Origin of the sequence: Streptomyces thermocarboxydovorans (genome assembly GCF_039524635.1) — a bacterium.
GTDB lineage: Bacteria > Actinomycetota > Actinomycetes > Streptomycetales > Streptomycetaceae > Streptomyces > Streptomyces thermocarboxydovorans.
Window position 1 is genome coordinate 1 of sequence record NZ_BAAAGU010000037.1, and the last position, 56,473, is coordinate 56,473.

Genomic DNA, 56,473 nt, shown 5'->3' on the forward strand with positions numbered 1-56,473 from the left:
CGGACGCTTCCTTCGTACTCACCCTCTCGGGCTTTCCTCCGGGCGCTTCCCTTCGGTGTTTCCGACTCTATCAGATCGTTTTCTCGACCTGACCCCCAGTCAGCGGGGTTCGTCCTCACGGCCGTTGGGCCGCTCCGACGAGTGAGACTTTAGCGGATTCCCGGCTCCCGAGCTAATCGGGGGCCTGCGTCCTTTCGAACGCGGATTCCTCCATTTCGCGAATACGCATGCCGATGACACGACGGCAGACAAACGACTGCTGTCGATCAGTGGTGGTACTCACGGAAGGGCTGTCCGGGGACCGACCGGAGTCGGCGCTCACATCGGACAACCCGGAGAACACTACGGATCACCTGGGGGCGTGTCAACTCGCGTGCTCACCCCACCCGCCGGGCGTACTCTTGTCCCCATGACGACGCGTACGCACTGCCAGTTCTGGTGGGCCGCCTGACGGCGGCCGTCGCTGCGTACGCACTCAACGGTCGCCGCTCCGGCGGCCGTTTTCGTTTCTCCTCCCAGGACTCCGGGGGCGGTCGGCCGGACGGCGGCCTCGATCCGACGAGCAGGAGAGGGAGAGACGAGATGACGCGGGTTTTCAGCGGGATCAAGCCGACCGGGCATCTGACGCTGGGGAACTACCTGGGGGCCATGCGGCGGTGGGCCGAGGTCGACCAGCACCGGGCCGATGCGCTGTTCTGCGTCGTCGACCTCCATGCGCTGACCGTGCACCACGATCCGGCGCGGGTGCGCAGGCTGAGCCGGCAGGCGGCGACGCTGCTGCTGGCGTCGGGGCTGGATCCGGAGCGGTGCACCCTGTTCGTGCAGAGCCATGTCGATGAGCATGCGCGGCTGTCGTATCTGCTGGAGTGCGTGGCGACCGACGGCGAGATGCGGCGGATGATCCAGTACAAGGAGAAGGCCGCGCGGGAGCAGCGGCGGGGCGGGAGCGTGCGGCTGTCGCTGCTGACGTACCCGGTGCTGATGGCGGCCGACATCCTGGCCTACCGGACCGACGAGGTGCCGGTGGGGGACGACCAGACGCAGCATGTCGAGCTGGCGCGGGATCTGGCGGTGCGGTTCAACCACCGGTACGGGCACACCTTCACGGTGCCGCGGGCGACGTCGCCGGCGGTGGCGGCGCGGGTGATGAATCTGCAGGACCCGGCGTCGAAGATGGGCAAGAGCGAGGACGTCGGGCCGGGGATCGTCTATCTGCTGGACGAGCCGGACGTGGTGCGCAGGAAGGTCATGCGGGCGGTGACCGACAGCGGGCGGGAGGTCGTCTACGACCGGGAGTCCCGGCCGGGGGTGGCGAATCTGCTGGAGATCCTGGCCGCGTGCTCGGGTGGGAACCCGGAGGAGCTGGCCGGTGTATACGAGTCGTACGGCGCTTTGAAGAAGGACACCGCGGAGGCTGTGGTCGAGGTGCTGCGGCCGGTGCAGCAGCGGCATCGGGAGCTGTGTGCGGATCCGGGATATGTGGAGGGGGTGCTGCGGGAGGGTGCTCGGCGGGCGCGGGAGATCGCCCGGCCGGTCGTGGACGCCGCCTACCGGGCGATCGGCCTGCTGCCGGCGGGGGCCGGTGAGGGCGCGGTCGAGGAGGCGGTGGCGCTGAACGCGGCCCGGTAGGCGCGGGGGCTGGTGGCGAGGCGCGATGCGAAGTGCTGGCGCATCGTGACCTCGCTGCCGAAGCCGGCGCGGCGGGCGACCTCGGGCATGGGGAGGTCGGTGCGTTCCAGGAGGCGCTGGGCGGCGGCGATGCGCTGGTCGAGGAGCCAGCGCAGGGGGGTGGTGCCGGTTGCGGCGGTGAAGTGGCGGGCGAAGGTGCGCGGTGCCATGCCCGCGTGGCGGGCGAGGTCGGCGACGGTGAGCGGTTCGTGGAGGTGGCGCAGGGCGTATTCGCGTACGGCGGCGAGGGTGTCGGCGTCGCGGTCGGTGCGGGGTGTGGGGTGCTGGATGAACTGGGCCTGGGTGCCGGTGCGGAAGGGGGCGGTGACCATGGAGCGGGCGACGGTGGCGGCGGCTTCGGCTCCGTGGGCGAGGCGGACCAGGTGGAGACAGAGGTCGATGCCGGCGGCGGTGCCGGCCGAGGTCCAGAGGTTGCCGTCCTCGATGAAGAGGGCGTCGGGCTCGACGGTGATCTCCGGGTGGCGGGCCTGGAGCTGCGGGGCGAGGTGCCAGTGGGTGACGGCGCGTCGGCCGTCGAGGAGCCCGGCCCGGGCGAGGACGAAGGCGCCGGCGCAGAGGGCGGCGATCGGGGTGCCGGCCCGGTGGGCGCTGCGGAGGGCGTCGAGGACGGGTTCGGCGACGGGGGTGTCGTGGTCGACCAGTCCCGGGACGACGATCAGGTCGGCCTCCGCGAGCCAGTCGAGGGGGCGGTCGGGGGTGAGGGTGAGTCCGCCCGGCATGGGGATGGGGTCGCCGGGGGTGGTGGCGGTGCGGCGCAGTTCGAACGGCGGGACGCCGGGGAGGGTGCGTTCGCTGCTCCAGAAGGGTGCCGGGGTGCGGCAGATCGTGATCGCCGGCATCCAGACGAACATGTGCAACGAGACGACGGCGCGCATGGGCGGGAACCTCGGCTACGACGTGCTGTTCCCGCTGGACGCCATGCACACCTTCGACCTGACCGGCCCGTTCGGCTGGACACTGACGGCGGACGAGCTGACGCGAGCAACGGCGGTGTCCCTGCACGGGGGACAGTTCGCCCGCGTAGTGACGACGGAGGAGGTGCTGGCCGCGGCGGCGAAGTAGGCCGCGGCCAGGCGGGCTCCCCGGCTCGGCCCCGCGCCTGGGTAGGACTGCGGGGCCGGCGGGCAGTGGCACCCGGTTGGTCAGGCGTTGTTGCCGGTGGCGAGTTCGCGGCTGCGGTCGCGGGCTGCTTCGAGGGCGGCGATCAGGGCGGCGCGGACGCCGTGGTTCTCGAGTTCGCGGATGGCGTTGATGGTGGTGCCCGCGGGGGAGGTGACGTTCTCGCGGAGGGTCACCGGGTGCTGGCCGCTGTCGCGGAGCATGGTGGCGGCGCCGATCGCGGACTGGACGATCAGGTCGTGGGCCTTGTCGCGGGGCAGGCCCAGCAGGATGCCGGCGTCGGTCATGGCCTCGACCAGGTAGAAGAAGTACGCCGGGCCGGAGCCGGAGAGGGCGGTGCAGGCGTCCTGCTGCGACTCGGGGACGCGGAGGGTCTTGCCTACGGCGCCGAAGATCTCCTCGGCGTGGGCGAGGTGTTCGGCGGTGGCGTGGCTGCCGGCGGAGATGACCGACATGGCCTCGTCGACCAGGGCGGGGGTGTTGGTCATGACGCGGACCACGGGGGTGCCCGCCGCGAGCCGCTCCTCGAAGTAGGCGGTCGGGATGCCGGCGGCGCCGCTGATGACCAGGCGGTCGGCGGGGACGTGCGGGGCGAGTTCGTCGAGGAGGGCGCCCATGTCCTGCGGCTTGACCGTGAGGATCAGGGTGTCGGCGGTCTTGGCGGCTTCCTGGTTGGAGACCGGGGTGACGCCGTGGCGGGTGCGGAGCTCCTCGGCCCGCTCCCGGCGGCGGGCGGTGACCAGGAGGTCGGCGGGGGCCCAGCCGGCGCGGATCATTCCGCTGAGCAGGGCTTCGCCGATCTTGCCGGTGCCGAGGACTGCGACTTTCTGGGTCATGGCTGCGGTGCCCTCCGGGGTGTGCGATGTCCGGTTTCATCCTCGCACCCGGACGGTGCGGGGCGGGCCGGTGTCCGGCAGGCGGGACGGTGGGGCGGGCTGTGTCACCGGCCCGCTGGGGCACCGCCGGCTGCGGCACCGGCTCGCGCCCCGCCCGTTACGGGGTCCGGCGGCGCAGGGTGGCCGCTCCCAGGCCGAGGACCAGCAGGGCGCAGCCGGCGACGATCAGCACGTCGCGGACGAAGGTGGCGGTCATGTCGGTGTGCCTGAGCACCTCGTTCATGCCGTCGACGGCGTAGGACATGGGCAGGACGTCCGAGATGCCCTCCAGGACGGGGTGCATGTTGTCGCGCGGGGTGAACAGGCCGCACAGGAGCAGCTGGGGGAAGATCACGGCCGGCATGAACTGGACCGCCTGGAACTCCGAGGCCGCGAAGGCCGAGACGAACAGACCGAGGGCCGTGCCGAGCAGCGCGTCGAGCAGGGCGACGAGGAGCAGCAGCCAGGCGCTGCCGGTGACGTCCAGGTCCAGGAACCACAGGGCGAGGCCGGTGGCGAGGGCGGACTGGACGATCGCGAGGGTGCCGAAGGCGAGGGCGTAGCCGGCGATCACGTCCCCCTTGCCCAGCGGCATGGCCAGCAGGCGTTCGAGGGTGCCCGAGGTGCGTTCGCGCAGGGTGGCGATGGAGGTCACCAGGAACATCGTGATCAGCGGGAAGATGCCGAGCAGGCTGGCGCCGATGCTGTCGAAGGTGCGCGGGCTGCCGTCGAAGACGTAGCGGAGCAGGAAGAGCATCAGGCAGGGCACCAGAAGCATCAGGGCGATGGTGCGCGGGTCGTGGCGGAGCTGGCGCAGCACCCGGCCCGCGGTCGCGGTGGTGCGGGAGAGGTTGAGGGCGCCGATCGGGGCGGCGGGGGCGCTCGCGGTGGTGGGGGTGCTGGTGCTCATGAGGTGGTCTCCTTGGCGCGGCCCGCGGCGGTCGCCGCGTCGACGAGGTGCAGGAAGGCCGCTTCGACGGTGTCGGCTCCGGTGCGGTCGCGGAGGGCGTCGGGTGTGTCGTCGGCGAGGAGCTCGCCGGCGCGCATCAGGAGCAGGCGGTGGCAGCGTTCGGCCTCGTCCATGACGTGCGAGGAGATCAGCAGCGTGGTGCCGCGCTCGGCGGCGATGTCGTGGAAGAGCTGCCAGAGGTCGCGGCGCAGCACGGGGTCGAGGCCGACGGTGGGCTCGTCGAGGACGAGCAGCTCGGGGGTGCCGAGGAGGGCGACGGCGAGGGAGACGCGGCTGCGCTGTCCGCCGGAGAGGTTGCCGGCGAGGGCGTCGGCGTGGCTGGTGAGGTCGACGTCGGCGATGGCGCGGGTGACGCTCTCGCGGCGCAGGCCGGCGGCGGCGCGGCCGGGGTGGAGGATCGCCGCGAAGTAGTCGAGGTTCTGACGGACGGTCAGGTCGTCGTAGACGGACGGGGCCTGGGTGACGTAGCCGATGCGGGCGCGCAGGGAGGGGTGTCCGGCGGGGCGGCCGAGAACGTCCAGGGTGCCGGTGACCTTGGCCTGGGTGCCGACGACGGCGCGCATCAGGGTCGACTTGCCGCAGCCGGAGGGGCCGAGGAGGCCGGTGATCTGGCCGCGCGGGACGGTGAAGCCGAGGTTGCGCAGGACGGTCCGGGAGCCTCGGACGACGGTGAGGTCCTGGGCGCGCACGGCCGGGGGGTCCGGATCCGGGCGGCGGGGCGGCTCGGAAGAGTAATTCATCATGTGATGAATAATCCTCTCGCGGGTGCGGTCCGTCAAGCGGCCCGTGGTCGGTCTTGGCTTCCGGGATTCCGGGATTCCGGGGGTCCCGGGTCACGGTGGCCCGGGGCTCCGGGCACGGGGGGCCGGGGTTCCGGGCACGGGGGCCCGGGGTTCCGGGCACGGGGGGCCCGGGGTTCCGGGATCGGCGGCGGTGCATACGGCACAGGTGCGCGTACGGCACTGGCGCATACGGCACAGGGCGGCGACCTTCCGTCGGCGGCACGGGGGTGCGGTCACCGACGGCAGGTCGCCGCCGTGTGTAAGGGACTGCTGCCCTGTGTGAGGGTCTGCTGCGGTAGGTGGGGTGGTGGAAGGCGCCCCTCAGGCGCGGCGGCGCTTCTTCGGGTTGCCCGAGCGGCGGGAGATGCGCTGGTCGTCCCGAAGAAGCGGAGGGGTTCGGGCCGGGGGCCACCGGTGGTGTCCGGGGTGCCCGCGGCGCGGTCCGGGGTGCCGTTGACTGCGCTCACGCATCGATTATGGCGCCGGCCGGGCCGCGGGCCCCCGCGGGATCAGGAGCAGCGCGAGGTCACATAGCCGTCGCGCCCGGTCTTCACATAGGCGTCCGAGACGTACTCGCCGTTGCCGATGTTGTCCCAGATCTTGCTGGTGCCGTAGGGGCCGGTCACCGTGGTGCCGGGCCGCTGGCAGTGGATCGGGACCTTGGCGCCCACCGGCAGTACGCGCACGATGCGGTAGCTCGTGCCCGGACCGCTGCGGACGTTCAGCCGGACGCCCGGTGCCACCGGGTAGTAGCGGACGGCCGCCGCTGCCGTCGTGGTGACGGCCTCCTCGGTGCGCGGCTCGGCCTCTTCGATGCGGTCGGCAGACATGTCGTTCCTCCCCCGTCGAGCCCCATGACCGCCATGGGATCACGTTCATTCCCCTGGATCACGGGACGAAACACGCGTTCGCATCTCGCATGCGAAGGCTACAACTCCCCACAAGCCCCCTCGGTCTCGTACGTCTCATCGACTAGGCTCCGTGATTCGCGCGCGCGGACGAACAGCACGGGGGTGGTTCCATGGCGCCACAGCGGAACGCCGGAGCGGGCGCGGAAGCGGAACTTCCTGAGTACGCCGGTCACTACCGGCTGGAGTCACGGCTGGGCTCCGGCGGCATGGGCGTGGTGCATCTGGCGCGCAGCACCTCGGGTCTGAAGCTCGCGGTGAAGGTCGTGCATGCGGACCTCGCGCGGGATCCGGAGTTCCGGGGGCGGTTCCGGCAGGAGGTCGCGGCGGCGCGGCGGGTGAGCGGTGCCTTCACCGCACCGGTCGTGGACGCCGACCCGGAGGCCGAACGGCCGTGGATGGCCACGCTGTTCATCCCGGGGCCGACGCTCGCCGAGCAGGTGAAGCAGCACGGGCCGATGCCGGCGTCCCAGCTGCGCCGGCTGATGGCCGGCCTGGCGGAGGCGCTGCGTGACATCCACCGGGTGGGTGTGGTGCACCGGGATCTCAAGCCGAGCAATGTGCTGCTGGCCGAGGACGGGCCGAAGGTCATCGACTTCGGCATCTCCCGGCCCAGCGACAGCGAACTGCGCACCGAGACGGGCAAGTTGATCGGCACTCCCCCGTTCATGGCGCCCGAGCAGTTCCGCAGCCCCCGCGAAGTGGGCCCCGCCGCCGACATCTTCGCCCTGGGTTCCGTCCTGGTGCACGCGGCGACCGGACGGGGGCCGTTCGACTCCGACAGCCCCTACATCGTCGCCTACCAGGTGGTGCACGACGAGCCGGATCTGACGGGGGTGCCGGACGACCTGGCGCCGCTGGTGCTCAGATGCCTGGCCAAAGAGCCCCAGGACCGGCCGGCCCCCGACGAGCTGATGCGTGAACTGCGGTCGGTCGCGGCCTCGTACGACACCCAGACGTTCATTCCGCCGCAGCGGATGGGGACCGCCGCTCCCGTGACGCAGGCCGAGGAGCCCGCGGAGGAGTCTTCCCACGGACCCGCCGAAGGCCCCGCACCCGCCGAGCTCCCCGAGAAGCCCGGCGAGAAGCCCGCCGGGAAGCCTGCCGAACAGCCCGCCGCCCCCGAGGCGGACCGCCGCCCCGTCCGGCGTCCCGGGCGGAAGGTCGCTCTGGGGGCCGGGGCGCTGGCGCTGGCGTTGGCCGGCGGACTCGCCTCACTCCAGCTCTTCGCTGGTGAGAACAAGACCCCCGAGAAGACCGCCTCACGCACCAGCGCGGCGGCCTTCACCCCCTGGGAGGCGTCCCCGACCGGCGAGCAGGGCTTCGCCCAGTGCTCTCACGGGGCGGGACGGCTGCTGTGTACGCATGGGGGGACGGTCGTCGCGCTCGACCCGGACGACGGGGACGTGCTGTGGCGGCGCCCGGTGCGGAACGAACCGAGCGGCCCGCCGGCCCTCTCGGGCGGGCTCGTCCACCCCCTGCTCACCCTGCGCCGGGGCCTGGTGGCGCTGGACCCCGCGTCGGGCGAGCCGAAGTGGCGGCAGGAGGCCGCCGTGCACGACACCGGCGTGCTCGCCGGGGACACGCTGCTGCTCACGGGCGCGGACGGCACGGTCACCGCCCTCGACAGCGCGTCCGGTGACAAGCGGTGGAGCCGTCCGCTGCCGGGGCACACGGCGCCGGTGCTGCTGCACTCGTTCCCCGGGGACCCGCTGGGGTACGCGGTCAACACGTCCCTCGACAGCAGGCACACCCGGGTCACGGCGGTCGATCCGCAGAGCGGCGAAGTGCGCTGGGAGGCGCGGATGACCGGGTTGCTGATGCCGGTCGGGACGGCGGACGGGGCGATGGTGTTCCTCGCCGTCGACACCGTCTACGGGAAGGCACAGGCCGTGGTCCGCTACGAGCCCGGCACCCGCAGGACGCGGCGCGCGGCTCTGCCCGTCCCCTTGGAGCAGCCGCAGGGGATGGTCCGGGGCGGCACCGCCTACCTCTCGGGCGCCGGCGGCAGGATCGTGGCCTTCGACACGGGCGCGCTGCGGCAGCGGTGGAGCCTGGAGACCGGCGCGGTCCGCACCTCCGTGCCGGCCGCCGACGAGCGGTATGTGTACGTCACCGCGCCCGACGGACGGCTGCTCGCCGTGGACGCGAGGGCGGGGCGGCTGGCCGGACAGACCGCGGCGCGACTAGGGAGGCACGGGGACCGGGTGCCCCCGTCGCTGCCGGCGCCGGTGGTCGAGGGCGGGCGGGTGTATGCCGCGGCGCCGGACGGGACCGTGTTCGCCGTGGACGGGCGCGACCCGGCGGGCTGGTAGGCGGTCTCAGCCAGGGCGTCACGGCGGGCCGAGGACCAGGGCGTCACGGCGGGCCGAGGAAACGGGTGAGGGCCGCCGCCGTGAGGTCGTGAGATCACGGGGCGGCCCTCGGCCGTGTGTGTCGTCGTCGTGGCTTCCGGCTGCGGGTCGGCCCGGCTTGGGTCGGCTCGGGTCGGCTCGGGTCAGCCCAGCTTGGAGATGTCCCGGACCGCGCCCTTGTCGGCGCTCGTCGCCATGGCCGCGTAGGCCTTCAGCGCCGCGGACACCTTGCGGTCGCGGTTCTTCGGCGCGTAACGGCCGTTCAGGGCCTGCTCGCGGCGGGCGAGTTCGGTGCTGTCGACGAGGAGCTCGATGGAGCGGTTGGGGATGTCGATGCGGATGCGGTCGCCGTCCTCGACCAGGGCGATGGTGCCGCCGGAGGCCGCCTCCGGGGAGGCGTGGCCGATGGACAGGCCGGAGGTGCCGCCGGAGAAGCGGCCGTCGGTGATCAGGGCGCAGGCTTTGCCCAGGCCGCGGCTCTTCAGGTACGAGGTCGGGTAGAGCATCTCCTGCATGCCGGGGCCGCCCTTGGGGCCCTCGTAGCGGATGACGACGACGTCGCCCTCCTTGACCTGCTTGGTGAGGATCTTCTCGACGGCCTCCTCCTGCGACTCGCAGACCACCGCCGGGCCCTCGAAGGTCCAGATGGACTCGTCGACGCCGGCCGTCTTCACCACGCAGCCGTCGACGGCGAGGTTGCCGCGCAGCACGGCGAGGCCGCCGTCCTTGGAGTAGGCGTGCTCGACCGAGCGGATGCAGCCGCTTTCGGCGTCCTCGTCGAGCGACTCCCAGCGCTCGGACTGGGAGAAGGCCTCGGCGGAGCGGACGCAGCCGGGTGCCGCGTGCCACAGCTCCACGGCCTCCGCCGACGGGGAGCCGCCGCGCACGTCCCAGGTCTTCAGCCAGTCGGCCAGCGACGGGCTGTGGACGGAGTGCACGTCCTCGTTGAGCAGGCCCGCGCGGTGCAGTTCGCCGAGGAGGGCGGGGATGCCGCCGGCGCGATGCACGTCCTCCATGTAGTACGTGCGGTCCTTGGCGACGTTCGGGGCGACCTTGGCCAGGCAGGGCACGCGGCGGGAGAGGGCGTCGATCTCGGTGAGGCCGAAGGGGACCTCCGCCTCCTGGGCGGCGGCCAGCAGGTGCAGGATCGTGTTGGTGGAGCCGCCCATGGCGATGTCCAGGGCCATGGCGTTCTCGAAGGCCTGGAAGGTGGCGATGCTGCGCGGCAGGACCGACTCGTCGTCGTGCTCGTAGTAGCGGCGGGTGAGGTCCATCACCGTGTGGGCCGCGCGGACGTAGAGGTCCTTGCGGGCGGTGTGGGTGGCGAGGACCGAGCCGTTGCCGGGGAGGGACAGGCCCATCGCCTCGGTCAGGCAGTTCATCGAGTTGGCGGTGAACATGCCGGAGCAGGAGCCGCAGGTGGGGCAGGCGTTCTCCTCGATGCGCAGCACGTCCGCGTCGGAGACGTTCTCGTTGGCGGCCTCGACCATGGCGTCGACCAGGTCCAGCGTGCGGACCGTGCCGTCGACCAGGGTGGCGCGGCCGGACTCCATCGGGCCGCCGGAGACGAACACCGTGGGGATGTTCAGGCGCAGGGCCGCGTTGAGCATGCCCGGGGTGATCTTGTCGCAGTTGGAGATGCAGATCAGGGCGTCGGCGCGGTGGGCCTCCACCATGTACTCCACGCTGTCCGCGATCATGTCGCGGGACGGGAGCGAGTACAGCATGCCGCCGTGGCCCATCGCGATGCCGTCGTCCACGGCGATGGTGTTGAACTCGCGGGGGATGCCGCCGGCCTCCTTCACCGCCTCGCTGACGATGCGGCCGACCGGGGCCAGGTGGGTGTGGCCGGGCACGAACTCGGTGAAGCTGTTGGCGACGGCGACGATCGGCTTCCGCCCGATGTCCGCACCGGGTACACCCGAGGCACGCATAAGGGCGCGGGCGCCCGCCATGTTGCGGCCGTGGGTGACTGTGCGGGACCTCAGTTCGGGCATCGTCGCTCGCTCCTTCAGACCTTCTGCGAAGAGTGCGGACCGGACAGGTCCGGCTGTGTCGAGCGTACGCCGGTCATCCAGAGGGCGGGACAAGGTGTCCGGAATGCGGGATGCATATCTCAGTTCTCCCGGTCCCCCGGGGCTCGGTTCCCCGGGTCCCCCGGGGCCGGCGGTCCCGCGTCCGCGTCGGCGTTCAGGGCCCGGTGAGGTGCCCCTGCACCACGGGGGCCACGCGCCGGATGATCTGCTCCGGGTCCGCCGAGGCCAGCGGCTCCACCTTGATCACATAGCGGATCATCGCGACGCCGACGAGCTGCGCCGCGGCCAGCTCGGCGCGCAGCTCCGCGTCCGGCAGGTCGACCCGGGCGGCGATGTGGCGCAGCAACTGGCCGGCGACCAGGCGGCGGAAGACGGCGGCCGCGGCCTCGTTGTTCATGGCCGAGCGGACGATGGCCAGCAGCGGGGCCCGGGTCACCGGGTTCTCCCAGAGCCCGAGCAGGATCCGGGTCATCCGCTCGCCGGCCTCCTCGATGGGGCCGGTGACCACCGCGTCCCGCATCGCCAGGGCGGGCGCGAAGGCGACCTCCACCGCGGCCTCGAACACCTGCTCCTTGGTGCCGAAGTAGTGGTGCACCAGTGCTGAGTCCACACCGGCGGCCTTGGCGATGCCCCGTACGGACGCCTTCTCGTAACCGCGTTCGGAGAAGACCTCGCGGGCCGCGTCGAGGATGCGGTCGCGGGTGTCGGCGGACTCGGTGCGCGGGGGGCGGCCGCGGCGGCGGGCCGCTCCCTTGGCGCCGCCGGGCGTGTCCGCGTCGCCGCCGGGCGCGGTGAGGCCGGTCACGAGTGCGGCACCCCTGCCGGTGAGCAGGCGGAGGCCAGGTGCAGGCGGGTGAAGGCCAGCGCCTCCGCCAGGTCGGCCTCGCGCTCGGCGCTGGACATGGCGCGGCGGGTGTTGACCTCGATCACCACATGGCCGTCGAAGCCGGTGCGGCCGAGGTGCTCCAGTACCTCGGCGCAGGGCTGGGTGCCGCGGCCGGGGACCAGGTGCTCGTCCTTGGCGGAGCCGCGGCCGTCGGCGAGGTGGACATGGCCGAGGCGGTCGCCCATGCGGTCCAGCATCTGCAGGGCGTCGGTGCGGGCGGTCGCGGCGTGGCTGAGGTCGATGGTGAAGTGGCGGTAGTCGTCCTTGGTGACGTCCCAGTCGGGGGCGTAGGCGAGCATCTCGCGGTCGCGGTAGCGCCAGGGGTACATGTTCTCCACGGCGAACTTCACATCCGTCTCGTTCGCCATCCGCCAGATGCCCTCCACGAAACCCCGGGAGTACTGCCGCTGCCAGCGGAACGGGGGATGCACCACGACGGTGCTCGCGCCCAGCTTCTCGGCGGCCGCCTGCGCCCGCTGGAGCTTGGTCCACGGGTCGGTGGACCACACCCGCTGGGTGATGAGCAGGCAGGGGGCGTGCACGGCGAGGATCGGGATGCGGTGGTAGTCGCTGAGCCGCCGCAGCGCCTCGATGTCCTGGCTGACCGGGTCGGTCCACACCATGACCTCGACGCCGTCGTATCCGAGCCGCGCCGCGATCTCGAAGGCCGTCGCCGTGGACTCCGGATAGACGGAGGCCGTCGACAGGGCGACCTTCGCATCCGGGACGCGCACGAGGGGCTTGGCCATGAGGGACAGGTTACGGGGTGGCATCGGGTGGGGGCCGGGCGCCCGATCACCCTTGTGGCGGACGCCATAAGGGGCCGTCCTCGGGCCGGCCACCCCCTGATCCAAGGTCCGCCTGATGTGATCCAGGGGGCGCAGGCCGTGATCCGACGGGCCGCCGGCCCTGGTCCCGAGGGCTGATCCCAACGGGCCTCCGGCCGTTGATCCGCCGGGCCTGGGTGTCCGCCCGGCACTCCCCCAGCCTTCGGCCGCGGGACCCCCAGAGCACGCACCGGACGCCGCGGAGCCCGCCCTCCGGGCGGACGACGCGACTTCGCGGACACCCCCTAGAGCCACCTAGCCCTGATCCATGTGGTCCAGGCGCCGCAGGATCACGCCCTCGCGGAGGGCCCATGGGCAGATTTCCAGGCGTTCCACGCCGAAGAGGTCCATCGCGGCCTCCGCGACCAGGGCGCCCGCGAGCAGCTGCCCGGCCCGGCCCTCGGAGACGCCGGGGAGCTCGGCGCGCTCGGCGGCGGTCATCCCGGACAGCCGCGGCACCCAGTTCTCCAGGGACTCCCGCTTCAGCTCGCGCTGCACGTACAGCCCCTCGGCGGAGCGGGCGGCGCCGGCGAGCCGGGCGAGCTGCTTGAACGTCTTGGAGGTGGCCACCACGTGGTCGGGGGCGCCCAGGCGGCTGAAGTCGCCGACGGTGCGGGCGATCTCGGTGCGCACATGGCGCCGCAGGGCACGGACGTCGTCCGGTGCGGGCGGGTCGCCGGGCAGCCAGGCGGCGGTGAGGCGGCCGGCGCCCAGCGGCAGCGACACCGCGGCGTCGGGCTCCTCGTCCATGCCGTAGGCGATCTCCAGGGAGCCGCCGCCGATGTCGATGACCAGCAGCTTGCCCGCGGACCAGCCGAACCAGCGGCGGGCGGCGAGGAAGGTCAGCCGGGCCTCCTCCTCACCCGTGAGCACCTGGAGCTCGACGCCGGTCTCCTGACGCACCCGGTCGAGCACCTCGTCGGCGTTGACCGCGTCGCGCACCGCGGAGGTGGCGAACGGCAGCAGGTCCTCGACGCCCTTGTCCTCCGCGGCGGTCAGGGCGTCCTGGATGACGGAGACCAGCCGCTCCACGCCGGCGGAGCCGATCGCCCCGTCGCCGTCGAGGAGCTGGGCGAGGCGGAGTTCCGCCTTGTGCGAGTGCGCGGGCAGCGGGCAGGCACCGGGGTGCGCGTCCACCACCAGCAGGTGCACCGTGTTCGAACCGACGTCGAGGACACCAAGTCTCATATACGGAACGCTACTGCCCACGGCGGTGCGGAGTCGCGGTCCGGGCGACTTACCCTGGACGGGTGCCAAAGACGAAAAAGGCGAAGGACGCGAAATCGCCCAAGAAGGACAAGCGAGCCCAGAAGACCGCGGCGCCTGCGGTTCCTGCGGCCGAGCCCCCCGTGGACGACGAGAAGGGGCTCGACTTCGCTCGCGCCTGGGTGGAGTTTCCTGATCCGGCGGACGACGAGCAGGTCTTCCGCTGCGATCTGACATGGCTGACCTCTCGCTGGAACTGCATCTTCGGCAGCGGCTGCCAGGGCATCCAGGCCGGCCGCGCGGACGACGGGTGCTGCACCCTGGGTGCCCACTTCTCGGACGAGGACGACGAGAAGCGGGTCGCCGAGCATGTGGCACGTCTCACACCGGACATCTGGCAGCACCACGCCGAGGGCACCAGGAACGGCTGGGTGTCCGTGGACGAGGACGGCGACCGCCAGACCCGCCCCTACCAGGGCTCCTGCATCTTCCAGAACCGGCCGGGCTTCCCCGGCGGCATGGGCTGCTCGCTGCACATCCTCGCCCTGAAGGAGGGCCGCGAGCCGCTGGAGACCAAGCCGGACGTGTGCTGGCAGCTGCCGATCCGGCGCACCTACGACTGGATCGACCGCCCCGACGACACCCGGGTACTGCAGGTGTCGATCGGCGAGTACGACCGGCGCGGCTGGGGGCCGGGCGGTCATGACCTGCACTGGTGGTGCACCTCGGCGACCTCGGCGCACGGCGCGGGCGAGCCGGTGTACGTCTCCTACCGGGCCGAACTGACCGAGCTGATGGGCAAGGCCGGCTACGACCGGCTGGTCGAGCTGTGCGAGGAGCGCCTGGCCTCGCAGCTGCCCCTGCTGGCACCCCACCCGGCGGACCCGCCGCTGGAGCCCGCGACCGATCCGGCGCAGAGCACTGAGCTCCGGAACACCGACCCCCAAGCCTGATGTGACGCCGTCGCCTCGTGCTCGCAGGGCCGTGACGGCGTCAGGGCGTCTGATCCGGGGTGCCGGCATCGTCCGACGGCGGCACCGGGTCCGTGGGGACGTCGTCGGCCGGATCGCCGGTGCCCGGCTCGGGGTCCGGGGAGGTCGCGGGCGGCTCGCTCGGTTCGGGCTCCGACGGCGAAGGGCTCGTCGGGTCCGGTTCCGGGTCCGAGGAGGACGGCGGCGGGCTGCTGGGCGTGCCCGGGTGGGAGGTGCCCGGCCCGCCGGGGTGGCCGGGATGCGATCCGGTCGGCGTCGAGGGGGCGGAGGGGCTGGGGACGGGGCCGTAGCCGTCGATGGTGACGACCACGCCCGCCGGGGCGATCGCCACCCGCGCGCTCCAGTGGCCGGACGGCTCGCGCAGCTGGTCGACGTACACCTTGATCGTCAGGGACTCGCCGGGCTGGAGCAGGCCCGAGGACTGGCTGAGGTAGAGCCAGGACGCCCCGGTCGACGCAGACCAGCGCACGGGGACGGTGCCGGTGGCGGTGAGGGTGATCAGCGTGGTGTCGCCGCTGTGTCCGGCCGTGACGTCCAGCGCGGCCGCCCCCTGCTGCCCGGTGCCCGTGACGTCGACGACCTCCACGGACACGTCCGCCTTCGCCTCCTTGTCCTTCTTGCCGAAGCGCGCGCCGGGCTGGGTGCTGGCGTTGCCGGCGTTCTCGTAGCCGCCCGCTCCCTCGCCGTCCAGGTCGACGGGGCCGTCCGCCTCCCGCGCGGAGGCCGAGCGGCCGTCCTGCGCCTCGCCCACGGGGGTGCCCCGGTAGGCGGCCCACAGGGCGAGCACCGGCGCGGCGACGACGGTGGCCACCACGGTCGTGGTGACCGCGCGGGCGCGCAGCCGGTCCCGGCGGGCCGCGCGGTCCTTGGGGTCCATGGGGAAGCCGCGCCGGTCGAAGCGGGGTGCGGCGGTGCGTCCGCGCGGGTGGTGCGCCATGGCGGCGTGCAGCGCCGCGGTGGGCGCGGGCAGCACGGGCAGGGCGTCGGGGGTGACCGTGGTGCCGGGCCAGCGGCCGGGGATGGCCCGCTCGGCGGTACGGCGGCAGCGGGGGCAGTCGTCGACGTGCCGGACCAGCTCGCGGCGCACGGCGCTGCTGAGCACCAGCTGGTGATCGCCGGTGAGATGCGCTACGCCCGGACAGCTGCCGGTCTCGACGACGGCGAGCGCCGCCCGGGTGCGCTCCACCTCGCAGGCCGCCGAGGCGAGCAGATCGTGCGCGGCGGCCGGTTCCATGCCGAGCACGGCGGCCACCTCGCCGGCGCCGAGCTTGTGCCGCACGGCCAGCTCCAGCGCCTCGCGCTGCTCCGGGGTGGTGCCGGCGGCCTCCGGCCACGCCAGCAGCGCCAGTTCGCGCCGGCGCTGCTCCTGGACCTCCTCGGAGACGGGCGGCGCGGAGGCGGTGCGGGCCGGGCGGGCCGGGCGCGGCCGGCCGGTACGGCCCGCGGCGTGCGTGGTCTGACGTTTCTGCTTGGCCTCGGTCAGCTTGCACAGGCAGGCCCAGCGGGCTAGCGCGTACAGCCAGGCCTTGCGCTCGCCGGGGGCGTCGGGGACGTGCCGGCCGCGGCGCTCGGCGACGGCGAGGACATCGGCGAGGGCGGCGGTCGCCGCGTCGTGATCGCACAGCACGGACAGGCAGTAGGTGAACAGCCCGTCCAGGTACGGCTCGTACGGCGCGGGCGGCCGCTTCGCGAGTGCGCGAGCGGCCCCACGGTCACGCACCTCGCGGTGCGCCCGGTGTGCGCCGGTCGTGCGGGTCGAGGTCTCCGGGCCACTGCTCATCATTCGGCGACCGTAGGGGGCCTCGGGCGGCCCCTTCCGGAGGGCTGCGCTCTTTTAATCCATACGGGTGAAACGATCCCTCAATTGACGACGGAAACCTTGGCGCTCAACGGATGGGACGATTTTTCAGCCGGTTCCCGGCGCACTCCCGGCGCGTTTCCGGGCGCTCTTCCCACGAGTTCCCAGCGTGCGCCCGGGATGCCCTCGGTGCGGGGCGCGCGGGTGCCGGACGCCGCCCGGCGCCGGGGCCGGGGCCGGACGCCGCCCGCTGTCAGAGGCGGCCTATACCTTGTGCGCATGGCTGCCCGCACCAAGACCACCAAGGACCGCCCGTCCTACCGCTGCACCGAGTGCGGCTGGCAGACGGCCAAGTGGCTCGGCCGCTGCCCCGAGTGCCAGGCCTGGGGCACCGTCGAGGAGTACGGCGCGCCCGCGGTCCGGACGACCACGCCCGGCCGGGTCACCACCTCCGCCCTCCCCATCGGCCAGGTCGACGGACGGCAGGCCGCCGCCCGGTCCACGGGCGTGCCGGAGCTGGACCGGGTGCTCGGCGGCGGGCTGGTCCCCGGCGCGGTGGTGCTGGTGGCGGGCGAGCCCGGCGTCGGCAAGTCCACGCTGCTGCTGGACGTCGCGGCCAAGTCGGCGAGCGAGGAGCACCGCACGCTGTATGTGACGGGCGAGGAGTCGGCGAGCCAGGTCCGGCTGCGCGCCGACCGCATCCACGCCATCGACGACCACCTCTACCTCGCCGCCGAGACGGATCTTGCCGCGGTGCTCGGCCACTTGGACGCGGTGAAGCCGTCGCTGCTGATCCTGGACTCGGTGCAGACGGTCGCCTCCCCGGAGATCGACGGCGCCCCGGGCGGCATGGCGCAGGTGCGCGAGGTGGCCGGGGCGCTGATCCGCGCCTCCAAGGAGCGCGGGATGTCCACGCTGCTGGTGGGGCATGTCACCAAGGACGGCGCGATCGCGGGCCCCCGCCTGCTGGAGCACCTGGTCGACGTGGTGCTGCACTTCGAGGGCGACCGGCACGCCCGGCTGCGCCTGGTCCGCGGCGTCAAGAACCGCTACGGCACCACCGACGAGGTCGGCTGCTTCGAACTGCACGACGAGGGCATCACGGGCCTCGCGGACCCGAGCGGACTTTTCCTGACCCGTCGTGACGAACCGGTCCCCGGCACCTGCCTGACGGTCACCCTCGAGGGCCGCCGCCCGCTGGTCGCCGAAGTGCAGGCGCTCACCGTCGACTCGCAGATCCCCTCCCCCCGGCGCACCACCTCCGGCCTGGAGACCTCACGTGTGTCGATGATGCTGGCGGTGCTGGAACAGCGCGGCCGGATCAGCGCCTTGGGCAAAAGGGACATCTACTCCGCGACGGTCGGCGGCGTGAAGCTCTCCGAGCCGGCCGCGGACCTGGCCGTGGCGCTCGCCCTGGCCTCCGCCGCCAGCGACACTCCGCTGCCGAAGAACCTGGTCGCGATCGGCGAGGTGGGACTCGCGGGCGAGGTGAGACGCGTCACGGGCGTGCAGCGCAGGCTCGCCGAGGCACACCGCCTGGGCTTCACACATGCCCTGGTGCCGGGCGATCCGGGCAGGATTCCGGCCGGTATGAAGGTTCTGGAAGTCGCGGACATAGGGGACGCTCTGCGCGTCCTTCCGCGCTCCCGTCGGCGAGAGGCCCCACGGGAGGCGGAGGACCGCCGGTAGACTTTTCCCAGGTCTCGCCCGTCCGTACGAACCGAGTGCGCGAAACGGGGGCGCCCCAGAACCTGCGACCGGAGGAGTGCAGTGGCAGCCAACGACCGGGCAGCAGCTCCCGGAAAGTCCGGCGGGAGTGCCGGTTCCGAGGGCCTGATGCGCGCCTCGCTGAGCGCCGTGGCACCCGGCACGGCGCTGCGTGACGGCCTGGAGCGGGTACTCCGCGGCAACACGGGCGGTCTGATCGTGCTCGGCTCCGACAAGACCGTCGAGGCGCTGTGCACGGGCGGTTTCGTCCTGGATGTCGAGTTCACCGCGACCCGGCTGCGCGAGCTGTGCAAGCTCGACGGCGGCATCGTGCTGTCCTCGGACCTGTCGAAGATCCTGCGGGCCGGCGTCCAGCTGGTCCCCGACCCCACCATCCCGACCGAGGAGACCGGCACCCGGCACCGCACCGCCGACCGGGTCTCCAAGCAGGTCGGCTTCCCGGTGGTCTCGGTCTCCCAGTCGATGCGCCTGATCGCCCTCTACGTCGACGGCCAGCGCCGTGTCCTGGAGGACTCCGCGGCGATCCTGTCCCGCGCCAACCAGGCGCTGGCCACCCTGGAGCGCTACAAGCTCCGCCTCGACGAGGTGGCCGGCACGCTGTCGGCGCTGGAGATCGAGGACCTGGTGACCGTCCGGGACGTCTCGGCGGTCGCCCAGCGCCTGGAGATGGTGCGCCGCATCGCCACCGAGATCGCCGAGTACGTGGTCGAGCTGGGCACCGACGGGCGGCTCCTCGCACTCCAGCTGGACGAGCTGATCGCCGGGGTCGAACCCGAGCGCGAACTGGTCGTGCGGGACTACGTCCCCGAGCCCACGGCGAAGCGCTCCCGCACGGTCGAGGAGGCGCTGAACGAGCTGGACGCGCTCACCCATGCGGAACTGCTCGAACTGCCGACGGTGGCGCGGGCGCTGGGGTACACGGGGTCGCCGGAGGCGCTGGACTCCGTGGTGTCCCCGCGGGGCTTCCGGCTGCTGGCCAAGGTCCCGCGTCTGCCGGGGGCGATCATCGACCGGCTGGTCGAACACTTCGGTGGCCTGCAGAAGCTGCTGGCTGCGAGCGTCGATGATCTTCAGACGGTCGACGGCGTCGGTGAGGCGCGTGCGCGCAGCGTCCGCGAGGGCCTGTCGCGCCTCGCGGAGAGCTCGATCCTGGAGCGCTACGTCTAGGGTGCGTGCGGTTTCCTACGCGGCTGCGGGCCGGTGGGGGCTGATCGCGCAGTTCCGCGCGCCCCTGGGTCAGCTGCAGTCACCCCGCTCCGCAGCTGCGGGCGGTCGCACCCACCTCGCTGCGGGCATTCGTGCCGCCTGGGGCGATGGGGTCCCCCCGCTCGAGCGAAGCCGAACGTGGGGGAGGGTGGGGGCAGCGGCACCCCTACAGCGGGGCTAGCGCCACCCACCCCCCGCCAGCACCCGCACCGGGTACCGCTAGTCCGCCTCCAGCACGAACGACGTCTGCACCTTCTTGAACCCGGGCGCCTTCGCCTCCACCAAGTAAGTCCCCGGCTTCGCCGATCCCCCCTTCGGCGTCGCACACTCCGGCTCACTCGGCTTCCGGTCCCACTTCACCGTGTAGGAGATCGCATCCCCCGCCGGCACCCGGAACACCAGATGCCCCGCCCCCTTGGGGCAGTCGTCCGACGCCCAGAACGCATCGTCGTCATCGTCGCCGGCCTGAGTGACCGTCAACACCGCACTCTCCGGCCCGAGATCGACCTTGCAGTCACTCCCCGACACATTCCGCGCGGTCAGCAGGAACGTCGGCTTCTCCCCCGGCGCATACGTGTTCCGGACACTCCGCAGGCTGAACCGCACCGCAGACGGCGTGCAGTTGGGCAGGCCGGCCCCCGACCCGGCCGGCAGCGCATCCCCCGCACCGACCCCGGCCGACGTACCCCCTTCGGAGCCGCCTCCGGCGCTCCCTCCGGCACCCGTGCCGTCGCCGGAGCCTCCCCCGGCTCCCCCGGTGTCACCGTTCGCCCCGTCGTCCCCCGACCCGGACGAACCCCCGGAGCCACCGCCCTCCGACTCGTCCCGCCCGCCCGGTGCCTGGCTGATCGCCGGCCCGGAACCGGACGGCCCCGGAGTGATGGACGGCGCGGGATTCTTGCCGTTGGCCCCGTTGTCACGGTTACCCCCGCCCGAGTCGCCCAGGTTGACGACGACCCAGGTGATCAGCAGCGCCAACAGCAGTAGCACAGACAGCAGTACGACCCTCCGTCGCCAGTAGATGGAGGAGGGAAGCGGCCCGACCGGATTGCGCAGAGATCCCACGGCGCAAACTGTACGAGAGATCAGCGCGTTGACTGGCCCCACCCGCCGCTGAGATCCGCAACTTTTCCAGATCATCATTCCGGAACTCGCCCTGCCGGCCCTGTCTTTGGTCGGGCCGCACACCTGACGATCGCAGGGTGTGACCGAACCGCCGCCGTGCCTACGGTCGGTGACCATGGACTTCGTGGACAGCGGCTCCACCGCGACATCACCGACTACGCGCACGGCACCCCGGACTGGGTGCGGCAGCGGCTGGGACAGGCACCGAGGCCGGGCTGCCGGTCTTCGTCGCCCTGTTCGTCCTCGCCTGGTGGCGGGCCCGCCGCGCCGGCCACCACGCCTTCGCGATCGCGGCCCTTGCACCCTTGGCCACGGCTGTGGCGTAGGTGTGCAGTGAGGCGCTGAAGGCCGTGGTCGCGCAGGAGCGAGTGCCGGCCCGGCGAGGGCCGCCCAGAGCAGCGCCGCCCGGCCGGGCGGGGCGGGGCGGAGACGTTCCATGCCGCCGACGCCACAAGCCGGCGGCGGCACGGCACTGCTGCCGATCGTCAGGTACCGGACACCGCCTCGGACGGGAAACCGCACCCATACGCACCGCCGCATGTACCCGACCGGCCCCCTTCGGCATGGCAGGATCGACGGGTCATGACTGCTCCCACGAAGCCCCCGTACGGCGGCACCGCCGATTCCGCGTCCGAGCGCGCTCTTGGCGAGCCGCTGCACTCCCCCGTGATCGAATGGTTCGACGAGCACGCCCGTGACCTGCCATGGCGGCGCCCGGAGGCCGGCGCGTGGGGGGTGATGGTCAGTGAGTTCATGTTGCAGCAGACCCCGGTGAACCGGGTCCTGCCCGTCTACGAGCAGTGGCTGGCCCGCTGGCCGCGCCCCGCCGACCTCGCGGCGGAGGCGCCCGGCGAGGCGGTGCGCGCCTGGGGCCGGCTCGGCTATCCGCGGCGCGCGCTGCGGCTGCACGGCGCGGCCGTCGCCATAGCGGAACGGCACGGCGGCGACGTGCCGTCCGACCACGCCCAGCTGCTTGCGCTGCCCGGCATCGGCGAGTACACGGCGGCCGCCGTGGCGTCGTTCGCCTACGGGCAGCGGCACCCGGTGCTGGACACCAATGTGCGGCGGGTGTTCGCCCGTGCGGTCACCGGGGTGCAGTACCCCCCGAACGCCACCACCGCCGCCGAACGCCGGCTGGCCCGGGCGCTGCTGCCCGAGGACGAGGCGACCGCCGCGCGGTGGGCCGCCGCCTCCATGGAGCTGGGCGCGCTGGTGTGCACGGCGAAGAACGAGGCCTGCCACCGCTGCCCGATCGCCACGCAGTGCGCCTGGCGGCTGGCGGGCAAGCCGGCGCACGAGGGTCCGCCGCGCCGGGGCCAGACCTACGCCGGGACGGACCGTCAGGTGCGGGGCCGGCTGCTGGCGGTGCTGCGGGAGGCGCACGGCCCGGTGCCGCAGTCGGCGCTGGACCGGGTGTGGCACGAGCCGGTGCAGCGGGCCCGCGCCCTGGACGGTCTGGTCGCGGACGGTCTGGTGGAGCCGCTGCCGGGCGGCCTGTACCGGCTGCCCGTCGCCTGACACGCCGGCAGTGCCCGCCTGACGCACGGGCAGCGCCGCCTGCCGCACCGGTAGGGCCGCCTGCCGCACCGGCAGTGCACTGTCACCTCGGGCGTCACTCCCGGCACGGAATCAAACGCCCGAATCACCCATAACAGCACCAATCGAAGCGCCGATTTACCCGCTTCCTCCTTCCGTTACACAACCGACGGACAGCCGAGGGCTGCCCGCAGGCTGTCTCGCACAGGCCCGTGACAACCCCTCCGTAGCTTCATTTGCGCGCCCCGCCGAGGGGCGCGCAGACCACGGAAACACAGGCAGTGCACCGGCCCGTACGGGGCGGGCCGGAAAACGGGGAGCAGGAGGCGGTTCACGATGGCGCAGGGCGAGGTGCTCGAGTTCGAGGAGTACGTCCGCACGCGGCAGGACGCGCTGCTGCGCAGCGCCCGCCGCCTGGTCCCGGACCCGGTGGACGCGCAGGACCTGCTGCAGACGGCGCTGGCCCGCACCTACGGCCGCTGGGAGACCATAGAGGACAAGCGCCTCGCCGACGCCTACCTGCGCCGCGTCATGATCAACACGCGGACCGAGTGGTGGCGGGCCCGCAAGCTGGAGGAGGTGCCGACCGAGCAGCTCCCGGACGCCAGCGTGGACGACGCCACCGAGCAGCACGCCGACCGCGCCCTGCTCATGGACGTACTGAAGGTGCTCGCCCCGAAGCAGCGCAGTGTCGTGGTGCTGCGACACTGGGAGCAGATGTCCACGGAGGAGACGGCCGCCGCACTCGGCATGTCGGCCGGAACGGTCAAGAGCACGCTGCACCGGGCGCTCGCCCGGCTCCGCGAGGAGCTGGAGGCGCGCGAGTCGGACGCACGCGCGCTGGAGCGTGAGGAGCGGGAGCGTTGCGCGGCCTGACCGGCGCGGGGTCCCAGCGGGCCCGGGAGACCGCACAGGCGGCGGGTACGGCGACGGCCGTGCTCGCCGCCCTCGGGCTTTTCGCCGCGGGCTGCGGCACCGGCGGCACCGGCACCCGGGACGAGGGCCCGGCGCGCGCCGAGGCGGACGCGGTGCCGAGCGCCAGCGCCGCGGCCGACGCCGGCGACGGCACCCCCGACCGGGTGGACCCGGTCCGGCTGATCAAGAACGACCCGGCGGTCTCGGCGGAGGTCAAGCGGGACCTCAAGCCGTGCGTCGCCGACGAGTACCCGGTCGACGTCTCCTACGGCAATCTGACCGGCGGTTCCGCCGACGACGTCGTGATCAACGTGCTGACCTGCGGGGACGCCGTGGGGGTCGGCTCGTATGTGTATCGCCTCGAGGGCGGCAGGTACCGCAATGTGTTCACGGCCGAGGAGCCTCCGGTGTACGCGGAGATCGACCGGGGGGACCTGGTGGTGACCAAGCAGGTGTACGACCCGGGCGACCCGGTGTCGAGCCCGTCCGGGGAGAACGTGATCACCTACCGCTGGGCCTCGGGACGCTTCACCGAGGAGTACCGCACGCACAACGACTACGGCAAGGTGGCCGGCCAGGAGCCGACCCCGGTGCCCGAAGGCTGAGACTGACCCATGGCAGACCAGACCCATGTGCTGTTCGTCGAGGACGACGACGTCATCCGCGAGGCCACCCAGCTCGCCCTGGAGCGGGACGGCTTCGCCGTCACCGCGATGCCCGACGGGCTGTCGGGGCTGGAGGCGTTCCGGGCGAACCAGCCGGACATCGCGCTGCTCGACGTGATGGTCCCCGGCCTGGACGGCGTGAGCCTGTGCCGGCGCATCCGCGACGAGTCGATGGTCCCGGTGATCATGCTGTCGGCCCGCGCCGACTCCATCGATGTCGTCCTCGGTCTGGAGGCGGGCGCCGACGACTATGTGACCAAGCCGTTCGACGGTGCCGTGCTGGTGGCCCGGATCCGGGCGGTGCTGCGGCGCTTCGAGCGGGCCGGCGGCGGCCGCGAGGCGCGGGACGCCGCGGACGACGGCGGGGTGCTGGCCTTCGGGGAGCTGGAGATCGACACCGAGGGCATGGAGGTGCGCCGGGCCGGGGAGCCGGTGGCGCTGACCCCGACCGAGATGCGGCTGCTGCTGGAGTTCTCCTCCGCGCCGGGCACCGTGCTCTCCCGCGACAAGCTGCTGGAACGGGTGTGGGAGTACGGCTGGGGCGGCGACACCCGGGTCGTCGATGTGCATGTGCAACGGCTGCGGACGAAGATCGGCCAGGACCGCATCGAGACGGTGCGGGGCTTCGGTTACAAGCTGAAGGCCTGAGCGGACGGATGCGGGGGCGACGTCGGGGGCGGCTGTGCCGCCTGGTGGCCGCGGGTGTGGAGCGACTGGGTCTCGGGGCCGGGCTGCGCTGGAAGCTGAGCGCGGCCATCGCGCTGGTCGGCACCCTGGTGGCGGTCGTGCTGAGCCTGGTCGTGCACAACGCGGCCCGGGTCTCGATGCTGGACAACGCCCGGGATCTGGCCGACGAGCGGATCATGGTCGCGCAGCGCAACTACGAGCTGTCCGGGCGGCTGAACTTCCCCAACACCAAGATCAACGACCCGGAGCTGCCGGACGAGCTGCGGGAGAAGGTCGAGGCGGGGCGCCGGGCCACCTATGTGGCCGACCGGCCGGGCGGCACGCCGGACATATGGGCGGCCGTGCCGCTGAAGAACGGCCAGGTGATGTCGCTGCACTCGGGCTTCACCGACCGCAGCTCCGACATCCTCAAGGACCTCGACCAGGCCCTGCTGATCGGCTCCATCGCGGTCGTCCTCGGCGGCAGCGCGCTCGGGGTGCTGATCGGCGGGCATCTGTCGCGCCGGCTGCGCAAGGCGGCGGCCGCCGCGGGCCGGGTCGCCAAGGGCGAGACGGATGTGCGGGTGCGCGAGGCCATCGGCGGAGTCGTGCGCGACGAGACCGACGACCTGGCCAGCGCGGTGGACGCCATGGCGGAGGCGCTGCAGCAGCGGCTGGAGGCCGAGCGCCGGGTCACCGCCGACATCGCGCACGAGCTGCGCACCCCGGTGACCGGACTGCTCACGGCCGCGGAACTGCTGCCGCCGGGCCGGCCGACCGAGCTGGTGCTGGACCGGGCCAAGGCGATGCGCACCCTGGTCGAGGACGTGCTGGAGGTGGCCCGGCTGGACGGCGCCTCGGAGCGGGCGGAGCTGCAGGACATCCTGCTCGGTGAGTTCGTCACCCGGCGGGTGGCGGCGCGGGAACCCGGTGTCACCGTGCACGTGGTGCACGAGTCGGAGGTCACCACCGATCCGCGGCGCCTGGAGCGCGTGCTGTTCAATCTGCTCTCCAACGCCGCCCGGCACGGCAGACCGCCCATCGAGGTCACCGTCGAGGGCCGGGTGATCCGGGTCCGCGACCACGGCCCCGGATTCCCGGAGGACCTGCTGGCCGAGGGCCCGAGCCGCTTCCGCACCGGCAGCAAGGACCGGGCGGGCCGGGGTCACGGCCTGGGCCTGACCATCGCGGCCGGGCAGGCCCGGGTGCTGGGCGCCCGGCTGACCTTCCGCAACGTCCGCCCGGCCGGGGCGCCGGAGGGCGTACCGGCCGAGGGCGCGGTCGCCGTGCTGTGGCTGCCGGAGCACGCGCCCACGGACACGGGCAGCTACCCGATGCTGATGTGAGCCCGCCTGGTGATGTGAGCCCGCCCGGGGATGAGGGCGGCGCCGCGGCCGACGTGCCGGGCGCGGTACTCGGTGGGGGTCAGTCCGGTGCGGGCCTTGAAGCGGGCGGAGAACGTGCCGAAGCTGCTGAAGCCGACCAGATGGCAGATCTCCGTGACGCTGAGACCGGCGACGCGCAGATACTCCTCGGCGCGCTCGATGCGGCGTTGCGTCAGGTACTGGCCGGGGGTCTCGCCGTAGGTCTCCTTGAAGGCGCGCAGGAAGTGGTAGCGGGAGTACCCGGCGTGTGCGGCGACGGCGTCCAGGTCGAGGTCCGGGTCGGCCCGGTCCCGGTCCATCGCGTCCTTGGCCGGCCTCAGCTGCCGCTCCTTGTCCATGGCACCGATGGTGGCACGGGGGTCCGACACCGGCCCCGCGCCGCGAGGAGGCCCCCGCACGTGACGAGCCCCCGGCGGGCAGGGCCGAGGGCTCTTCGCGCGGAAGGGGGGGCGGGCGGTCAGACGGCCTCGCCCACGGAGGCCGGCGCGGGGGCGTCCCCGGGCCGCGCGTCCTTCGGGCCCGCGCCCTTCAGCGGGACCTCCTTGACGAACACGGCCGCCACCAGCGAGATCACCGCGACGAAGGAGCCGAGCAGGAACGCCCCGTGGGTGCCGGAGGACACGGCGTGCTGGTAGGCCTCGCGGGCCGCCTCCGGCAGCTTGGCCAGGCTCGCCGCGTCCAGCTGGGCGGAGTGCTCGGTGATCCGGGAGCTCAGCGCCCCGGCCCGCTCGCCCATGACGTCCTGGACCCGGCTGTTGAACAGCGCGCCCATCACCGCGACACCGAAGGAGGAGCCGAGGGTGCGGAAGAGGGTCGCGGACGAGGAGGCCACGCCCATGTCCTTCATCTCCACGCTGTTCTGCGCGATCAGCATGGTGATCTGCATCAGGCAGCCCATGCCGAAGCCTACGACGGCCATGAAGATCCCTGAGGTGAGCCGGGAGGTGCCGGTGTCCATGGTGGACAGCAGATACAGGCCGGTGATCACCAGGGCGCTGCCGGCCACCGGGAAGATCTTGTAGCGGCCGGTGCTGGTGGTCACCCGGCCCGCGACCATCGAGGTGACCAGCATCGCGCCGAGCATCGGCAGGAGCAGCAGGCCCGAGTTGGTGGCGGAGGCGCCCTGCACGGCCTGCTGGTAGAGCGGCAGGAACAGCGTCGCGCCGAACATCACGAAGCCGGTGATGAAGCCGATGATGGACATCAGGGTGTAGTTGCGGCTGCGGAAGATGTGCAGCGGCAGCACCGGTTCGGCGGCCCGGGCCTGCCAGTACACGAAGCCGATCAGCGCCGCCACACCGATGGCGCACAGTTCCATGATCCGCGCGGAGGTCCAGGCGTACTCGGTGCCGCCCCAGGTGGTGACCAGGACGATCGCGGTGATGCCGACGGTCAGCAGCACGACGCCGAGGTAGTCGATGCCGGCCTCGGACCGCTTCTTCGGCAGGTGCAGCACGGTGGCGACGGCGGCCAGCGCGATCGCGCCGAGCGGCAGGTTGATGTAGAAGGCCCAGCGCCAGCCCCAGTTGTCGGTGATGGTGCCGCCGACCAGCGGGCCGCCGATCATGGCCAGCGCCATCACGGCCGCCATCATGCCCTGGTACTTGCCGCGCTCACGGGGCGGGATCAGGTCGCCGATGATGGCCATGACGCCCACCATCAGACCGCCGGCGCCCAGGCCCTGGATCGCGCGGAAGCCGATCAGCTCGCCCATGTTCTGGGCCATGCCGCTGAGCGCCGAGCCGATCAGGAAGATCACGATGGAGGCCAGGAACGAGCCCTTGCGCCCGTACATGTCGCCGATCTTGCCCCAGACCGGGGTGGAGGCCGCGGTGGCGAGGGTGTAGGCGGTGACCACCCAGGAGAGGTGCTCCAGGCCGCCCAGCTCGCCCACGATCGTCGGCATCGCGGTGCCGATGATCATGTTGTCCAGCATTGCGAGCATCATCGCGATCATCAGCGCGAGCAGGACCACCCGCACACTCCGCGGCTGTTTGCCGCCACCCTGCTGCCCGGCGATGCCCGCCGCCGATGCATCCGTCATCGTCTACCCGCTCCCCCAGTCGTACCTGAGCCGCGCAGCCCTACTTACTTGCCGCCCGGCTAGTTCACTACACTGGAAGCTAAACCCCGAACTAGCCGGGCGTCAAGTAAGTTTTTGGGAGCGCAGGTCGCGTAGGAAGATGGGCGGCACCATGGACGGCACCAAGCAGCGGCGCCGCGGGGACACCCGCCAGCGCATCCAGGACGTGGCGCTCGAACTCTTCGCCGAGCAGGGCTACGAGAAGACCTCCCTGCGCGAGATCGCCGAGCGCCTCGGAGTCACCAAGGCCGCCCTGTACTACCACTTCAAGACCAAGGAAGAGATCCTCGTCAGCATCTTCGAGGACCTCACCCGGCCCGTGGAGGAGCTGGTCGAGTGGGCACGGCAGCAGCCGCGCACCCTGGAGACCAAGCACGAGATCCTGCGCCGCTACAGCGAGGCGCTGAGCGCCGCCGCCCCCCTGTTCCGCTTCATGCAGGAGAACCAGGCCACGATCCGTGAGCTGAGCATCGGCGACATGTTCAAGAACCGCCTGATGGGCCTGCGGGACATACTCCTCGACCCGGAGGCCGAGCTGGTCGACCAGGTGCGCAGCGTCAGCGCCCTGTTCACCCTGCACGCCGGGATGCACGTCCTGCAGGACGTCGAAGGCGACCCCGACGACAAGCGCAAGGCCGTCCTCGAGGTCGCCACCGATCTGATCACCCAGGCGCACCGGGGTGCGCGGGGTTCTTAGGGAGTTGCTCTCCGGCTGACCGCGCCGGTCAGACACCCTTGGCGCGCAGGAACTTCATCGGGTCGATCGCGGAGCCGTAGTTCGGGGTCTTGCGGATCTCGAAGTGCAGGTGCGGACCGCTGGAGTTGCCGGTGTTGCCGGACAGCGCGATCTTCTGGCCGGTCTTGACGACCTGGCCGACCTTCACGTTCACCGAGGACAGGTGGGCGTACTGGGAGTATGTGCCGTTGCCGTGCTTGATGACGATGGCGTTGCCGTACGCGGGACCGTCACCGGCGCCGTTCGGGCCGGCCTTGACGACGGTGCCGCCGTGGGTGGCGTTCACCGGGGTGCCGGTCGGGACGGCGAAGTCCTGACCGCTGTGCTTGCTGGCCCACATGCCGCCGTTCTGGGCGAAGCTCGCGGACAGCTTGTAGTTCTTCACCGGGCTGACCCAGGAAGCGGCCTTCTTCTTGGCGGCGGCCTCGGCCGCCTTCTTGGCCTGGGCGGCCTTCGCGGCCGCGGCCTTCTTGGCAGCGGCCGCCTTCTCGGCCTTCACCGCCTGGGCCTGCGCGGCCTTGGCCTGAGCGGCCGCCTGCGCCTGGACGGCGGTGGCGGCACCGGAAGCGGCCGTGGTGTCGGCGGCTGCCGCGATCCCGGCACCCATCGCGACCGAGCCCGCCAGGCCGGCGGCCAGCACGGCCGCGCGAGTGCGGTTCAGGGACGGACGGAAGGTACGGGACGTGACGCGCTCGAACATCGAAACCTCATGGGGAAGGGGACAGAGGAAAACCACCCGACGCACAGGACCGCGTCTCGGTGGCTGTTCATTGGTAGCCCTTTCGCCCACAACACGGCAAAGGTGTGATCTACGACGGAACCTCGTAGATCTGGGGTGAGATGCACGTCTCTTGACACAGCCCTCTTACGAGGCGAAACCCCCATTTCAGGCTGATCGATCAGAGCTTTGCGTTGAATGTCCGATTTTGATTCGGTAGCTGTACCACTATTCCGGCTAGTACCGGACATATCGCCTGTGGAGCATGTCACCGGAGGGCCTCTTTTAGGACCCCAGAAATGTGGCGCAAGCCTCTAGGCAGCTACCGCCGGGTAACTCTACGGTTCACCTCGCGTCACCCTCGCACACGAACATGCACACGACATGTTGGTAGCGCACGGACGTGAGAGGACACCCCCCATGAAGAGCCGACACACCTGGCTGAACCGCGTACCGGTCACCGCCGTCTCCGCGACCGCCTTAGTGGCCCTGGCCGCCCCCGCCGAGGCGTCCCCCGCCTCCGCCGCCCCGGCCTCCGCACCGGCCTCCGCCGCCTCCACGCAGCTCTTCCCGGCCCCGGCCGCCGCCGCTCCCGCCGCCGCCGCGTCGTCCACCGCCGCGGCCGTCGACTACGAGACCTGGCAGCGGGACTGCCAGGCGGTGATGGACAAGGCCCTGCCCTACCTCCAGGAGCGCATCGCCCAGGGCAAGCCCGGCGAGAAGCAGGCGATCGTCCTCGACATCGACAACACGGCCCTGGAGACCGACTTCGGCTTCAGCTTCCCGCAGCCGGCCAACAAGCCGGTCCGGAAGGTCGCCCAGTACGCCGAGGAGCGCGGCGTCGACCTGTTCTTCGTCACGGCCCGCCCGGACATCATCCACGCCCCCACCGCGTGGAACCTCGACCAGGCCGGCTACGAGTCCTCCGGGCTGTACGTGCGCGGCTTCCTCGACCTGTTCAAGGACGTCGCCGAGTACAAGACGGCCCAGCGCATCGACATCGAGCGCAAGGGCTACACGATCATCGCCAACATCGGCAACAGCGCCACCGACCTGTCGGGCGGCCACGCGGAGAAGACTTTCAAGCTGCCGGACTACGACGGACAGCTCTCCTGACGCCCTCAGGGCCGTGCTGACCGCCTCAGGGGCTGTCCTGACCGCCCTCAGGGCCGCAGGGACGCGCAGGCACCAGAAAAGGGGCTGCCCCGGACCGGGAAAGTCCGGGGCAGCCCCTTCGTCGCTCTCAGGCCGGCTGGAGCGTCACACGTCCTTGCTCAGGTTCGGACCCGTGCCGCCGGCGGCCTGCTCGATCGGCGGGACGTCGGGCAGGGCCGACTTCTCCTCGCCGCGGAAGGTGAACTTCTGGTTCTCACCCTCGCCCTCGGTGTCCACGACCACGATGTGACCGGGACGCAGCTCGCCGAAGAGGATCTTCTCCGACAGCGAGTCCTCGATCTCGCGCTGGATCGTGCGGCGCAGCGGCCGGGCGCCCAGCACCGGGTCGTAGCCCTTCTTGGCCAGCAGCTCCTTGGCGGACTGGGAGAGCTCGACGCCCATGTCCCGGTCCTTCAGGCGCTCGTCCACCTTGCCGATCATCAGGTCGACGATCCGCAGGATGTCGTCCTGGGTCAGCTGCGGGAAGACCACCACGTCGTCGACACGGTTGAGGAACTCGGGACGGAAGTGCTGCTTGAGCTCGTCCGAGACCTTGTTCTTCATCCGCTCGTAGTTGGTCTTCGTGTCGCCCGCGGCGGCGAAGCCCAGGTTGAAGCCCTTGGAGATGTCCCGGGTGCCGAGGTTGGTCGTCATGATGATGACCGTGTTCTTGAAGTCCACGACCCGGCCCTGGGAGTCGGTCAGGCGACCGTCCTCCAGGATCTGCAGCAGCGAGTTGAAGATGTCCGGGTGGGCCTTCTCCACCTCGTCGAACAGGACCACGGAGAACGGCTTGCGGCGGACCTTCTCGGTCAGCTGACCGCCCTCTTCGTAGCCCACGTAGCCGGGAGGCGAACCGAAGAGCCGCGAAACCGTGTGCTTCTCGCTGAACTCCGACATGTCGAGGGAGATCAGCGCGTCCTCGTCGCCGAAGAGGAACTCCGCGAGCGCCTTGGACAGCTCGGTCTTACCGACACCGGACGGGCCGGCGAAGATGAACGAGCCACCGGGACGCTTGGGGTCCTTCAGACCCGCACGGGTGCGGCGGATCGCCTTGGACAGCGCCTTGACGGCGTCGTCCTGGCCGATGACCCGCTTGTGCAGCTCGTCCTCCATGCGGAGCAGACGGCTGGACTCCTCCTCGGTGAGCTTGAAGACCGGGATGCCGGTGGCGGTCGCCAGGACCTCGGCGATCAGCTCGCCGTCGACCTCGGCGACGACGTCCATGTCGCCGGCCTTCCACTCCTTCTCCCGCTTCGCCTTGGCGGCCAGGAGCTGCTTCTCCTTGTCACGCAGGGAGGCGGCCTTCTCGAAGTCCTGCGAGTCGATCGCGGACTCCTTGTCCCGGCGGACCGCGGCGATCTTCTCGTCGAACTCGCGCAGGTCCGGCGGCGCGGTCATCCGGCGGATGCGCATCCTCGAGCCGGCCTCGTCGATCAGGTCGATCGCCTTGTCCGGCAGGAAGCGGTCCGAGATGTACCGGTCGGCCAGGGTGGCGGCCTGGACCAGCGCCTCGTCGGTGATGGAGACGCGGTGGTGCGCCTCGTACCGGTCGCGCAGGCCCTTGAGGATCTCGATGGTGTGCGGCAGGGACGGCTCGGCGACCTGGATCGGCTGGAAGCGGCGCTCCAGGGCCGCGTCCTTCTCCAGGTGCTTGCGGTACTCGTCCAGCGTCGTGGCACCGATGGTCTGCAGCTCACCACGGGCCAGCATCGGCTTGAGGATGCTCGCCGCGTCGATGGCGCCCTCGGCGGCACCCGCACCGACCAGCGTGTGCAGCTCGTCGATGAACAGGATGATGTCGCCGCGGGTGCGGATCTCCTTGAGCACCTTCTTCAGGCGCTCCTCGAAGTCACCGCGGTAGCGGGAACCGGCGACCAGGGCACCCAGGTCGAGGGTGTAGAGGTGCTTGTCCTTCAGGGTCTCGGGCACCTCGCCCTTGACGATGGCCTGGGCGAGGCCCTCCACGACGGCGGTCTTGCCGACGCCGGGCTCACCGATCAGCACCGGGTTGTTCTTGGTACGGCGGGACAGCACCTGCATGACCCGCTCGATCTCCTTCTCGCGCCCGATCACCGGGTCGAGCTTGGACTCACGAGCGGCCTGGGTGAGGTTCCGGCCGAACTGGTCGAGGACCAGGGACGTGGAAGGCGTGCCCTCCGCAGGACCGCCGGCGGTGGCGGTCTCCTTGCCCTGGTAACCGGAGAGCAGCTGGATCACCTGCTGCCGCACGCGGTTCAGATCAGCGCCCAGCTTGACCAGGACCTGGGCGGCGACGCCCTCGCCCTCGCGGATCAGGCCGAGCAGGATGTGCTCCGTGCCGATGTAGTTGTGGCCCAGCTGAAGGGCCTCGCGGAGCGACAGCTCCAGGACCTTCTTGGCACGGGGGGTGAAGGGGATGTGGCCGGACGGCGCCTGCTGGCCCTGGCCGATGATCTCCTCCACCTGCTGGCGGACCGCCTCGAGCGAAATCCCGAGGCTCTCAAGGGCCTTGGCGGCGACACCCTCACCCTCGTGGATCAGGCCCAGGAGGATGTGCTCGGTGCCGATGTAGTTGTGGTTGAGCATCCGGGCTTCTTCCTGAGCCAGGACGACAACCCGCCGCGCGCGGTCGGTGAACCTCTCGAACATCGTTAATCGCTCCTCAGAGCGGTCAGGCAGTGAGGGGAACTTCCCCTCCCTGTCCTTCCGCAGCTTAGTCCCGCAAGCGGGGACCGCTCATTCCAACTGCCGACACCGTCGATGGCCTCCTGACCCCGAACGCCGACATCTGCTCCAACCCGATGGTGCGAGACGATGTTCCCGCAGGCCAGGCAGTTACCCCCATCGCCAGTACGCCCATGGCGAACGTGAGACGTCCTGCCCTGCTTGTCGCCCCCTCCCACTAGGGATGTCTTACCCGCAGCTACAGAGAGTCCATGCCGAGTGCACGGGTTCCCTCCGCTACGGGCGAACAACCTTGCGCCGTTTACCGCCCCCGCACGCCCCCTCGTTCGACACTCTCCGCATACGTGTATGAACACAGCGTAACCCTGGCCCGCTTGTGGCAGTTGCACTTGGCATGGCCCCCACCGTCCCGCCGCCGCGCCAGCCGTTCGATTCGGCCTCGGCGGGCGCGGAGAGCACGCCCCTGGAAGGGGTCCGGCACTGGTACGAGAACGTGCTGGGGTGGCCCACGGTGCCCGGGGATCCGGTGCGTCTGGTGGTGGGGGTGCGCTTCGACGTCCTCGACGTGCCGGCCGAGGCGGGGTACGCGGCGCTGTGCCGCCTGGCCCCGGCGGGGTGCGCCTTCCCGGTGGCCGTGCAGGGCGACCGGATGCGTCTGCTGGTGGCCGCGGGCGGCGCGGAGGAGCTGCCGGGACTGCTGGAGTGGCTGGAGTGGGGAGACGTCCGCCTCGACCTGGTGGGGATGGGCGCGGGGTGCCTGATGGAGGCGCCGGCGCCCCTGCCCGCGCCGGCTCGGGGACATGCCCGCTCGCGAGGGGCCGCCGTATGGCTGCGGCCCCCCGAGCCGGGGTGCGAGGGCACGGCCTCGCTGCCGACGCTGTCGGCGATGGGGGGCCGCGCGGGCGCCCTCGATCTCACGCGAGTGGTGAGCGCGGTGGCCACGCAGTGCCACCGGGTCCGGCTGCGGCGCGGGTGCGCCCAGGCGGCGGTCGTACCGGCCCTGTGACGGGCCGCTTCGGGGCCGGCCGGACCGGCCCTCAGCCGTTGGCCTTCTCGTAGGCCTCGCGAATGGACGCGGGGACGCGACCGCGGTCGTTCACCTCGTAGCCGTTCTCCTTTGCCCAGGCGCGGATGGCCGCGGTGTCCTGGCTGCCGGACGACGCGGAACGCGACTTCCGTCCGCCCGAGGCGCGGCCTCCGGTACGACGACCGTTCTTCACGTAAGGCTCGAGAAGGCTGCGGAGCTTGTCCGCATTAGCGGTGGTGAGATCGATCTCGTACGTCTTGCCGTCCAGTGCGAACGTCACGGTCTCGTCCGCCTCGCCGCCGTCGAGGTCGTCGACAAGAAGGACCTGAACCTTCTGTGCCACCGGATTTCCTTTCATCGATATCTACGGGACCAGGGAGTGCCGGCGTCCGCCGTATCGCCGGCCCCTGTTATATGCAGTACTGCAGTACGTCGGAAAGCAAACCGCTTTTGCCGTAAAAACACAAACCCCCGGCAGAGTCCGGCCCGCCGGGCCCGGCCCGGAAACATGCGCGTTTCGGACATAGGGCACCGCGTCAAGGGGGCCGGGGGCGGATTCCGCGACGATCACAGATGCAGAAGCATCCGGCTGTTGCCCAGGGTGTTCGGTTTCACTCGTTCGAGACCGAGGAACTCCGCGACACCCTCGTCATAGGAACGCAGCAGCTCGGCGTAGACCTCGGTGTCGACGGGTGTCTCGCCGATCTCCACGAAGCCGTGCTTGCCGAAGAACTCCACTTCGAAGGTGAGACAGAATACGCGGCGAACACCGAGCCAGCGGGCGGTCTGCAGCAACTTCTCCAGCAGGCGGTGTCCGACACCGGCGCCCTTCAGGCCGGGCTGCACCGCCAGGGTGCGGACTTCCGCGAGGTCTTCCCACATCACGTGCAGGGCGCCGCACCCGACGACCTCGGCGTTGTCGTCCCGTTCCGCGACCCAGAACTCCTGGATGTCCTCGTAAAGGGTGACCGTCGCTTTGTCGAGGAGGATGCCGTCGCGGACGTAGATGTCGAGGAGCCGGCGTACCGCCGGGACATCGCTGGTGCGGGCTCGTCGGACGGTGAGGGCATTTGCGGTGACTTCGGGGGTGTCTGCTGAGCTGTCTGCTGACATGAGCGGACGCTATCGTCCGGGGCGGTCCTCTGCGGAGCCGGGGTTCTCGCCGCGGGGGTTCCCGTTCCCGGACGGAAGGTTCTCGGACGGAAGGTTCTCGGACGGGGCGTTCTGTGTGCCGGGCTTCTCGGCGGCGTCGTTCTCGACGGCGTCGTTCTCGACGGCGGGGTTCTCGGTGTCCGGCATCTCGGACGCCGCGTTCCCGGTCCCGGCGTTCTCGGTGGCCGCCTTCCCGGCCTCGGGGTTCTCCGGGCGGGGGTTCTCGGCGGGTTCCGTTGTTTCCGGAAGCTGGACGATGCGTATGGCATCTGTCAGGGCCTTGCGCTGTTCGTCGCTCATCATGCCGAAGAAGGCGACGAGGGCCGCAGCGGGGTTGTCGCTCTGCGACCAGGCGTCGTTCATCAGTGCGGCCGCGTAGGCGGCGCGAGTGGAGACCGCCTCATATCGATAGGCCCGGCCTTCCGCCTCGCGGCGCACCCAGCCCTTCTGATGAAGATTGTCCAAAACGGTCATCACCGTGGTGTAGGCGATGGAGCGTTCCTTCTGGAGATCTTCCAGGACTTCTCGAACGGTCACCGGGCGGTTCCACTTCCACACCCGCGTCATGACCGCGTCTTCGAGTTCTCCCAATGGGCGAGGCACACCTCGAACAATAGTGGGAGATCCCCGCGGTGGCGTGCGCAACGTGGACAAAAGGGGCGTACGGGTGGGCACGGGGTGGGGTGACCGCGGGTCTGCGGGTGCGACTGCGGGTCTGCGGGTCCGTGCGGGCCGTACACCCCGTGGGCGTGGGTGTCAGCCGGTGTGAGCCGGTGGGTGCGTGCCGGTGGTCAGGTGGTGCTCTGGGTGCCCTCGGCGGTGGGGCCGGACTGCTTGGCGGCCTCCGCGCGGGCGAGGGCCGCGTCGACGGCGGCGTCCTCCTTGGCCTTGTTGGCGCCACCCTGGGTCTTGATGATCACTCGGATCACGCCGATGAAGAGTGCGGCCATGACGGCCGGGGGCAGCAGGGCGGAGACGTAGTCCATGGGTCCAGAGTAGCCAGCGGGAGGCTGCGATCTACCGGGGGCCGGGAGGCCGGGGCCGGGAGGCCGGGGCCGGGAGGCCGGGGGCCCGGGGCGGCGGCGGGTGGTCGGGGTCAGCCGGCGGCGAGCTGCTGGTCCGGGGGCGGGGGCGGCGGGGTGGGCTTGCGCCGGGGGAAGACCTCGCCGGGTGTGGGGACCGGGCGGTTGCGCCTGGGGGTGGCGCCGGGGCCTCCGGGGGAGGCGGGGGTGGCCGGCTTCGGCTGGGTCTTGGGCTGCTGGGGCTGGGACGGGGTGGGCTTGCGGGTGGGCTGCTCGGGCTGCCCGTCGCCCTGGGCGGCAGCGGAGGCGGACCGGCCGCCGGGGAGGGCGAGGAGGTGGGCGGCGGTGGTGCGGGGGCGGATGCGGGTGCGCGTGCGCTTGCGGGACGCGGGGATCGCCGGGGTTGCTGGAGCTGCCGGGGTGGCCGGGGCCGTCTCGGTCGTCGTCGCCGGAGTGGTCTCCTCCGCGGGGGCGGCGGGGGCGGGGACTGACCGGGAGGCGAGGCGGGAGCGGACGTCCTGCTCGGCGAGGTGCTGGCAGCGGTGCAGGAGGATGGCCGCGGTGGGGTTGCCGCGCAGGGCGCGGAGGGCGGCGAGGTCCTCGGGGACGGGGCGGTATCCGGCGCCCAGCGCCTCCTCCAGGAGCGTGAGGTAGCCGGCCGCGGTGCCGGGGAGGGCGGCGCGGTAGCGGCCGAGGTCGGCCACGAGGAAGGCACGCAGCCGGGCACTCTCCCGCGTGGCCTCGTCGAGCGAGTCGGCGAGGCGGAGGCAGTCCTGGACGTCCTCGGCCGAGGCGGAGGTGGGGTGAAGGGCGAGGGCGAGGGCGCGGCGGAGCACACGCAGCTCCTCCACACCGAACGCCATGCCGCCGCGGGATCCGTATGGCGTGGGCATGCGGCGACGATACGCGCTAATCAGACAAACACGGTGATAGGCGCCACGCGTGGCGCCCGCTGCCACTCGCCTGGCCGGTGCGGCCGAGTGGGGGTGCGCGTGGCCATGCCTGCGGCGCAACTGCGGCTCCGGTGGGGGTACGCGTAGCGCCCACGCCGGGTGGGTGAGTCGGGGCCGGGCCGGTGGTATCCGTCCTCGGTCTGGCGCGAAATAGGTCTCTCACCGGAGTACGGGCGCGGACGCGCCAGCCGCTGCGGGCGGACACCACCACCCCGACCCCTCCCCGCCGCGCGCGACTGCGGCAACGCCCAAGACCGGTGCCCTGCTGATCGCCGTGCGCGGCTACCCCGCCTCGCCGCGGGCAGCCGTGCCTCCCCAGCTGCGGGCAGCGCAGCCTCGTCACTGCCGGCATTCGTGCCGCTGGGGCGATGGGGGTCCCCCCGCTCGAGGGAAGTCGAGCGTGGGGGAGGGTGGGCGATGGGGGTGCCCCCGCTCGAGCGCAGCCGAGAGTGGGGGAGGCACCCCTGCAGCGGGGCCAGCGCTACCCACCCCCGGCCGGCGCCCGCACCGGGTGCGCTTCAGTGAACGGGGGAGGTGTGGACGGCGTCAGAGGCGGGAGGCGTTGCGTTCGTAGACGAGGCGGAGGCCGATGAGGGTGAGCCAGGGCTCGTGTTCGTCGATGACGGAGGATTCGCCGAGGACCATGGGGGCCAGGCCGCCCGTGGCGATGACGGTGACGTCGTCGGGGTCGTCCGCCAGCTCACGGGCCATGCGGTTGACCACACCGTCCACCTGGCCGGCGAAGCCGTAGATGATGCCCGACTGCATGGCCTCGACCGTGTTCTTGCCGATGACGGACCGGGGACGGGCCACTTCGATCTTGCGCAGCTGGGCCCCGCGGACGCCCAGGGCTTCGACGGAGATCTCGATGCCGGGCGCGATGACACCGCCGACGTACTCGCCGCGCGCGCTCACCGCGTCGAAGGTGGTGGCCGTGCCGAAGTCGACGACGATGGCCGGGCCGCCGTAGAGGTCGACGGCGGCGACCGCGTTGATGATCCGGTCCGCGCCGACCTCCTTGGGGTTGTCGGTGAGGATCGGCACGCCGGTCTTGACGCCGGGCTCGACGAGGACGGCAGGGACGTCGCCGTAGTAGCGGCGGGTGACCTCGCGCAGTTCGTGCAGCACGGACGGGACCGTCGCGCAGATGGCGATGCCGTCGATGCCGTCGCCCAGCTCCTCGCCGAGCAGCGGGTGCATGCCCATCAGGCCCTGGAGGAGGACGGCCATTTCGTCGGCCGTGCGGCGCGCGTCCGTGGAGATGCGCCAGTGCTCGACGATGTCGTCGCCGTCGAAGAGGCCCAGGACCGTGTGCGTGTTGCCTACGTCGATCGTCAGCAGCATGGGTCTATTCCGCCGCTCGCAGGTCGAGGCCGATGTCCAGGATGGGAGAGCTGTGGGTGAGGGCGCCCACGGCGAGGTAGTCGACGCCGGTGTCGGCGTACGCCTTGGCGTTGTCGAGGGTGAGGCGGCCGGACGCCTCGAGGGCCGCGCGGCCCTTGACCAGGGCGACGGCCTCCTCGCACTCGCCGGGCGTGAAGTTGTCCAGCAGGATCAGGTCGGCGCCCGCGTCCAGCACCTCGCGGAGCTGGTGCAGGGTGTCGACCTCGACCTCGATGGGGACGTCCGGGAAGCGTTCGCGGACCGCCTGGAAGGCCTGGGCGACGCCGCCCGCGGCGATGACGTGGTTGTCCTTGACCAGGGCCGCGTCGGAGAGGGACATGCGGTGGTTGACGCCGCCGCCGCAGCGCACCGCGTACTTCTCCAGGCTGCGCAGTCCGGGGGTGGTCTTGCGGGTGTCGCGGACCTTGGCGCGGGTGCCCTCGAGGGCGTCGGCCCAGGCGCGGGTGGCGGTGGCGATGCCGGAGAGGCGGCACAGGATGTTGAGGGCGCCGCGTTCGGCGGTGAGCAGGTCGCGGGTGCGGGTGGTGACGGAGAGGAGCACCTGGCCGGGTTCCACGCGGTCGCCGTCCTCGGCGTGCCGCTCGACCTCGAACTCCTCGGTGCAGACGACGGAGAGGACCGCCTCGGCGACGCGCAGGCCGGCGACCACGCCCGCCTCGCGGGCGGTGAAGTCGGCGGTGGCGACCGCGTCCTCGGGGATGGTGGCGACGGTGGTGACGTCCTCACCGTCGGCCAGGTCCTCCTGGATGGCCACGTTGGCGATGTCCTCGACCTCCACGGGGTCCAGGCCCGCGTCGGCCAGCAGCTGGGCGAGTGCGGGGTCGAGGCCGCACTCGAGGTAGGTCTCCTCGCCGGCCCCGCAGCCGCAGCCGTCGCCGCAGCCACCGGAGGGGACGAGGGGGAGGTCGGGGGTGGTCACGGTGTTCACTGCTCCTGGGTGGCGTGGCGGGTCGGGGGGAAGTCTGTGCCGTCGGTGGTGTGTGTCGCCAGCGTCCGGTCCGGATCGAGCCGTACGACGATGTGGCGGCGCCAGGCGGTGTCGTCGCGCCCGGGGTGGTCCTCGCGCCAGTGGCAGCCGCGGGTCTCCTTGCGCAGCCGGGCGGCGGCGACCAGGACGCGGGCCACGCACAGCAGGTTGGTGGCCTCCCAGGTGTCGACGCCCGGTTCGGCGGTCTTGCCGTGCTCGGCGAGGGCGTCGCGGGCCTCGGCGTGCAGGCGTTCCAGCTGGTCGGCTGCGGCGGCGAGGGAGGCCTCGGAGCGCAGCACGCCGGCTCCCCGGGTCATGATCCGCTGGATGGCGAAGCGGGCCTCCGGCGGGAGCAGGGGGTGCGCGGGGCGCTCGGACTGGGGCAGGGGGTGCGGGTCGCGCGCCTGGAGGGGGCTGCGGGCGATGTCGGCGGCGATGCGCTCGGCGTAGACCAGGCCCTCCAGGAGCGAGTTGGAGGCGAGCCGGTTGGCGCCGTGCACGCCGGTGCAGGCGACCTCCCCGCACGCGTACAGGCCGGGGACGGTGGTGCGGCCGTGGGAGTCGGTGCGCACGCCGCCGGAGGCGTAGTGGGCGGCCGGGGCGACCGGGATGGGCTCGGTGACCGGGTCGATGCCGTGGGCGCGGCAGGCGGCGAGGATCGTCGGGAAGCGGTGCTCCCACATCTCGGCGCCGAAGTGGCGGGCGTCGAGGTACATGTGCTCGGCGTCCAGCTCCTGCATGCGGCGCATGATGCCCTTGGCGACGATGTCGCGCGGGGCCAGCTCGCCCAGTTCGTGCCGGCCGGTCATGAAGCGCACGCCGTCGGCGTCCACCAGGTGCGCGCCCTCGCCGCGCACGGCCTCGGAGACCAGCGGCTGCTGCCCCTCGGCGTCGGGGCCGAGGAAGAGGACGGTGGGGTGGAACTGGACGAACTCCAGGTCGCTGACCTCCGCGCCGGCGCGCAGCGCGAGGGCCACGCCGTCGCCGGTGGAGACGGAGGGGTTGGTGGTGGCGCTGAACACCTGGCCCATGCCGCCGGTCGCCAGGACCACGGCGGGGGCGTGCACCGCGCCGACGCCGTCGTGCTGGCCCTCCCCCATGACGTGCAGGGTCACGCCCGCGGTGCGGCCCTCGGCGTCGGTGAGGAGGTCCAGGACGAGGGCGTTCTCGATGGTGCGCACCCCGCGGGCGCGCACCGCCTCGACCAGGGCGCGGGAGATCTCCGCGCCGGTGGCGTCGCCGCCGGCGTGGGCGATGCGGCGCCGGTGGTGGCCGCCCTCGCGGGTGAGCGCCAGGTTGCCGTCGGCGGACTCGTCGAACTGGGCGCCGGTGGCGATCAGCCGCCGTACCGCGTCGGGGCCCTCGGTGACCAGGATGCGCACCGCCTCCTCGTCGCACAGGCCGGCGCCGGCGACCAGGGTGTCGTCCAGGTGCTGCCCGGGGGTGTCGCCCTCGCCGAGGGCCGCGGCGATGCCGCCCTGGGCCCAGCGGGTGGAGCCGTCGTCGAGGCGGGCCTTGGTGACGACGACCGTGGTCAGACCCGCCGCCTCGCAGCGCAGGGCCGCGGTGAGACCGGCCACGCCGGAGCCGACGACCACCACGTCCGCCGGGATCGACCACCCTGGAGCGGGCGCGTGCAGTCGTATGCCTGTGCTGGTCACGAGGCGTCTCCGAACGTTCCGAAGGTCAGCGGGATGTTGTCGATCAGGCGGGTCGAGCCCACCCGGCCGGCGACGGCCAGCACGGCCTCACCGGTGAAGTCGTCGCCGATCTCCGTGAAGTCGGCGGGGTCGACCAGGGCCAGGTAGTCCAGCTCCAGCGGCGGGTCGAGCCGGGCCGCCTCGTCGAGGACCTGGCGGGCGGCGGCGCGGATCGCGGCGGGCCCGCCGGATGCCGTCGCGACGGCGTGCGCGTCGGCGGCCGCGCGGGACTCCCCTATGGCGCTGAGCGCCTCGGCCCGCGCCCGGCTGGAGGGCACCTCGCGGGCCCGGGCGCGCAGCGCCTCCAGCGCGATGTGCCGGTCGCGGCCGGCGAACAGGGCCCGGGACAGGGCGAGGGCGGTGTGCCGCTCCTGGGGCGAGAGGTAGCGGTTGCGGCTGGACAGGGCCAGGCCGTCCTCCTCGCGGACGGTGGGGACGGCGACGATGTCCACGCCGAAGTTCAGATCGCGCACCATGCGCCGGATCAGGGCCAGCTGCTGGGCGTCCTTCTGGCCGAAGAACGCCACGTCGGGGCGGGTCAGATGGAGCAGCTTGGCGACGACGGTGAGCATCCCGTCGAAGTGGCCGGGGCGTGCGGCGCCCTCCAGCCGCTCCCCCATGGCCCCGGCGCGCAGGGTGACCTCCGGCCTGCCGCCCGGGTACATCTCCTCGACGGACGGTGCGAAGACGATGTCGGCGCCCGCCTGCTCGGCGGTCTTCAGGTCGGCGTCCAGGGTGCGCGGGTAGCGGTCCAGGTCCTCGCCCTCGCCGAACTGCAGCGGGTTGACGAAGACGGTGACCGTCACGAAGCCCTCGCGGCCGACGTGCTCGCGCGCGGCGCGGATCAGCGTGGCGTGGCCCTCGTGCAGCGCGCCCATGGTCATCACCACGGCGGTGCGGCCGGGGACCGCGTGCCGGTCGAGGGCGCGGTGGAGGTCCGCCGCGGTGGGGGCCAGTGCGAAGGTGCGGCTCATCGGTCTTCCCCGTTCTCGGGTGCGGCCCCGCCGTCGGCGAGCACACCCAGCAGGTCCTCGGCGAGTTCTGGCTTGAGCAGGCCGTGGGCGAGGGCCCGGTCGGCCGTGGCGCGGGCCATCGCCAGATACCCGGCGACGGTGGCGGGAGCGTGGCGGCGCAGCTCGGTGATGTGCGCGGCCACGGTGCCCGCGTCGCCGCGCGCGACGGGCCCGGTCAGCGCGGCGTCGCCGGAGCGCAGGGCGTTGTCCAGGGCGGCGCCGAGCAGCGGGCCGAGCATCCGGTCGGGGGCGCCGACGCCCGCCGTGCGCAGCAGCTCCATGGACTGGGCGACGAGGGTGACCAGGTGGTTGGCGCCCAGGGCGAGGGCCGCGTGGTAGAGGGGGCGGTTCTCCTCGGCGATCCACTCCGGTTCACCGCCCATCTCGATCACCAGGGCCTCGGCGGCCAGCCGCAGCTCCTCGGGCGCGGTGACGCCGAACGAGCAGCCGGCGAGCCGCTGCACGTCGACGGGGGTGCCGGTGAAGGTCATCGCCGGGTGCAGGGCGAGCGGCAGCGCACCGGCGCGCAGGGCGGGGTCGAGCACCTTGGTGCCGTACCGCCCGGAGGTGTGCACCAGCAGCTGGCCCGGCCGCACCGCGCCGGTGTCGGCGAGCCCGGAGACCAGCTCGGGCAGGGCGTCGTCGGGGACGGTCAGCAGCACCAGCTCGGCCCGCTGCAGCACCTCGGCGGGCGGCACCACCGGCACCTCGGGGAGCATCTGCTCGGCGCGCCGGCGGGAGGCGTCGGACACGGCGGAGACGGCCACCGGGCGGTGCCCGGCGAGCTGCAGGGACGCGGCCAGGGCGGGGCCCACGCGTCCGGCGCCTACGACGCCTACGGTGAGCCGCGCGGGGCGGTCCCGGGGATCCGGCTGTGGGGTTGTGTTCACGCGACGGCGGCCTTCCCGTTCCAGTCCGCTCGGGGTACCGGACGATTTCTCGTCATGCTAACGCGAGGGGTCCCGCGAGCGGCCGGCTGTCCACAGGCTGTGGGTTTCCGCTGCCCCCGTGCAGCGGCGCGCGGGATGATCGCGGGCATGAGCGATACGGCGGGACGGACGGAAGAGACGGAAGAGAGCGCGCGGGCGGAGGCGGACCGGGAGGGAACAGGCCGGGAGGGGGCGTCGCCGCGGGAGCGGAGGGCGCGGCTGCGGGAGCGGCGGCTGGCGGCCCACCGGTCGGCGCGGCGGGTGCTCTCCCGCCCGGTGTCGGCAGCATCCCTGCGGGAGCGGCTCGCGCTGCTCGACGCGGCGGGCGGCCTGTACGACCTCGACGAACCGGGTGACCTGTACGGCGACGGCGTGGTGGAGGCGCTGGAGGAGCGGACCGCGGCCCTGCTCGGCCTGGAGGCCGCCGCGTTCTTCCCCACCGGCACGATGGCCCAGCAGGTCGCGCTGCGCTGCTGGGCGGGCCGTACCGGCAGCCCCGTGGTCGCACTGCACGCGCTCGGCCATCCCGAGATGCATGAGCGGCACGCCTTCAGCCAGGTCAGCGGGCTGCGCCCGGTGCATCTGACCGACGCGCCCCGGCAGCCCACCGCCGAGGAGGTACGGGACCTGGACGAGCCGTTCGGCACGCTGATGCTGGAACTGCCGCTGCGCGAGGCGGGGTTCGTGCTGCCGGAGTGGGAGGAGCTGACCGAGGTCGTCGAGGCGGCACGGGAGCGGGACGCGGTGGTCCACTTCGACGGGGCCCGCATCTGGGAGTCCACGGTCCGCCTCGGCCGCCCGCTGGAGGAGATCGCGGGCCTCGCGGACAGCGTCTATGTGTCGTTCTACAAGTCCCTCAAGGGGTACGGCGGCGCCGCGCTGGCCGGTCCGCGCACGCTCGTGGAGGAGGCGAAGGCCTGGCGGCACCGGTACGGCGGCTCGGTGTTCCAGCAGTTCCCGACCGTGCTGTCGGCGCTGGTGGGTCTGGAGCACGAGCTGCCCCGGCTGCCCGAGTACGTGGCCCATGCGCGTCTGGTGGCCGCAGCGCTGCGGGAGGGGTTCGCGGCGGCCGGGGCGCCCTGGGCACGGGTGCACCCGGAGGTGCCGCACACCCACGAGTTCCAGGTGTGGCTGGCCCACGACGCCGACGCCGCCACCGAGGCCGCCGTCCGGCAGGCCGAGGAGACGGGCGTGGAGCTGTTCTTCCGGCCCTGGCAGCCGGCCGGACCCGGGCTCGCCGTCACCGAGGTCGGCGTGGACGCGGCCGGACTGGAGTGGACGGCGGAGGAGGTGACCGAGGCGGTCGGCGCGTTCTGCTCCCGGCTCGGCGGGGCCGCGGGCGGCCGGCAGCGGTGGGCGGGGGTGCAGCCGGCGGGCCAGGGCAGCCCGGATGCGCCCCTTGGCCGGGCGGCCGGCGAGGACGGGGGTCCTGCGCTGAGGCACGCGGAACGCGGCTCAGCGGCTCAGCCGAAGCGGATGTGACCTGCGGCTCAGTCGAAGCGGATGTGCCGGAGGCCGACGCGTGCCTGCTGCAACTTGGTGCGCAGCGGGCCCCCGTGATGGGGGCGCAGCTTCAGCCCGGCCAGGACGGCGATGCGGTCCGCGGTCTTCGGGATGCTGGTGCGGTCCGTCCACAGGTGCTCGGCGAACTCCGGCTGGGCCAGCCGTTCCAGGCAGTGGTCGAGCTGCCGGACCGCCCAGCTCTCCCCGCGCCGTGCCGCGCTTTGGCCGGTGAGGCGGCGCAGTACGGCCACGATGTGGCGCTCGCGCAGCCGCCGCAGCACGGTCTCGCGCTCGGCGAGCAGGGTGAAGTGGCGGACGTCGTGGCCGAGTTCGCGCAGCCGGCCCACGGTCTCGGCGAAGTAGTCGCTGTCGGTGACGGTCATGGGGGCGATCACCACGCCCTCGTGCTTGGTGAGGACCAGATCGAGCACCTCGACGACGCCCTGCCGCCAGGAGGCCAACTCCTGGAAGTCACCCCGCAGTTCGGGCGGCAGCATGCGTTGCAGGCCGAAGCCGGCGTGCTCCGGGTCGCAGATCACGCTGCCCGGCAGGCGGCGCTGTATCTCGTGTGCGGTCTGTGTCTTGCCGCCCCCGAAGGGGCCGTTGATCCACAGCAGCATGCGCGGCACCCTACCGGTGTGCGGGGCCCCGGTGCGGCGGGTCAGCCGAGTCCGCCCGCCCGCACCAGACCCGTCTCGTAGGCGAGGACGACGACCTGCACGCGGTCGCGCAGCCCCAGCTTGGTGAGGATGCGGCCCACATGGGTCTTCACGGTCGCCTCGGAGAGCACCAGCCGGGCCGCGATCTCACCGTTGGACAGGCCCTGGGCGACCAGGATCATCACCTCGCGCTCCCGCTCGGTGAGCCGGGACAGCTCCTTGTGCTCGGGCTGCTTGGTGCCGCTGGGCAGCATCGGCGCGAAGCGGTCCAGGAGCCGGCGGGTGGTGGACGGGGCCACCACGGCGTCACCGCTGTGCACCGCCCGGATCGCGCTGAGCAGCTCGCCGGGCGGCACGTCCTTGAGCATGAAGCCGGAGGCGCCCGCCTTCAGCCCGGAGAAGGCGTACTCGTCGAGGTCGAAGGTGGTCAGGATCAGCACCTTCGGCGGGTCGGTGTCCTGGCAGATCCGCCGGGTGGCCTCCACGCCGTCCAGCTTGGGCATGCGGACGTCCATCAGGACGACGTCGACGGGGGTGGAGCGCAGCAGCTGCAGGGCCTCGACGCCGTCGCCCGCCTCCGCCACGACCTCCATGTCCGGCTGGGCGGCCAGCACCATCCGGAACCCGGTGCGCAGCAGCACCTGGTCGTCGACGAGCATCACGCGAATCGTCATCGGGGCCTCTTCCGTCGTTGCGCGGGGCAGCTCTTACAGGTGTCAACACGGGGCATTGCGGACCTCAGGACGCGGGTTTGAGCGGCAGCAGCGCGCTGATGCGGAATCCTCCGCCGGGGCGGGGACCGGCGTCCAGGGTGCCGCCGACCATGCCGACCCGTTCCCGCATGCCGATCAGACCGTGGCCCTGGCCGTCCAGGCCGCCCTCCTCGTACAGCTCGTGCGGGGCGCCCTTGCCGTCGTCCTCCACCAGCAGGCCGAGCCCGTCGTCGAAGTAGACCAGCCGCACACTGGCGCCCGCGTTGGGCCCGCCGTGCTTGCGGGTGTTGGTCAGCGCCTCCTGCACGATGCGGTACGCGGTGAGCTCGACGCCGCTGGGCAGCGGGCGCGGGGTGCCCTCGATCTTGAAGTCGACGGGCAGCCCGGCCTCCCGGCACTGCTCCACCAGCTCCTCGATCTGCTGCACATCGGGCTGCGGGACGTACTCCCCCGTCTCCTGGTGCTCGCCGGTGCGCAGCACACCCAGCAGGCGGCGCATCTCGGCGAGGGCCTGGCGGCCGGTGGAGGAGATGGTCTCCAGCGCCTTCTTCGCCTGGTCGGGGGCGGTGTCGAGCACATAGGCGGCGCCGTCGGCCTGCACCACCATCACCGAGACGTTGTGCGCCACGACGTCGTGCAGCTCGCGTGCGATACGGGCGCGTTCGGCGGCGACCGCGACCTTCGCCTGTGCCTCGCGCTCCTTCTCCAGCCGTGCCGCACGCTCCTCCAGCTGCGCGAAGTAGGCGCGCCGGGTGCGGATGGAGTCGCCGAGCACCCAGGCGAGGGCGAAGGGCACGGTCTGGAATATCGCCATGGCGATGTTGCCCGCCGTGCTCGCGTTCTCGTCGGGCCAGCGCAGCTGCGCCAGGGGCGCGGCGCACAGCCCCGCCGTGAGCGCGAAGCGGGAGGCCCAGCGGGCGCCGGTCGCCGCGACCGTGTAGACGATCACCAGCATGGCGAAGTTCGCGGGCAGCGTCGCCACGTCGGCGACCAGCTGCAGCACGCCGGTGGCCGCGGCGAGGATCAGCATGCGCTCCGGCATCCGGCGGCGCAGCGCCACGACCAGGGACAGCAGCAGCACCACCGGCAGGATCAGCGCGAGCTGATCGGTGCCCCGACCGGCCTCCGGGGATGCCGCGCCGAGCACCGAGATCCCGAACAGGACGACGGCCCAGAAGCCGTCGACCCAAGCCGGGTGCCTGCGGAGGAAGTCATAGAGGCGCTGCACGTAACCCAGCGTAGGGAAGCGAAATGCGTGCAGGGGTCAACCGATGGGCCGATCCCCGGTCGGCGCGCGTACTCCGCAAGGTGGAGGCCCGGAACATCTGTGCAGCCAGGACCGCGCTTAACCTGGGCCGGTGACAGCAGGGACGGCGGACGGCGACCGGCGCGAACCGGACGGCACCGAGCGGGGCTGGCGGGCAGCCGCCCAGGAGGCGCTGTACGGGCCCGAGGGGTTCTACCGCAGGCCCGAGGGGCCCGCCGGGCACTTCCGCACCTCGGTGCACGCCTCCCCGCTCTTCGCCGGGGCCGTGGCCCGGCTGCTGTGCCGGGTGGACGAGGCGCTCGGCCGGCCCCCGGTGCTCGACTTCGTGGACATGGCGGCCGGACGGGGCGAGCTGGTCACCGGGGTGCTCGCCGCGCTGCCCGAGGCGACGGCCACCCGCACGCGCGCCTGCGCCGTGGAGCTGGCGGACCGGCCCGGCGGACTCGGTCCCCGCGTCGAGTGGCGCGCCGAGCCGCCGGAGCGGATCACCGGGCTGCTGTTCGCCAACGAATGGCTGGACAACGTGCCCGTGGAGGTCGCCGAGACCGACTCCGCGGGCACGGCGCGGCGGGTGCTGGTGCGGGCGGACGGGACGGAGCGGCTCGGAGAGCCGGTCGGCGGGGACGAGGCCGCCTGGCTGGCGCGGTGGTGGCCGCTGGGCGGCGAGGAGGGGCTGCGCGCGGAGATCGGTCTCGACCGGGACCGCGCCTGGGCGTCGGCCGTCGCGGCGGTGGAGCGCGGGGTGGCGGTCGCGGTGGACTACGGGCACCTGGCGCAGGCACGGCCGCCGTTCGGGACGCTCACCGGCTTCCGGGACGGGCGGGAGACGCTGCCCGTGCCGGACGGCTCCTGCGACATCACCGCACATGTCGCCGTGGACGCGTGTGCGGCGGCCCCCGGGCTGCCTGGTGCGCGGCTGCTCACCCAGCGGGATGCGCTGCGTGCCCTGGGCGTGACCGGCGCCCGCCCGCCGCTCGCGCTGGCCTCGACGGACCCGGCCGCCTACGTACGGGCCCTCGCGGGCGCCGGGGAGGCGGCCGAGCTCACGGCGGAGGGCGGGCTCGGGGACTTCTGGTGGGTGGTGCAGGTGGTGGGGATGGCGGAGGGGTTCGATGTGTTCGGGAGTGTTCCGGATGGTTTCGGGGACCTCCCAGAGGGGTTCGGGAGCGGTGAGCGGTAGGCCGCGTGCCGGGTGCCCGCAGTCGTTCTGTCGTTCTGCTTGTCGGTGTCTCCCGTTCGAACCACTTGGGGCTACTTGTCGATGTCGCCCACCACGAAGAACATCGAGCCCAGGATCGCCACCATGTCGGCCACCAGCGTGCCCGGCAGCAGCTCGGTCAGGGCCTGGATGTTGTTGTACGACGCCGAGCGCAGCTTGAGCCGGTACGGCGTCTTGTCGCCCTTGCTGACCAGGTAGTAGCCGTTGATGCCGAGCGGGTTCTCGGTCCAGGCGTAGGTGTGGCCCTCGGGGGCCTTGAGGACCTTGGGGAGCCGCTGGTTGACCGGGCCGGGCGGCAGCTCGGCGAGCCGGTCCAGGCAGGCGTCGGCGAGGTCCAGGGAGTTGTGGGTCTGCTCCAGCAGGCACTCGAAGCGGGCCAGGCAGTCGCCCTCCTCGCGGGTCACCACCTTCAGCACGTCGCCCAGCTCGCCGTAGGCGAGATACGGCTCGTCGCGGCGCAGGTCGAAGTCGACGCCGGAGGCGCGGGCGATCGGACCGCTCACCCCGTAGGCGTGCACGGTCTCCGGGGAGAGCACCCCGACGCCGCGGGTGCGGCCGCGGAAGATCTCGTTGCCCAGCACCAGGTCGTCGAAGCGGTCCATGCGGGAGCGCACATCGGCGACGGCGGCCCGGGCGCGCCGCGTCCAGCCCGCCGGGAGGTCCTCCTTGAGGCCGCCGACGCGGTTGAACATGTAGTGCATGCGCCCGCCGGAGACCTCCTCCATGACGTGCTGCAGCTCCTCGCGCTCCCGGAACGCGTAGAAGATCGGGGTGATGCCGCCGAGCTCCAGCGGATAGGAGCCGAGGAACATCAGGTGGTTGAGCACCCGGTTCAGCTCGGCTAGCAGCGTGCGCAGCCACACCGCGCGCTCGGGCACCTCCATGCCGAGCATCCGCTCCACGCCGAGCACCACGCCCAGCTCGTTGGAGAACGCCGACAGCCAGTCGTGCCGGTTGGCCAGCATGATGATCTGGCGGTAGTCGCGGGCCTCGAACAGTTTCTCCGCGCCGCGGTGCATATAGCCGATCACCGGCTCCGCGCGGGAGATGCGCTCGCCGTCCAGGACCAGCCTCAGCCGCAGCACGCCGTGCGTGGACGGGTGCTGCGGGCCGATGTTGAGCACCATGTCGGTGCTCTCCGCCGCGCCGCCGATACCGACCATGGTCTCCGTCGTAGGAGTCATGGACACAGTCTCTCCTACGTACGCTGGCGGCATGGAGACGGGGAGCCCGCACATCACGACCGAGGAAGAGCCCGAGTGGATCGCGCTGCCGCCCGGGCTGCTGAAGATGCGGCGGTTGCTGCTGGTGGTGTGGCTGGGGCTGCTGACACTGGCCACCGGCCTGGTGCCGGGGCTGCTGGCGGGGCCCGGCTGGGCGGCCTTCGCGGTGCTGCCGCTGGCGCTGATGATCTGGGGCTGGGGCATGCTGGAGCGCAACTGGCGCTCCTGGCGGTACGCCGAGCGCGCCGACGACCTGCTGATCAGCCGGGGTGTGCTGTGGCGTGAGCAGACGGTGGTGCCGTACGGGCGGATGCAGCTGGTGGAGGTGACCTCCGGGCCGGTGGAGCGGCACTTCGGGCTGGCGAGCGTGCAGTTGCATACGGCGGCTGCGGCGACCGATGCGACGATTCCGGGGCTCGATCCGGCCGAGGCGGAGCGGCTGCGCGACCGGCTCACCGAGCTGGGCGAGGCCCGATCGGCGGGGCTGTGACGGGCCCGGACGCCCGCGAGAACGTGGGCGAAGGCGTGGGTCAGGGCGTGGGCGAGGACGCGGGTCGGAGCGTGCGCGAGGGCGTACGCGAGGGGCGTCCTGTGATCGAGCGGCGGCTGCATCCGGTCACGCCGCTGCGGCGGGCGTGGGCGCCGGTGGCCGTGCTGATCGGGTGGGCGGTGCACGATCCGGACCAGGCGCAGCGGCAGCTGAGCCGGCTGACCACGACGACGCTGCTGATCGCGCTCGCGGTGCTGCTTCCGGCCGCGGCGCTGTACGGGTTTCTGAGCTGGTGGTTCACGCATTTCGCGGTGACGGACACCGAGTTGCGGGTGCGGACGGGGCTGCTGTTCCGGCGCACGGCGCACATCCGGCTGGAGCGGATCCAGGCGATCGACGTGACCCAGCCGCTGCTGGCGCGGGTCGCCGGGGTGGCGAAGCTGAAGCTGGATGTGATCGGGACCGACAAGAAGGACGAGCTCGCCTTCCTCGGGGCGGAGGAGGCGCGGGCGCTGCGGGCGGAGCTGCTGGCGCGGGCGGCCGGGTTCGCGCCGGAGACTGCCCACGAGGTGGGCGAGGCGCCGGCCCGTGAGCTGCTGCGGGTCCCTCCGGGGGCGCTGGCGGTGTCGCTGGTGCTGACCGGGGCGACGTGGGGGTGGCTGGTCGTCGCCTCGGTGGCGATACCGCTGCTGTGGATCGCCACCCACAGCCTGTGGACGGTGCTGGCGGCCGGGGTGCCGATGCTGGGTGCGGCCGGGGCGAGCAGTGTGGGGCGGTTCGTGACCGAGTACGACTGGACGGTCGGGGAGTCGCCCGACGGGCTGCGGATCGATCACGGACTGCTGGACCGGGCGCACGAGACGGTGCCGCCGGGGCGGGTGCAGACGGTGCGGATCGTGGAGCCCTGGCTGTGGCGGCGGCGGGGGTGGGTGCGGGTCGAGCTGGACGTGGCCGGGTCGTCGAACTCGCTGCTGGTGCCGGTCGCTCCGCGGGAGCTGGCGGAGGCGGTGATCGCGCGGGTGCTGCCCGGGGTGCGGGTGCCGGCGGCGTCGGAGCTGGCGGGGGCGCCGCGGCGGGCGCGGTGGTGCGTGCCGGTGTGGTGGCGGGGGTACGGGCTGGTGGTGACGGAGGCGGTGTTCGCTGCGCGGCAGGGGTTGCTGCGGCGGAGCCTTGCCTTGGTGCCGCATGCCAAGGTGCAGAGCGTGCGGTTGACGCAGGGGCCCTGGGAGCGGGCTCGGGGGGTTGCGGATGTGCACGTCGACAATGGCGCGAATCGATCGGTCACCGCGCGTCTGCGGGACGCGGAGGAGGCCGCGGCGCTTCTCCGTTCCCAGGCGGAACGCTCCCGCACGGGCCGCCGAGACGCCCGCCCGGACCGCTGGATGACGTGACTGCGGCTGGGTGGGGGTTCGCGTCTGACGCCTGCGGCGCAACTGCGGCTCCGGTGGGGGTGCGCGTAGCGCCCACTCTGGGTGGGTGCCGCGCGCGAGTGCGGCCGCCCAAGGCCGGTGCCCTGCTGACGCCGCAGGCGGCTGTCCCCCTCGCTGCGGCCAGCCGCGTCCCCAACCTCACGAGGCAATACAGCTAGCGCAACCCACCCCCGGCCGGCACCCACGCCGGGTGCCCGAAGCGAGTTGCACAGCTCACCCTCAAACGAGAAGTGACCCGGGGTTCAGGAGACCGCGCTGCGGAGGCCCTGGACGTTGATTTGTTCCGTTTCGTCGTGGGCCGTGAGGTCGATGACCTGGCTGACCGCCCGCGACTCCTTGCCCGCCGGCTTGAACTCCGCCTCCGCCTCCGCCTTGTGCAGCGCAAGCGCCTCCTCACCGACCACATCGGCAAGATCCTCGTTCTGCACAGCCTCCAGCGCGGCCCGCTCCACACCCTTCTTCTTCGTACCGAAGAAGTCGAAGCCCCCCTCCGGCGCCGACCGGCGCACCGGCGCCGTCTGCGGCACGACCGCGACAGCCGTGGGCACCGTGAAGTGACCGGCGGGCCGCCCGCCCTGCTGAGCCGGTACCGCCGGAGGCTGGGTGGCGGCCGCCCCCTCATGGCCGGCGACCGCCTCGGGCTTCCCCGCCGCCTCGTCCTCCGGCGGCGCGTCCTTCCTGGTGGGCTCGGGACCGTCGTCCTCGGGGCTGCCTCCGCCCTCGGCAGGCGCCTTCTCTGCCTTGGCCGCCGCGGACTTCTCGCCCGCCTTGGCGGGCTTGTCGTCGTCGTCCTTCTCGAGGCGCGCCAGGGCGGCGTCGGCGCGGAGGAAGAGCTGGGAGCCCTCGGGGGAGAAGACCGCGGGGATGTCGTCCCTGACCGGCTCCTCTGCGGCGGCGGGCTCGTCCTGTTCCGCGGCGGGGGCGTCCCCCGTGCCGACCGGCAACGCACGTGCGGGGGCCGCGGCCTCTATCTCCAGCACCCGGCGCTGCTCCAGGACGCTCGCCCGGTCCGCCTCCGCCGTGGCGTAGCGGCGCAGCAGGGCCGCGTGCTCGTTGCGCAGCCCGGCCAGCTCCGCCCGCTTGGCCCGCAGCCGCTGCTCCAGCTTCTGGCGCAGCTCGCGCGACTCGTCGAGGTCGGCCTCCAGTTCGGCGACCCGCTCCTCGAAACGCCACTCGTCACTCGCCCGCGCACGCGTGAGGTCGGCGACGCGTTTGCCCGCCTGGATGTCCCAGCGCCGCATCACGACCGCGCCGGTCACCGCCGTGGCCGCCGCGGCCGCGGACAGGATCCGTAGCACCGTCGTTTGCGTGAACACCCAGGGCCCCAGGGCACAGACGAGGGACACGCCTGCGATCGCCGACGGGGGCAGCATCCTGTGCAGAGGCGGGGAATGGCGGTGACGTCCACGTGGCATGGCCAGAAACTTACCGCGAGTAGGCGAATGATGGACCCCCGCCCCGTAAAAACAAAGCCATACCGACGCTTTCACAGCGCATCAGGGAACCCGGTTGAATCGTGAATTGACACCGGGCCCGTTCTTCAAGATCGTTTCGCTTCGGCGAGGCGGTTCCCGAGCCACTCCATGGCGGCCGGAATCTCCCGCCGCCAGGTGTTGAAGTTGTGGCCGCCGCTTTCCAGGATGATCGACGAGATGCGGGTGCGGCCGGTGGCCTTCACCTGCTCGATGAACTTCACCGTGTCCCGGTAGTTGGACTCGCCCTTCTTGCTGCTGCTGACGAGGAGTGCCGTGTCGGGGGCGGGCCGGTGTCCGATGTACCAGCGCAGGTCGGCCTCGTTGCGGAGTTCCTCGTCGCCCTGGAAGAGATCGCCGGTGGTGGGGTCGATCGGCGCCTTGTAGTACGCGGAGAGTCCGGCGCCGGCGCCGAAGACCCCGGGGTGGTGGATCGCCAGTTTGAGGGCGCAGTAACCGCCGGTGGAGTTGCCGACCACCCCCCAGGCGCCGCGCCCGTCCTTCACCCGGTAGTGGCCGCCGATCGTCTCGGGCAGGTCCTTCGCGAAGAAGGTCTCGGTCTGCGGCCCCTTCGGGACGTCCACGCATTCCGTGTCCCGGGGCGGCGCGACGGTCGGGCGCAGCATCACCAGGATCATCGGCGGCATTCTCCCTTCACGGGCCGCCTGGTGGACGGTGCGCGGATAGCGCAGCTTGTCGACGAGCGCCCGCGCGGTGCCCGGATATCCGGTGAGGACGACGGCCGCGGGGAAGTCACTGCCGCGGTGTTCGGCGCGGAAGTACTCCGGCGGCAGATACACGTAGGCGGGGGAGGCGATGCGGCTGGTGCGGCCCGAGATGCGGACCTCGTCGATGCGGCCGGTCTCCTCGGGGCGGGTGCCCGCAACTCCGGGCACCGGCCCGGTGTTCACGACCTTCAGCCCGGCGCCGCCCGCCGCGTGGTCGACGACGACGCCCTGGTCCTTCTGCCGGCCGAACAGGTCGGCCCAGCTCGCGTAGAAGCCGAACGCCTGATTGGCGGCGAGGCCCACCGCCGCGAAGACCGCCAGCTGGGTGGCGAGCAGCAGGCCCACCCGCCCGCAGACCGCCCGCCAGGTGCGCCGGGCCAGCCGTGGCCACAGCCACACCGTGCCGGTGAACAGCAAGGCCGCGGCGAGGGCGGTCGCCCACAGCAGCGTGTCGTTCGTCAGACCCATGGCGTGGTACCTGCCTGCGCTTTCCGCCCGGCGCCCGCCGCCCCTGCTCCGTCACAAGGGCGGCGCCGGGCTGTCGTTGGCCTGTTCGGCGGCTTTGGCGGGCGGAGTGAACCTCTCCTCCCGAGACACCGTCCTAGAGGGCGCAATGTCGCCGGATGCCCGATCGGCACCGGATCCATGATCTCTCGCGGAACTACAGGATTGCGATGTCTGTCAGGACAGATGAGGAAATGCCGGGCCGGGTTCCGAAGCCCGTAGCCCGTGCGCCCCGGCGCGTACGGGACGGCGGCGTGCTGCGTCGCGCGCGCCGGCTGCTGCGCGGGCCACGCCCCGAGTCCGTGCCTCTTCTGGTCGGCCGGGCCTGCGCCCTGGTGGGCCTGCTGGACATCGCCGCGGGCATCTTCCCGCGTTTCCGGCACAGCCGTATGCACGACCTCGCCGAGGTTCTGCCGGGGGCGTTCGGGTCCTTCGCGGCGGCGCTCTCGCTGAGCGCCGGCGTCCTGCTGCTGCTCCTCGCGCACGGGCTGAAGCGGGGCAAGCGGCGGGCCTGGCGGGCCGCGGTCGCCCTGCTCCCGGCGGGCGCGGTGGCCCAGTTCAGCTACCGGCACTCGGTGCTGGGCGTGCTGATCCCGCTGGTGCTGCTCGCCCTGCTGCTGCGCCACCGCGACCAGTTCGCCGCACTGCCCGACCCGCGCAGCAGATGGCGGGCGCTGGCCAACTTCGTACTCATGGGCGCCGGTTCGCTGCTGCTGGGCCTGGTGATCGTCAACGCCCAGCCGGGGCAGCTGATCGGCGACCCGAGCCTGGCCGACCGGCTGACCCACGTGGTGTACGGGCTGTTCGGGGTTGAGGGGCCGGTCGACTACCGGGGCCACACCTCCTGGACCGTCGCCTTCTGTCTCGGCGCCCTCGGCTGGATCACCGCCGTCACCACCATCTACCTGGCGTTCCGTCCCGAACACCCGGCCGCCCGGCTCACCGAGGAGGACGAGGCCCGGCTGCGCGCGCTGCTCGCCGAGCACGGCGGGCGCGACTCCCTCGGGCACTTCGCGCTGCGCCGCGACAAGGCCGTGGTGTTCTCCCCCAGCGGCAAGGCGGCGGTGACCTACCGCGTGGTGTCCGGGGTGATGCTCGCCAGCGGTGACCCCATCGGCGACGTCGAGGCCTGGCCCGGTGCCATCGAGCGCTTCATGGACGAGGCCAGGGCGCACTCCTGGACCCCGGCCGTCATGGGCTGCTCCGAGACCGGCGGCCATGTGTGGACCCGCGAGACCGGCCTCGACGCCCTGGAGATCGGCGACGAGGCGGTGGTCGACGTCAAGGATTTCTCGCTCGCCGGCCGCGCGATGCGCAACGTCCGCCAGATGGTCAAGCGCATCGAGCGCGCCGGTTACGAGACCCGGGTACGGCGTGTCCGTGACCTCGGCGAGGCCGAACTGGACCGCATCCGCCGCGCCGCCGACGACTGGCGCGGCACCGAGACCGAGCGCGGCTTCTCCATGGCGCTGGGCCGGGTCGGCGACCCGGCCGACGGCGACTGCCTGATCGCCACAGCGCACAAGGCCGACGCCGAGCCGGGCGAGTACGGCGATCTGAAGGCGATCCTGCACTTCGTGCCGTGGGGCGGGGACGGCGTCTCCCTGGACCTGATGCGCCGCGACCGCTCGGCCGACCCGGGCATGAACGAACTGCTCATCGTGGCCGCGCTGCGGGCCGCGCCGGCCTTCGGCATCGAGCGGGTCTCGCTCAACTTCGCGATGTTCCGCTCGGCGCTGGCGCGCGGCGAGAAGATCGGCGCGGGCCCGGTGCTGCGGGCCTGGCGGGGGCTGCTGCTGTTCCTGTCGCGCTGGTTCCAGATCGAGTCGCTGTACAAGTTCAACGCCAAGTTCCGGCCCCGCTGGGAGCCCCGCTTCGTGGTCTACCGGGCCTCGGCGGACCTGCCCCGCATCGGCTTCGCCGCGATGCAGGCAGAAGGTTTCCTCAATCCGGCCGTGCCGCTGCCGCGCTTCCTGCGCCGCCGCACCCCGGCCCGCCGCCCCTGCGCGCACATGCTGGACCGCGGCCCGTCGGAAGGTACGGTCCGCGCCGCCTGATCCCGGGCGGGGAG

General features: G+C 72.4%; 48 protein-coding genes and 2 pseudogenes. 19 read left to right on the forward strand and 31 right to left on the reverse strand.

The annotated features are described in order from the left end of the window. Positions 1–582 precede the first annotated feature (582 nt). Positions 583–1,629 carry a tryptophan--tRNA ligase gene (gene trpS / locus ABD198_RS18215; protein ID WP_344002658.1) on the forward strand — a complete coding sequence of 349 codons (1,047 nt, stop codon included), beginning with the start codon at positions 583–585 and terminating at the stop codon, positions 1,627–1,629. Here the strand turns inward: trpS and ABD198_RS18220 are convergent. After that, on the reverse strand, positions 1,548–2,528 hold the full coding sequence (locus tag ABD198_RS18220) for a GlxA family transcriptional regulator (protein WP_344002660.1): 981 nt from the start codon (positions 2,526–2,528) through the stop codon (positions 1,548–1,550). The two genes, trpS and ABD198_RS18220, sit on opposite strands and share 82 nt — an antisense overlap. On the opposite strand from ABD198_RS18220, the pseudogene ABD198_RS18225 reads away from it, so the two are divergent. Further along, positions 2,494–2,751, forward strand: a pseudogene (locus ABD198_RS18225) (isochorismatase family protein); the annotation flags it as partial. The gene ABD198_RS18220 and the pseudogene ABD198_RS18225 sit on opposite strands and share 35 nt — an antisense overlap. Before the next feature lie 80 nt (positions 2,752–2,831). Here the strand turns inward: ABD198_RS18225 and proC are convergent. From proC to ABD198_RS18250, 4 genes are all read right to left on the reverse strand, one after another. Beyond that, complete coding sequence (proC, locus tag ABD198_RS18230; protein WP_344002663.1) at positions 2,832–3,644, reverse strand: pyrroline-5-carboxylate reductase; 813 nt, start codon at positions 3,642–3,644, stop codon at positions 2,832–2,834. A 157-nt stretch (positions 3,645–3,801) separates the two neighbouring features. Continuing rightward, positions 3,802–4,593, reverse strand: coding sequence for an ABC transporter permease (locus ABD198_RS18235; protein WP_344002666.1), 792 nt, complete (start codon positions 4,591–4,593; stop codon positions 3,802–3,804). Next, positions 4,590–5,396 carry an ABC transporter ATP-binding protein gene (locus ABD198_RS18240; RefSeq protein ID WP_344002668.1) on the reverse strand — a complete coding sequence of 269 codons (807 nt, stop codon included), beginning with the start codon at positions 5,394–5,396 and terminating at the stop codon, positions 4,590–4,592. The genes ABD198_RS18235 and ABD198_RS18240 overlap by 4 nt, the downstream gene beginning before the upstream one ends. A 548-nt stretch (positions 5,397–5,944) precedes the next feature. Beyond that, entirely contained in the window at positions 5,945–6,265 is a 321-nt protein-coding gene (locus ABD198_RS18250) for an SH3 domain-containing protein (RefSeq protein ID WP_344002670.1), read from the reverse strand. Between the two features lie 191 nt (positions 6,266–6,456). Here ABD198_RS18250 and ABD198_RS18255 point away from each other — a divergent pair, with 191 nt between their 5' ends. Next, positions 6,457–8,658: a protein kinase domain-containing protein gene (locus ABD198_RS18255; RefSeq protein WP_344002672.1), complete on the forward strand. Its 2,202-nt coding sequence runs from the start codon at positions 6,457–6,459 to the stop codon at positions 8,656–8,658. A gap of 182 nt (positions 8,659–8,840) precedes the next feature. Here the strand turns inward: ABD198_RS18255 and ilvD are convergent, their stop codons facing one another. The 4 genes from ilvD to ABD198_RS18275 all read right to left on the reverse strand — a co-directional run bounded on the left by ilvD (position 8,841) and on the right by ABD198_RS18275 (position 13,634). Continuing rightward, a complete protein-coding gene (gene ilvD / locus ABD198_RS18260; RefSeq protein WP_344002674.1) occupies positions 8,841–10,694 on the reverse strand; it encodes a dihydroxy-acid dehydratase in 1,854 nt (617 codons plus the stop codon). A 193-nt stretch (positions 10,695–10,887) separates the two neighbouring features. Beyond that, entirely contained in the window at positions 10,888–11,538 is a 651-nt protein-coding gene (locus ABD198_RS18265; RefSeq protein ID WP_344002677.1) for a TetR/AcrR family transcriptional regulator, read from the reverse strand. Beyond that, positions 11,535–12,368 (reverse strand): sugar phosphate isomerase/epimerase family protein, encoded by an 834-nt coding sequence (locus tag ABD198_RS18270; protein ID WP_344002680.1) that lies wholly within the window; start codon positions 12,366–12,368, stop codon positions 11,535–11,537. The genes ABD198_RS18265 and ABD198_RS18270 overlap by 4 nt, the downstream gene beginning before the upstream one ends. Before the next feature lie 333 nt (positions 12,369–12,701). After that, positions 12,702–13,634, reverse strand: coding sequence for a Ppx/GppA family phosphatase (locus ABD198_RS18275; RefSeq protein ID WP_344002683.1), 933 nt, complete (start codon positions 13,632–13,634; stop codon positions 12,702–12,704). A gap of 62 nt (positions 13,635–13,696) precedes the next feature. Here ABD198_RS18275 and ABD198_RS18280 point away from each other — a divergent pair, with 62 nt between their 5' ends. Beyond that, positions 13,697–14,605 carry a DUF3109 family protein gene (locus ABD198_RS18280; RefSeq protein WP_344002686.1) on the forward strand — a complete coding sequence of 303 codons (909 nt, stop codon included), beginning with the start codon at positions 13,697–13,699 and terminating at the stop codon, positions 14,603–14,605. 40 nt (positions 14,606–14,645) lie between these two features. Here the strand turns inward: ABD198_RS18280 and ABD198_RS18285 are convergent, their stop codons facing one another. Beyond that, complete coding sequence (locus tag ABD198_RS18285) at positions 14,646–16,427, reverse strand: BACON domain-containing protein (RefSeq protein WP_344002690.1); 1,782 nt, start codon at positions 16,425–16,427, stop codon at positions 14,646–14,648. Positions 16,428–16,721: 294 nt separating this feature from the next. Here ABD198_RS18285 and radA point away from each other — a divergent pair, with 294 nt between their 5' ends. Both radA and disA read left to right on the forward strand, forming a co-directional pair. Next, positions 16,722–18,131 carry a DNA repair protein RadA gene (gene radA / locus ABD198_RS18290; protein WP_344002693.1) on the forward strand — a complete coding sequence of 470 codons (1,410 nt, stop codon included), beginning with the start codon at positions 16,722–16,724 and terminating at the stop codon, positions 18,129–18,131. A gap of 81 nt (positions 18,132–18,212) precedes the next feature. After that, positions 18,213–19,337, forward strand: coding sequence for a DNA integrity scanning diadenylate cyclase DisA (disA, locus tag ABD198_RS18295; RefSeq protein WP_344002696.1), 1,125 nt, complete (start codon positions 18,213–18,215; stop codon positions 19,335–19,337). Between the two features lie 258 nt (positions 19,338–19,595). On the opposite strand, the gene ABD198_RS18300 is transcribed toward disA, so the two are convergent. Further along, positions 19,596–20,441, reverse strand: coding sequence for a hypothetical protein (locus ABD198_RS18300; RefSeq protein ID WP_344002819.1), 846 nt, complete (start codon positions 20,439–20,441; stop codon positions 19,596–19,598). A gap of 642 nt (positions 20,442–21,083) precedes the next feature. Here ABD198_RS18300 and ABD198_RS18305 point away from each other — a divergent pair. From ABD198_RS18305 to cseC, 5 genes are all read left to right on the forward strand, one after another. Then, complete coding sequence (locus ABD198_RS18305; protein WP_344002699.1) at positions 21,084–22,019, forward strand: HhH-GPD family protein; 936 nt, start codon at positions 21,084–21,086, stop codon at positions 22,017–22,019. Between the two features lie 354 nt (positions 22,020–22,373). Further along, positions 22,374–22,913 (forward strand): SigE family RNA polymerase sigma factor, encoded by a 540-nt coding sequence (locus tag ABD198_RS18310; RefSeq protein ID WP_167998589.1) that lies wholly within the window; start codon positions 22,374–22,376, stop codon positions 22,911–22,913. After that, positions 22,901–23,557 carry a hypothetical protein gene (locus tag ABD198_RS18315; protein ID WP_344002702.1) on the forward strand — a complete coding sequence of 219 codons (657 nt, stop codon included), beginning with the start codon at positions 22,901–22,903 and terminating at the stop codon, positions 23,555–23,557. Before ABD198_RS18310 ends, ABD198_RS18315 begins: the two co-directional genes overlap by 13 nt. Positions 23,558–23,566: 9 nt before the next feature. Then, positions 23,567–24,265 (forward strand): two-component system response regulator CseB, encoded by a 699-nt coding sequence (cseB, locus tag ABD198_RS18320; protein WP_344002705.1) that lies wholly within the window; start codon positions 23,567–23,569, stop codon positions 24,263–24,265. Positions 24,266–24,273: 8 nt separating this feature from the next. After that, positions 24,274–25,629 (forward strand): two-component system sensor histidine kinase CseC, encoded by a 1,356-nt coding sequence (gene cseC, locus ABD198_RS18325; RefSeq protein WP_344002708.1) that lies wholly within the window; start codon positions 24,274–24,276, stop codon positions 25,627–25,629. A gap of 23 nt (positions 25,630–25,652) precedes the next feature. On the opposite strand, the pseudogene ABD198_RS18330 reads toward cseC, so the two are convergent. Both ABD198_RS18330 and ABD198_RS18335 read right to left on the reverse strand, forming a co-directional pair. After that, positions 25,653–26,006: pseudogene (locus ABD198_RS18330) on the reverse strand (helix-turn-helix transcriptional regulator); the annotation flags it as partial. Positions 26,007–26,125: 119 nt separating this feature from the next. Further along, positions 26,126–27,712, reverse strand: coding sequence for an MDR family MFS transporter (locus ABD198_RS18335; protein ID WP_344002714.1), 1,587 nt, complete (start codon positions 27,710–27,712; stop codon positions 26,126–26,128). Positions 27,713–27,851: 139 nt separating this feature from the next. Here ABD198_RS18335 and ABD198_RS18340 point away from each other — a divergent pair, with 139 nt between their 5' ends. After that, a complete protein-coding gene (locus ABD198_RS18340) occupies positions 27,852–28,448 on the forward strand; it encodes a TetR/AcrR family transcriptional regulator (RefSeq protein WP_344002717.1) in 597 nt (198 codons plus the stop codon). Between the two features lie 28 nt (positions 28,449–28,476). Here ABD198_RS18340 and ABD198_RS18345 read toward each other — a convergent pair whose 3' ends face one another. Beyond that, complete coding sequence (locus tag ABD198_RS18345) at positions 28,477–29,187, reverse strand: M23 family metallopeptidase (protein WP_344002720.1); 711 nt, start codon at positions 29,185–29,187, stop codon at positions 28,477–28,479. 438 nt (positions 29,188–29,625) lie between these two features. Between ABD198_RS18345 and ABD198_RS18350 the strand changes: the two genes are divergently transcribed. Continuing rightward, entirely contained in the window at positions 29,626–30,321 is a 696-nt protein-coding gene (locus ABD198_RS18350; RefSeq protein WP_344002723.1) for an HAD family acid phosphatase, read from the forward strand. A 144-nt stretch (positions 30,322–30,465) separates the two neighbouring features. Here ABD198_RS18350 and ABD198_RS18355 read toward each other — a convergent pair whose 3' ends face one another. Continuing rightward, positions 30,466–32,991 (reverse strand): ATP-dependent Clp protease ATP-binding subunit, encoded by a 2,526-nt coding sequence (locus ABD198_RS18355; protein WP_344002726.1) that lies wholly within the window; start codon positions 32,989–32,991, stop codon positions 30,466–30,468. A gap of 430 nt (positions 32,992–33,421) precedes the next feature. Between ABD198_RS18355 and ABD198_RS18360 the strand changes: the two genes are divergently transcribed. Next, on the forward strand, positions 33,422–34,033 hold the full coding sequence (locus tag ABD198_RS18360) for an SCO3374 family protein (RefSeq protein ID WP_344002821.1): 612 nt from the start codon (positions 33,422–33,424) through the stop codon (positions 34,031–34,033). 31 nt (positions 34,034–34,064) lie between these two features. On the opposite strand, the gene ABD198_RS18365 is transcribed toward ABD198_RS18360, so the two are convergent. The 10 genes from ABD198_RS18365 to ABD198_RS18410 form a co-directional block, all read right to left on the reverse strand. Next, complete coding sequence (locus ABD198_RS18365) at positions 34,065–34,397, reverse strand: histone-like nucleoid-structuring protein Lsr2 (RefSeq protein ID WP_344002729.1); 333 nt, start codon at positions 34,395–34,397, stop codon at positions 34,065–34,067. A 224-nt stretch (positions 34,398–34,621) separates the two neighbouring features. Then, positions 34,622–35,167, reverse strand: coding sequence for an amino-acid N-acetyltransferase (locus ABD198_RS18370; protein WP_344002732.1), 546 nt, complete (start codon positions 35,165–35,167; stop codon positions 34,622–34,624). Between the two features lie 9 nt (positions 35,168–35,176). Further along, entirely contained in the window at positions 35,177–35,773 is a 597-nt protein-coding gene (locus tag ABD198_RS18375; protein ID WP_425580505.1) for a BlaI/MecI/CopY family transcriptional regulator, read from the reverse strand. Between the two features lie 224 nt (positions 35,774–35,997). Beyond that, complete coding sequence (locus ABD198_RS18380; protein WP_344002737.1) at positions 35,998–36,192, reverse strand: hypothetical protein; 195 nt, start codon at positions 36,190–36,192, stop codon at positions 35,998–36,000. 110 nt (positions 36,193–36,302) lie between these two features. After that, the gene (locus tag ABD198_RS18385) at positions 36,303–37,091 is read right to left on the reverse strand and encodes a hypothetical protein (protein ID WP_344002823.1); all 789 of its coding nucleotides are present in this window, start codon (positions 37,089–37,091) and stop codon (positions 36,303–36,305) included. 636 nt (positions 37,092–37,727) lie between these two features. Further along, positions 37,728–38,525, reverse strand: a complete 798-nt coding sequence (locus tag ABD198_RS18390) for a type III pantothenate kinase (RefSeq protein WP_344002740.1) — start codon at positions 38,523–38,525, stop codon at positions 37,728–37,730. Positions 38,526–38,529: 4 nt separating this feature from the next. Then, positions 38,530–39,504, reverse strand: coding sequence for a carboxylating nicotinate-nucleotide diphosphorylase (gene nadC, locus ABD198_RS18395; RefSeq protein WP_344002742.1), 975 nt, complete (start codon positions 39,502–39,504; stop codon positions 38,530–38,532). A 5-nt stretch (positions 39,505–39,509) separates the two neighbouring features. After that, the gene (locus tag ABD198_RS18400; protein WP_344002745.1) at positions 39,510–41,213 is read right to left on the reverse strand and encodes an L-aspartate oxidase; all 1,704 of its coding nucleotides are present in this window, start codon (positions 41,211–41,213) and stop codon (positions 39,510–39,512) included. Beyond that, positions 41,210–42,226, reverse strand: coding sequence for a pantoate--beta-alanine ligase (gene panC, locus ABD198_RS18405; protein ID WP_344002748.1), 1,017 nt, complete (start codon positions 42,224–42,226; stop codon positions 41,210–41,212). Before panC ends, ABD198_RS18400 begins: the two co-directional genes overlap by 4 nt. Next, positions 42,223–43,155 (reverse strand): Rossmann-like and DUF2520 domain-containing protein, encoded by a 933-nt coding sequence (locus ABD198_RS18410; RefSeq protein ID WP_344002751.1) that lies wholly within the window; start codon positions 43,153–43,155, stop codon positions 42,223–42,225. Before ABD198_RS18410 ends, panC begins: the two co-directional genes overlap by 4 nt. A gap of 147 nt (positions 43,156–43,302) precedes the next feature. On the opposite strand from ABD198_RS18410, the gene ABD198_RS18415 reads away from it, so the two are divergent. Next, on the forward strand, positions 43,303–44,676 hold the full coding sequence (locus tag ABD198_RS18415) for a threonine aldolase family protein (RefSeq protein WP_344002754.1): 1,374 nt from the start codon (positions 43,303–43,305) through the stop codon (positions 44,674–44,676). Between the two features lie 8 nt (positions 44,677–44,684). Here ABD198_RS18415 and ABD198_RS18420 read toward each other — a convergent pair whose 3' ends face one another. From ABD198_RS18420 to ABD198_RS18430, 3 genes are all read right to left on the reverse strand, one after another. Continuing rightward, on the reverse strand, positions 44,685–45,317 hold the full coding sequence (locus tag ABD198_RS18420; RefSeq protein ID WP_344002756.1) for an AAA family ATPase: 633 nt from the start codon (positions 45,315–45,317) through the stop codon (positions 44,685–44,687). Between the two features lie 41 nt (positions 45,318–45,358). Then, positions 45,359–46,030 carry a response regulator transcription factor gene (locus ABD198_RS18425; protein WP_344002758.1) on the reverse strand — a complete coding sequence of 224 codons (672 nt, stop codon included), beginning with the start codon at positions 46,028–46,030 and terminating at the stop codon, positions 45,359–45,361. Between the two features lie 64 nt (positions 46,031–46,094). Next, a complete protein-coding gene (locus tag ABD198_RS18430) occupies positions 46,095–47,297 on the reverse strand; it encodes a sensor histidine kinase (RefSeq protein ID WP_344002761.1) in 1,203 nt (400 codons plus the stop codon). Positions 47,298–47,427: 130 nt separating this feature from the next. Between ABD198_RS18430 and ABD198_RS18435 the strand changes: the two genes are divergently transcribed. Beyond that, positions 47,428–48,516 (forward strand): SAM-dependent methyltransferase, encoded by a 1,089-nt coding sequence (locus ABD198_RS18435; protein ID WP_344002764.1) that lies wholly within the window; start codon positions 47,428–47,430, stop codon positions 48,514–48,516. A gap of 71 nt (positions 48,517–48,587) precedes the next feature. Here the strand turns inward: ABD198_RS18435 and ABD198_RS18440 are convergent, their stop codons facing one another. Beyond that, positions 48,588–49,739: an NADH-quinone oxidoreductase subunit D gene (locus ABD198_RS18440; RefSeq protein ID WP_167993460.1), complete on the reverse strand. Its 1,152-nt coding sequence runs from the start codon at positions 49,737–49,739 to the stop codon at positions 48,588–48,590. Positions 49,740–49,770: 31 nt separating this feature from the next. Here ABD198_RS18440 and ABD198_RS18445 point away from each other — a divergent pair, with 31 nt between their 5' ends. Both ABD198_RS18445 and ABD198_RS18450 read left to right on the forward strand, forming a co-directional pair. Then, a complete protein-coding gene (locus ABD198_RS18445; protein ID WP_344002768.1) occupies positions 49,771–50,268 on the forward strand; it encodes a PH domain-containing protein in 498 nt (165 codons plus the stop codon). A gap of 47 nt (positions 50,269–50,315) precedes the next feature. After that, complete coding sequence (locus ABD198_RS18450) at positions 50,316–51,659, forward strand: PH domain-containing protein (RefSeq protein WP_344002826.1); 1,344 nt, start codon at positions 50,316–50,318, stop codon at positions 51,657–51,659. Between the two features lie 281 nt (positions 51,660–51,940). Here ABD198_RS18450 and ABD198_RS18455 read toward each other — a convergent pair whose 3' ends face one another. Further along, positions 51,941–53,113, reverse strand: coding sequence for a hypothetical protein (locus ABD198_RS18455; protein WP_344002770.1), 1,173 nt, complete (start codon positions 53,111–53,113; stop codon positions 51,941–51,943). Between the two features lie 125 nt (positions 53,114–53,238). Next, on the reverse strand, positions 53,239–54,366 hold the full coding sequence (locus tag ABD198_RS18460) for an alpha/beta hydrolase (protein ID WP_344002772.1): 1,128 nt from the start codon (positions 54,364–54,366) through the stop codon (positions 53,239–53,241). 293 nt (positions 54,367–54,659) lie between these two features. On the opposite strand from ABD198_RS18460, the gene ABD198_RS18465 reads away from it, so the two are divergent. After that, on the forward strand, positions 54,660–56,459 hold the full coding sequence (locus ABD198_RS18465) for a phosphatidylglycerol lysyltransferase domain-containing protein (protein ID WP_344002829.1): 1,800 nt from the start codon (positions 54,660–54,662) through the stop codon (positions 56,457–56,459). The last annotated feature ends 14 nt before the right edge of the window (positions 56,460–56,473 follow it).

Coding starts and splice junctions, on each gene's coding strand:
- ABD198_RS18440 (WP_167993460.1), bottom strand. CDS start 49,739: ATGACTCCTACGACGGAGACCATGGTCGGTATCGGCGGCGCGGCGGAG.
- trpS (WP_344002658.1), top strand. CDS start 583: ATGACGCGGGTTTTCAGCGGGATCAAGCCGACCGGGCATCTGACGCTG.
- cseC (WP_344002708.1), top strand. CDS start 24,274: ATGCGGGGGCGACGTCGGGGGCGGCTGTGCCGCCTGGTGGCCGCGGGT.
- ABD198_RS18420 (WP_344002756.1), bottom strand. CDS start 45,317: ATGCTGCTGTGGATCAACGGCCCCTTCGGGGGCGGCAAGACACAGACC.
- ABD198_RS18345 (WP_344002720.1), bottom strand. CDS start 29,187: ATGTTCGAGCGCGTCACGTCCCGTACCTTCCGTCCGTCCCTGAACCGC.
- ABD198_RS18240 (WP_344002668.1), bottom strand. CDS start 5,396: ATGATGAATTACTCTTCCGAGCCGCCCCGCCGCCCGGATCCGGACCCC.
- ABD198_RS18380 (WP_344002737.1), bottom strand. CDS start 36,192: ATGGACTACGTCTCCGCCCTGCTGCCCCCGGCCGTCATGGCCGCACTC.
- proC (WP_344002663.1), bottom strand. CDS start 3,644: ATGACCCAGAAAGTCGCAGTCCTCGGCACCGGCAAGATCGGCGAAGCC.
- ABD198_RS18355 (WP_344002726.1), bottom strand. CDS start 32,991: ATGTTCGAGAGGTTCACCGACCGCGCGCGGCGGGTTGTCGTCCTGGCT.
- ABD198_RS18390 (WP_344002740.1), bottom strand. CDS start 38,525: ATGCTGCTGACGATCGACGTAGGCAACACGCACACGGTCCTGGGCCTC.
- ABD198_RS18340 (WP_344002717.1), top strand. CDS start 27,852: ATGGGCGGCACCATGGACGGCACCAAGCAGCGGCGCCGCGGGGACACC.
- ABD198_RS18350 (WP_344002723.1), top strand. CDS start 29,626: ATGAAGAGCCGACACACCTGGCTGAACCGCGTACCGGTCACCGCCGTC.
- ABD198_RS18270 (WP_344002680.1), bottom strand. CDS start 12,368: ATGGCCAAGCCCCTCGTGCGCGTCCCGGATGCGAAGGTCGCCCTGTCG.
- ABD198_RS18370 (WP_344002732.1), bottom strand. CDS start 35,167: ATGTCAGCAGACAGCTCAGCAGACACCCCCGAAGTCACCGCAAATGCC.
- ABD198_RS18445 (WP_344002768.1), top strand. CDS start 49,771: ATGGAGACGGGGAGCCCGCACATCACGACCGAGGAAGAGCCCGAGTGG.
- ABD198_RS18275 (WP_344002683.1), bottom strand. CDS start 13,634: ATGAGACTTGGTGTCCTCGACGTCGGTTCGAACACGGTGCACCTGCTG.
- ABD198_RS18335 (WP_344002714.1), bottom strand. CDS start 27,712: ATGACGGATGCATCGGCGGCGGGCATCGCCGGGCAGCAGGGTGGCGGC.
- ABD198_RS18460 (WP_344002772.1), bottom strand. CDS start 54,366: ATGGGTCTGACGAACGACACGCTGCTGTGGGCGACCGCCCTCGCCGCG.
- ABD198_RS18220 (WP_344002660.1), bottom strand. CDS start 2,528: ATGCCGGCGATCACGATCTGCCGCACCCCGGCACCCTTCTGGAGCAGC.
- radA (WP_344002693.1), top strand. CDS start 16,722: ATGGCTGCCCGCACCAAGACCACCAAGGACCGCCCGTCCTACCGCTGC.
- panC (WP_344002748.1), bottom strand. CDS start 42,226: ATGAGCCGCACCTTCGCACTGGCCCCCACCGCGGCGGACCTCCACCGC.
- ABD198_RS18385 (WP_344002823.1), bottom strand. CDS start 37,091: ATGGCGTTCGGTGTGGAGGAGCTGCGTGTGCTCCGCCGCGCCCTCGCC.
- ABD198_RS18425 (WP_344002758.1), bottom strand. CDS start 46,030: ATGACGATTCGCGTGATGCTCGTCGACGACCAGGTGCTGCTGCGCACC.
- ilvD (WP_344002674.1), bottom strand. CDS start 10,694: ATGCCCGAACTGAGGTCCCGCACAGTCACCCACGGCCGCAACATGGCG.
- ABD198_RS18375 (WP_425580505.1), bottom strand. CDS start 35,773: ATGACGCGGGTGTGGAAGTGGAACCGCCCGGTGACCGTTCGAGAAGTC.
- ABD198_RS18255 (WP_344002672.1), top strand. CDS start 6,457: ATGGCGCCACAGCGGAACGCCGGAGCGGGCGCGGAAGCGGAACTTCCT.
- ABD198_RS18235 (WP_344002666.1), bottom strand. CDS start 4,593: ATGAGCACCAGCACCCCCACCACCGCGAGCGCCCCCGCCGCCCCGATC.
- ABD198_RS18310 (WP_167998589.1), top strand. CDS start 22,374: ATGGCGCAGGGCGAGGTGCTCGAGTTCGAGGAGTACGTCCGCACGCGG.
- ABD198_RS18285 (WP_344002690.1), bottom strand. CDS start 16,427: ATGATGAGCAGTGGCCCGGAGACCTCGACCCGCACGACCGGCGCACAC.
- cseB (WP_344002705.1), top strand. CDS start 23,567: ATGGCAGACCAGACCCATGTGCTGTTCGTCGAGGACGACGACGTCATC.
- ABD198_RS18305 (WP_344002699.1), top strand. CDS start 21,084: ATGACTGCTCCCACGAAGCCCCCGTACGGCGGCACCGCCGATTCCGCG.
- ABD198_RS18415 (WP_344002754.1), top strand. CDS start 43,303: ATGAGCGATACGGCGGGACGGACGGAAGAGACGGAAGAGAGCGCGCGG.
- ABD198_RS18360 (WP_344002821.1), top strand. CDS start 33,422: ATGGCCCCCACCGTCCCGCCGCCGCGCCAGCCGTTCGATTCGGCCTCG.
- ABD198_RS18455 (WP_344002770.1), bottom strand. CDS start 53,113: ATGCCACGTGGACGTCACCGCCATTCCCCGCCTCTGCACAGGATGCTG.
- ABD198_RS18250 (WP_344002670.1), bottom strand. CDS start 6,265: ATGTCTGCCGACCGCATCGAAGAGGCCGAGCCGCGCACCGAGGAGGCC.